Genomic DNA, 57671 nt, shown 5'->3' with positions numbered 1-57671 from the left:
CCAAGTACGGCGGCCATGCCATGGCGGCGGGTCTGACATTGCCAGAGGCGAATTTCCCTCTGTTTGCCGAAGCTTTTGATGCCGAAGTGCGTCGTCAACTGCGTGAAGAAGACCTCACCGGTCGCCTGTTGTCCGACGGCACACTGGCGGTTGAGGAGTTTCACCTGGAGCTGGCCCGCGCTCTGCGGCATGCCGGTCCTTGGGGGCAGCACTTCCCCGAGCCGCTGTTTCACGGGGTGTTTCAGTTGGTGGAGCAACGTGTGGTGGGGGAGCGGCACCTGAAAGTGGTGCTAAAAAGCGAATGCGGGTCAGTGAAGCTCGATGGCATCGCCTTTGGCGTGGACCGTGAGGTCTGGCCGAATCCGACCGTGCGATGGGTGGAGTTGGCCTACAAGCTGGACGTGAACGAGTTTCGTGGGAATGAAACCGTACAGCTGATGATTGCCCACATCGAGCCGCGCTAGATTTTACTAACACCGCAAAACAACGGTGGGAGGGGGCTCGCCCCCGATAGCTGAGTGTCAGTCAACAATGCTGTGACTGACCTACCGCTATCGGGGGCAAGCCCCCTCCCACATTTTGATTTGTGTAAGGCCTGGGGTTATTCGCTTTTGGCCTGGTGCTTGACGATGATATCCACCAACCGCTTGGCCAGCGCCGGGTAGTTCTCATCGAAGTGATGCCCGCCGGGCAGCTTCACAGCCTCGCCCACTGCGGTCTTGTCGGTGCAGCCACTCTCGTCGACTTCTTCGGCGCCGTAGATGCACACCACTTTCTCAGGCGGCAGCTTGGCCATTTCCGGGCCGGTCGCGGCTTCTTTGCCGGCGTTGCCCAGCCAGCCTTCCACTTCGATCTCAAAGCTACCGGTGCGGGCGAAGGCCAGCAGGATGATCGCATCGACGCGCTGTTGCTCGTTCTCCGGCATGCGGTTGTAGATCGCTGGCAGCACGTCGGCGCCGAACGAATAACCGGTCAGCACAAAGCGCTTGGTGCCCCACTTTTGCCGGTAGTGCTGCATCAGCTCGGTCAGGTCTTTGGCGCTTTGTTCCGGCGTCTTGTGCTGCCAGTAGTAGCGCAGGGTATCGATGCCGACCACTGGGTAGCCGATCTTGGCCATTTCACCGGCCACGTCGCGGTCCAGGTCCCGCCAGCCGCCGTCCCCGGAGAGGAACAGGGTCACGGTGTCCTTAGCCTGGCCTGCCGGGACTTCCACCACGGGAATCGCCAGGCCACCGTTATCCGAACCCACCAGTTGCTTGCGCAGTTCGTTGTTCAGTACTTGCGGGTAGTGAATGTCGTAGTCACTGATGCTGGTTGTGGCGCGTGGTGTATCGCGTACGAAACTGGCGCTTTCGTCGTCAGGGTTGTCATTCCACGCCACCAGCCAGTTGCCGTGCTCTGCAGTTTTCGGCAGTGGATCCTTGCAGCCTTCCTGCGCCAGAGCGAAGCCGACAGAGATGGCATTGGCCTTGTCGTCGTTCTGAGTGGCCAGCCAGCGCCAGGCAAGCGCCGCGCCAGGGCCGATGCCGCTGACCAGCGTCGCTGGGCCCTTGAGCTGGCTCAAGGCGCTTTGCAGCGCTTGTTCCTGCAGCTTGCAGTCATCTTTTGGCAAGACCACCTGGACGATCTGCGCTTTGCCACCCTGGCTCAGGGTTAACAACTGGCTATCGGTCAGGGTTTCGTCGGCCATTACCGCCACGGCCACACGGGCTTTCGGGTTGCCGGCTGGGGTCACGCGGGTCATTACCGAGCCATCGGCCTGGGGCAGTTGCTCCAGGGTCGGCTGCGGGGCAGGGCGTTTCAAATACCAAAAGCCGCCACCCAGAACCAGGGCCAGCAGCACTACAAAGGCCAAGACATACCGCCAGGAGCGTCGAATCATCAGCGTTTCACCAATCCAGTCAAGCCACCCGCGATCAGGGCGGCGGTATCGGCCAGTGCCACCAGCGGATCAAGTCCTGCGGGCACGGCCATGTAACGGGGTTCCCAGTCTGGCTGGAACTTATCTTTGAAGCGGCGCAAACCTTGGAAGTTATACAGTTGCTCGCCACGACGGAACACCATCGAACCCAAACGCTGGGTCAGTGGCGCGCCGCGTCGCGGTTGCAGGCCCGACAACGGCACCATGCCGAGGCTGAAACGGGCGTAGCCGTGACTCTTATAGTGTTGAATCAGACCGACCATCATGAATTCCATGGTCAACTTGGGCGCATCCGGATGGGCGCGCATCAGGTCGAGGCTGGCCAGGTCGTGATTGTAAGTCTCAAGCAAGTTGGCGAAGGCTACCGGGCGTCCTTCGAAGCGAATGATCGCAATCCGAAAATGCTTGAGGTAGTCGTCACTGAAGCGTCCCAGGGAAAACCCTTTTTCGCGCACATTCTTACCGGTAAGCCATGCGTCCGAGATGACTTTTAATTCATCCATCGGCGCCGTACCCGGTTCATGGATCTCCAGGGACAGACCGTCCCGGGTGCCACGGTTCCAGGTGTAGCGCAGATCCTTCATCTCTTTGCCTTTGGCTTCCAGGTCAAAGCGTTTCAGGTCGACGCGCGCCTCTTCGCCCAGCTTGATCGCGGTTAGGCCGATGTCCATGTAGTAGGGCAGGTTCTCTGCCCGTACCTGATAGAACACCGGACGTGCGTGGTGGATGTCGCACAGGTCGCGGAACTGCCAAATCATCTCGGCCCTTGGCTGGGTCGGTCCAATTGGGTCGTACAAGGCCACCAGGCTGCGGCCGCGACGGGCATACATCAGGAAGGCTTCGTCGTTGGGGTGGAACAGCAGCGCCTTGTCACCGGTCAGCGCAAGGCCACCGTCGGGTTGTGACGAAGCCATCAGGATCTTCGAGGCGCGCTCCAGCTCATCCGGGGTCGGCAGGTGGATCACCGGGCGGGCGGTGCGCAGCAGCCAGGTCAGCGATACGATCACCAGCAGCACGGCGGCTCCCAGCAATGAGCGCAGGCCGCGTGGGGCGTTGGCATCGAGGGTGAACTGCCACCACAGTTGATGGCTGTACGGCACATCTTGATAGGCAAACAGCAGCAGCCAGATCGAGGCACCCAGCACGCAGACGCTGGACACCAGGTACAGCGGTGAGAACGGCAGTTCTGTCAGGCGGCTGGCGCGGTAGAACGAGCGGCGAAAGATCGCCAGCAGCACCGCCGTCATGGTCATCAGGCTGGCTTCTTCCCAGTCGAAGCCTTTGAGTAGCGAGAGCAGGGCGCCCACCAGCAGCAGCACCATGGTCAGCATCCAGGCCGCCGACAAACGTCGACGCAGGCCCTGGGCCAGCAACAGGCACAGTACGCCGATCAGGCTGGCACCAAAGTGCGAGGCATCAATCAGGCGGTGGGGAATCAGGAAGCCGATGTTTTCCAGGCGTGAATCGATCTCTGGCGTGGCGCCTGAAAACAGCAGGACCACGCCGGACAAAAAAACCAGTACGGCCAGCACTGGCGCCGCCAGACCTGAGGCCACGCGCAGGCTCTGCTGGGTCTGGAATAGTCGTTGCGCCTCGTTGATCAGCAGGAACACGCACGCGATCAGGAGCGGCAACACTACGTAGATCATCCGATACAGCAGCAGGGCAGCGGCCAGTGGTGCGGCGCCGAGCTTGTCTGCAAACGCGGCGAGCAGGATCGCTTCGAACACCCCGACTCCGCCCGGTACGTGGCTGAGCACGCCAGCGGCGAGGGCCAGCAGGTAAACCAGCAGGAATGGACCGAAGGGCGGCGCTTCTGGTAGCAATAGATAGAGGACAGTGGCGGCGGCGGCGACATCCAGGGCAGTGATGACCAATTGCAGGAGCGTCAGGCGCCGGCCGGGCAGGCGCAGGGTGCGACGGCCGACTTTGACCAGCAGGTTGTCCGGGTAAGGTTGCTCCGGCAAGCGGCGGCGGTAAATGCCGATACACAGCGCGGTCGACAACAGCAGCACGGCACCGGCAATCGCGCCGAGCAGGCCTTGCGACAGATGCAGGTAGGTCGACGCCGCAGGCAGGTTGCTCAGTGTCGCGAGTGCGGCCAGCGGGGGCAGGGCGCAGCCCAGGGCCAGGCTGGCGAACACAGTCATATGGGCGACTTCCGAGGCCCCGATGCCATGGCGTGCATATAAACGGTAGCGCACCGAGCCGCCGGAGAGCATCGACAGGCCAATCGCATTGCCAATGGCAAAGGCGGTGAAGCCGCCATGGGCCAGTGTCTTGGCGGGCAGCTTCACGCCGGCATAGCGTGCGCCGGAGAACTCATAGCCGAGAAGAATGACAAACCCTGCGACGCCCGCGGCAAATGCTCCCAGCAGTGCAGGCTTCGGCACTTCCAGGATCGAGTCGTGAAGTGCGTACAGGTCGAGTTCCAGCAGAAGGTGGCGGCAAGCGATCAAGGCGATGGCGAACAGCAACAGGGTGACCGCCAGCCCGAGGGGTTGCCGGTACTTGCTGATCAGATCCAGCCAACGCAATCGGGTAGGCGTGATCGGTTGTTCTGCTGTGACGGTGTCTTGTGGTTCAGACGAGTTGGCGCGCATCAATCACCTCGTGGATTGTGCGCGACAGGATGGGGGTATCCAGCCAAGTTACCAATCCCTATGGACAAAATAATTACAAATATTAACGCGTATCACCGGGGGCGGCGACAGCGGCCCTTGGTCGTAGAGGAGTAAGCATAGCGTGCGATGAGATGGACTCTACAAACCGTGTACGGTTTCATGAAAGATGCCATCCCATTGTTTCAGAAGAACTTTTTCACCGGATACAAAAAAGGCCACTCTTTCGAGTAGCCTTTTTTGATGTTTGGTTGCGGGAGCCGGATTTGAACCGACGACCTTCGGGTTATGAGCCCGACGAGCTACCAGACTGCTCCATCCCGCGTCTGTGGGCGGCATTCTACAGCCAAGCGGCGAGGTGTCAACCGTTAATCAACCGATGGTGCAAATAAGTGTGAATTAACCGCCCATGCAACCTAAGTTCTCGATTGAGAAGGCTTTTTGTGGTGAGCAGGCTTGCTCCGCGTTGGGCGCGAAGCGTTCGTAATGAAGTGCACGCGATCCAGGTTTGAAAAACACACGCGCACAAAAAAGGCCACTCTTTCGAGTAGCCTTTTTTGATGTTTGGTTGCGGGAGCCGGATTTGAACCGACGACCTTCGGGTTATGAGCCCGACGAGCTACCAGACTGCTCCATCCCGCGTCTGTGTGTCGGCATTCTACAGAGGATCACGAGTGTGTCAACCTGTGAGTTGAAGAAAAGCGCTTGTGCTTCAATCGGTTAGCTCTCCAGAAAGCCTTGTAGGGGCCGCGCGAGCCAGGTGGGCCAAGGGTTTCGGCTCTATCGGGATGCTGTTTTCGATTGAAAAAATAAATCCATTTGTGAAATTTCCTACCGCTTAGGCAGAAGATTCAAACTACTGGTGCTATATACAGGTGCGAGTGCGATACTGCCCACCCGTAGGATTTCACCCCTCTATATATGACGCAGCGCAAAATCATCCACGTCGACTGTGATTGCTTCTACGCCGCTATCGAGATGCGCGATAACCCGAGCCTGGCGCAAAAGCCTCTGGCTGTGGGTGGCTCGGCGGACCGAAGGGGCGTGATCGCTACGTGCAATTACGAAGCGCGGGCGTACGGGGTGCGCTCAGCCATGTCGTCGCGCCATGCCTTGAAGCTTTGCCCGGACCTGACCATCGTCAAGCCGCGCATGGATGCTTATAAAGAAGCGTCGAAGGAAATTCAGACGATCTTTCGCGACTACACCGATCTGATTGAGCCATTGTCCCTGGATGAAGCCTATCTGGACGTCTCGGACAGCCCGCATTTTGGCGGCAGTGCCACGCGTATTGCCCAAGACATTCGTCGGCGGGTCTCCAATCAGTTGCACATCACCGTATCCGCCGGCGTGGCCCCGAATAAATTCCTGGCCAAGATCGCCAGCGACTGGAAAAAGCCCAACGGCTTGTTTGTGATCACCCCGGACCAGGTCGAAGACTTTGTCTCGCAGTTACGCGTGAGCAAGTTGCACGGCGTCGGCAAGGTCACGGCCGACAAGCTGGCTCGTTTGGGCATTGAAGACTGCCTGCAACTGCGCGAGTGGAGCAAACTGGCGTTGGTACGGGAGTTCGGTAGTTTTGGCGAGCGACTCTGGAACCTGGCTCGTGGGATCGATGAGCGCGCGGTGCAGAACGACAACCGTCGGCAATCGATCAGTGTGGAAAATACCTACGACGTGGACCTGCCGGATCTCTCAAGCTGCCTGGAAAAACTCCCTGAACTGATGGAGACCCTGGCCGGGCGCATGGCGCGCATCGACAGCAGTTACCGTGCGGGCAAACCGTTCGTTAAGGTGAAGTTTCACGACTTTACCCAGACCACCTTGGAGCAGGCGGGGGCAGGGCGGGATCTGGAGAGTTATCAACAGCTGATGACCCAGGCGTTTAATCGTGGTGATAAACCGGTGCGATTGTTGGGTATTGGCGTGCGGTTGCTGGACCTAAGTGGCGGCCACGAACAGTTAGAGTTCTCTTGGTAGAAACCGGAAACAAAATGTGGGAGGGGGCTTGCTCCCGATAGCGGTGGGTCAGCTACGTACAAGCATGACTGATGCACCGCAATCGGGAGCAAGCCCCCTCCCACATTTGGACCTACAGTGTTCTCGAAGTCTCAGCGTGCTCCGGGATCTGCGACTAACCGCCCCGCATCCTTGGTCAGCGCCTGCAGGAATTCCTGCTGTAGCTCCGGATCATTGCGGGTCAGCTCAATCAGGCTTTGTTCCAGTTCACTGGCTTCTTCTTCCAAGCCCAGCTCCGACAGACGCTTGACCCGGTGCACCCATTGGCTGACTTCGTCGTCTTCCAGGTCGTCGTAGATCAGGCCGTGGGCTTCCAGTAACTTGCCGCGCAAGGTACTGCTGATTGCCAGGGTCGAGTCCGAATGTACGTCGTCCTGGCCATCTTCCACGCTGATTTTCAGCGTCGTGATGCGATTCAGGTCTTGCTCGGCAAACGGGCTGTCCAACAGGTTCAGGCGCAGGACGCCGTTGCGGTCGGTGGTCAACTCGTGGATCTTTTTGCCGGCGGTGACCTGCACCGGTCGTTCGCTCCAGGGCAGGCTTGAATACTCCACGCGCTTGTCACGCTGGACTTCATCGATACCTGCCAGATTCTGTTGCGCCCGGCCGTGGGATTGCACGTTCATGAACGGGTTGAGCCCGTCCACGCCGTAAGTCAGCCAGTCGTGGGTCATGCTGGTAGGCAGGTTGCCGAGGGCGAAGATATTCGCCACGTTGGCACCCGCGCCCGCCACCAATGCCACCGCACCCAGGGGCAACTCATAGAGTTTGCGCCAGGGCTGGTAAGGCGTGTAACGGTCGTAGCGACGGGTGACTTCGAATTCGGTGACCTCGAAAGTCTTCTGCTCGTGAATGCGAACCCGGCGTTGCGGCAGTTCCAGCACTTTGGGATCGCCTACATCGATCTGCAGACTGTGGTCGAGCAACTTACGCTCGACCCGTTCCTCGTGCTCACTGCGTTGCGACATCTGGTTGGCGCAGCCGCTGACCAGCAGGGCGCCGCACAAGGCGGCGCCCCCCAGGGCTCTGGTGTTTCGCTTGAACATGACTTCTCTTGATCTGGTTTTCAGCGACGAATACGCGCCTGAAGGAAAGACAGCACGTCAGCCACCGGCAACGGTTGGGCTTCGGCTTCGGTCCGGCTCTTGTATTCCAGATTGCCATCGGCCAGGCCGCGGTCGCTGACCACGATCCGGTGCGGGATGCCAATCAGTTCCATGTCGGCGAACTTGATGCCCGGGCTGGTTTTCTTGTCCCGGTCATCGAGCAGCACTTCAAAACCGGCGGCCGTCAGTTCGGCATACAGTTTGTCGGTGGCTTCGCGTACTTGCTCGGTTTCGTAACGCAGGGGTACCAGGGCGATCTGGAACGGCGCCAGTGTGTCGCTCCAGATGATGCCTTTTTCATCGTTGTTCTGCTCGATGGCAGCGGCAACCACGCGGGATACGCCAATACCGTAGCACCCCATGTCCAGGGTGATCGGCTTGCCGTTCTCGCCCAGCACTTCGCACTTCATCGCCTTGCTGTACTTGTTGCCCAGCTGGAAGATGTGCCCGACTTCGATGCCGCGCTTGATTTCCAGGGTGCCCTTGCCATCCGGGCTTGGGTCGCCGGCGACGACGTTGCGCAGGTCCGCTACGGTCGGAACCGGCAAGTCACGCTCCCAGTTCACGCCGAAATAGTGCTTGTCGTCGATGTTCGCGCCGATACCGAAGTCGCTCATCAACTCTACCGAACGGTCGATGATGATCGGCAGTGGCAGGTTCAGCGGGCCGAGGGAACCGGCGCCGGCGCCAATGGCGTTGCGCAGTTCGTCGTCGGTGGCCATGACCAGCGGGCTGGCCACGCCAGGCTGTTGGGCAGCCTTGATTTCGTTGAGTTCGTGGTCGCCACGGATCACCAGGGCGATCAGTTTGCCTTCTTCCTCGGCGCGCACGATCAGGGTCTTGATGGTCTTTTCAATCGGCAGATTGAATTTTTCCACCAGGGCCGCGATGGTCTTGGTTTCCGGCGTGTCCACCAAGCGCAGTTCTTCAGCCGGCGCTGGGCGCGAGGTTTCGCGCGGTACGGCTTCGGCTTTCTCGATGTTGGCCGCGTAGTCGGAACCGTTGCTGAACGCGATATCGTCTTCGCCGGATTCAGCCAGTACGTGGAACTCGTGGGAACCGGCACCGCCGATGGAGCCATTGTCCGCTTCAACTGCCCGGAACTTCAGGCCCAAGCGCGTGAACACATTGCAGTAAGCCTGGTGCATACGATCGTAGGTGACCTGAAGCGATGCCTGGTCAGCGTGGAACGAATAGGCGTCCTTCATGATGAATTCGCGGCCGCGCATCAAACCGAAGCGTGGGCGGATTTCATCACGGAATTTGGTCTGGATCTGATACAGGTTCAGCGGCAGCTGCTTATAGCTGCTCAGCTCGTTGCGCATCAGGTCGGTGATCACTTCTTCGTGGGTCGGGCCAGCGCAGAAGTCGCGGCCATGACGGTCTTTGAAGCGCAGCAACTCAGGGCCGTACTCTTCCCAGCGCCCGGATTCCTGCCACAACTCAGCCGGTTGGGTGCTCGGCATCAACACTTCGAGAGAGCCGGCGGCGTTCATTTCTTCACGAACGATGGCTTCGACCTTGCGCATCACCTTCAAGCCCATGGGCAGCCAGGTGTACAGGCCGGAGGCCAGTTTGCGGATCATGCCGGCGCGCAGCATCAGCTGATGGCTGATCACGACCGCGTCGGAAGGCGTTTCTTTCTGTGTGGCGAGCAAATATTGACTGGTACGCATGGTAGGCCGTTGTCGGTTGCTTGGACTTGAAATGACTTGGGATTGTACGGGCGCAAACTGCCGCCGTACAGGCATCAGAATATAGGGCTGTTTGAAGGAGCGAGGGGGACGCCTAGTTCTTGCTCGCGATGGGGGCGCCGCAGTCTGGCTTTTAAAGGGCCCCCAAAATCAGTCTTCTGCCGGCGGATTCAACCGAATCCGCCGATTCTCCTGAAACCAGTGCAACGCAATCAGCAGCAGCGTCGGCACCCCCAGCATGCAGGTGATCAGGAAGAAGTTGTGATATCCGAACTTCTCCACCATCACCCCCGAATACCCACCGATCAGGCGCGGCAGCAGGAGCATGATCGAACTGAGCAAGGCATATTGAGTGGCGGAAAACTTGAGGTTGGTAAGGCTCGACAGGTAAGCCACAAATGCCGAGGTGGCCAGGCCGGAGCTGAAGTTGTCCAGGGAGATGGTGAAGATCAGCATCTGCAGGTCGGGGCCCATGTCTGCGAGCATCACGAATAGCAGGTTGGTGCCGGCCGACAGGACACCGCCGATAAACAGGATCGGCAGGATGCCGAACCGCACAATCAGCAAACCACCCATGCCGGCGCCGAGCAGGGTCATGATCAGGCCGAAGATCTTGCTGACCCCGGCGATCTGATCCTTGGTAAAGCCCTGGTCGATGTAGAACACGTTGGCCATCACGCCCATCACGGTGTCGGACATGCGATAGGTGGCGATTAGCCCGAGCAGCAGCAGTGCCTGCCAGCGGTAGCGCAGGATAAAGTCGTTGACCGGTGTCAGCACCGGCGCCAGGCCGCGACGGCCCATGGTCGAGAGGCACAGGGCGGTGAGGATGATATAGAGAATGGCGCGCAGGAACGCGCGGTCCTCCATCAGCAGGTCCCACACGCTGGTGTCGTGGAACACCACGCTTCCGAAGTCGGTGTTGTACAACTGGGTAAACATGGCGGGCACTGACACCAGCAGAACGATCAGCACAAACACCGACATCAGTTGGTGCATGAAACTGTAGCGCCCAGCCTGCAACTGGGTGCGCAATGGCACATTGGGTTCGCGCATGAACAGGGTGGTCAGCAGCGCCGGGATCATCAGCACGCCGAACAGCACATAGGTGCCGGTCCACGCCGAGTGTTTATAGTTGAAACCGGTGGAGCCGAAGCCTTCGGCAAAGAACAGTGCACCCGCCGTGGCCAGCAGGGCGGCTATGCGGTAGCCGGACATATAGCTGGCGGCCAGCGCGGCCTGGCGGCTGTCGTCGGCGATTTCCAGGCGATAGGCATCGACCGCGATGTCTTGGGTGGCGGACGCGAAGGCGACGACGACGGCAATAGCGATCAGCCAGGACAAATGTTTCTGCGGGTCGCAGAAACCCATGCCGATCAATCCAAGGATCACCAGCGACTGGGCCAATACCAGCCAGGAACGACGCCGTCCAAGTTTGCCGAGCAGCGGCAGGCGCCATTGGTCGAGCAGTGGTGACCAGACCCATTTGAAGGCGTACGCCAGACCGATCAGGCTCGCATAGCCGATGGTCTCGCGGGCCACACCGGCCTCGCGCAGCCACACCGAAAGCGTCGAGAACACCAACATGTAAGGCATGCCGGCGGCAAAGCCGAGCAACAACAGCACTAACGTCGAGGGGCTGGCATAGGCGGCGAGCGCGGCGCGCCAGGTTTTACGGGGCATGGGCTGGAGTCTGCCTCAGGTTTGCGGAAACAAAGCGCGCACTCTAACCGCTGTGCTCTACCGGGCGCCAGCCATGGCGCTGAATATCCACGCGATTATTACGGACAGTGACGCCTTCATCGCGCAAACGCGCACGCTGCTCGTCGCCGGAGGCGCTGCCCACCGGCAGGCTTATCCGACCGCCGGCACCCAGCACGCGATGCCAGGGCAATGTGGTGCCTTCTGGGAGTTGGCTCAAGGTGCGCCCCACCCAGCGTGCAGCGCGGCCCAGCCCGGCCAGTTGCGCCAGCTCGCCGTAACTCACCACGCAGCCGGCGGGGACTTGCGCCAATGTCAGGTACAACGCGGTACGGCGCATCTCGGCCGCGTTTTGCGGGGTGTCGGCAGATTGATTCACTGAGGTGCTATCCGTTGAAAATGTCGGCATATCTGTAAGAAATATGCTGTAAGCAGGGTGTTGAGAATTGAACTCAATACAGATCCTTGAGTCAGTCCTTGCTAACACGTCATCTAAGACGATAATGCCCTCTTTTCGCCAAAACCGAGCCTCGAATCCGCATATGTTGTCCAGAACCCTGCTGTGCCTTGCTGTTTTCAGCGCCTCAACACCTTTGCTCGCCGATACCGTCTGGTTGAAGAACGGTGACCGCCTGACCGGCAAGATCAAGGTATTTGACGGTGGCAAGCTGCTGATCCAGACCGACTACGCGGGTGCAATCCCGGTGGACTGGAAGCAGGTTAAAACCCTGGAGAGCGACCAGGAGTTGTTGGTCAAGCAGGACGCCTACACTGGCGAGAAGGCCAAATCCCTCAAGGCTGCGGATGATGGCAAAGTGGTGCTGGCCAATGGCGAAGCGCCCAAGACTGTAGAACTGGCCAGCATCCAGCAGATCATCAAGCCCAAGCCTGTGATCGAAGACCTGGTGTGGAAGGGCAACGTCGACATGGCGCTGGACTACAAACGCGCCGAGAACGACACCAACGACTACGATATCGACTTCAAAACCACTGCCCGCCATGGCCAGTGGCGGCATACCGGTCAAGGTGAGTACAACCGCGAATTCCAGGACGACGTGACCACCACCGACAACTGGGCTTTGGAATACGACCTGGACCGGTTCATCACCGAGCATTGGTTCTGGCAAGGGCGTTTGACCTACAAGCGCGACAAAGTGGAAGACCTTGCGCGTCAACGCACGGTCGGTACCGGTCCGGGCTACCAGTTCTGGGACGACGAATTGGGTGCGTTCTCCCTGGGGTCGCTGGTCAACCGCACTGATTATGAATATGCCGATGGCGGTAAGGACAACTTCTATTCCCTGGCTATGAAGTGGAACTACAACCGCTATCTGGTGGGCAAGACCGTCGAGTTCTTCACCACTGGCGAACTGGGCAAGCCTATCGATGCGCCCGCGGATTACTCTCTGGATGCGGAAGTCGGCCTGCGCTACAAGGTCACCGAGTGGGCTTCCCTCAATCTCAAGGCCGAGCGCGACGTTATCAGTGGCGACTCGGAAAGCAGTTTGAGCAAGACCCGCTACACCGCAGGCTTCGGCGTGGCCTGGTAATAAGGCTGCATAAAACCTGCTTGGCAACCTGCGCGGATATTGATTACCTTGTGTTGCGATCCATTCCCATATGGGTTGGGCGGCTGAATACCCGAGGAGTCACACGTTGAGCGCGCACGTTGCCAAGAACGCCCGAGAGCTATTGCTCAAGGAATACCGTGGGGCTCTCGCCACACAGTCAAAAGCCATGCCGGGTTTTCCCTTTGGTTCGGTCGTGCCGTACTGCCTGGACGAACAGGGTCGCCCGCTGATCCTGATCAGCCGTATCGCCCAGCACACCCACAACCTGCAAAAAGACCCCAAGTGCTCGCTGCTCGTGGGCGAACGTGAGGCCGACGATGTGCAAGCCGTTGGGCGTCTGACCTACCTGGGTGAAGCCGAGAAGTTGGAGGAGGGCGCCGCCATTGAGGCTGCCGCCGAGCGCTATTACCGCTACTTCCCCGATTCCGCCAACTACCATAAAGCTCACGATTTCGACTTTTGGGTGCTCAAGCCGGTGCGCCACCGTTACATCGGCGGCTTTGGCGCGATTCACTGGGTCGACCAGTTGACCCTCGCCAACCCGTTCGCGGGCAAGGCTGAGCGCAGCATGATCGAGCACATGAACAGCGATCACACCAAGGCCATCGCCCATTACGTCCAGCTTGCCGGCCTGCCTGCCGTGGAGCCCGCGCAATTGGCCGGCATCGACAGCGAAGGCATGCACCTGCGTATCGGCCAATCCCTGTACTGGCTGCCGTTTGCCGAGCCTTGCAACACGCCGACACAAGTACGTGAAGCCCTGGTTTCATTGGCCCACGCCGAAGCCTGGCCGAAAAAAGCCGCGGCTGACGCTTGAATTCACGAAACGGCGACGTCATCTAAGGTGGACTGGCAAGGCATTCTTGCGTTGAGGAACCATTTGATGCGCCCTTTTTTATTGCTCTTTCTGCTGTTCCCGGTGTTGGAGCTGTTCGTATTCGTTCAAGTCAGCAGTGCGATCGGGTTTTTCCCGGCCCTGTTGCTGATCATTCTCGGCTCGATGCTTGGCGTTCTGGTGCTGCGCGTCGCCGGCCTGGCAACGGCACTGCGTGCCCGTGAAAGCCTGAACCGTGGCGAACTACCGGCCCAGACCATGCTTGAAGGTCTGATGATGGCCCTGGCGGGTGGCCTGTTGATCCTGCCGGGTTTCGTCAGCGATGTTGTCGGGCTGTTCCTGCTGCTGCCGTTCACTCGCAAACTTCTGGCGGGCAAGATGCGCCAGCGCGCCGAAGAGGCGGCGATTCGCCAGCGTGCGTTCGCAGACGACCTGCAACCCCGTGGTGGCCCGGCTCCGCGCCAGCCTTTGGGGCGTGAAGGCGATGTGATCGAAGGTGAGTTCGAACACCGCGACAGCAAATAACCGCTTTATTGACACGGCACCTGAGGGTGCCGTGTTGCTTTTATCGCTCGGCAACTGCAAAAAAATTCCGCCGATCGCCCTTGTAATAAGCTTATGCGCCCTTATGTAACGGTCACCGCAAGGTTTCTGGTGGCGACACCAGACAGACTTCCGCGTCTTGCTTGGCGAGGCGCGACCGGCACAGCCGGATAACAACCTGCCGGTACTGACACCGGCCGATGAAAAACACAATTAGGAGAGATCGACAATGAGCAAGCTTCGTCCTCTGCACGACCGCGTCGTAATCCGTCGCAGCGAAGAAGAAAAGAAAACCGCTGGCGGTATCGTTCTGCCAGGTTCGGCTGCTGAAAAAGCCAACCACGGTGTGATCGTCGCTGCAGGCCCAGGCAAGACTCTGGAAAACGGTGACGTACGTGCGCTGGCCGTTAAAGTCGGTGACAAGGTTGTATTTGGCCCTTACTCCGGCAGCAACACTGTGAAAGTCGACGGCGAAGACCTGCTGGTTATGGCTGAGAACGAGATTCTCGCTGTTCTGGAAGACTGATTTCCCCGCTCATTTTCCCGTTACTACAAAGTATTTAAGGAATATCGATCATGGCTGCTAAAGAAGTTAAATTCGGCGATTCCGCCCGTAAAAAAATGCTCACCGGTGTCAACATCCTGGCTGACGCAGTAAAAGCTACCCTGGGCCCGAAAGGTCGTAACGTGATCATCGAGAAGAGCTTCGGCGCTCCGACCATCACCAAGGACGGCGTTTCTGTAGCTAAAGAAATCGAACTGGAAGACCGTTTCGAAAACATGGGCGCGCAGCTGGTCAAAGACGTTGCCTCCCGTGCCAACGATGACGCAGGCGACGGTACTACCACCGCCACCGTTCTGGCTCAGTCGATCGTCAACGAAGGCCTGAAAGCCGTCGCTGCCGGCATGAACCCGATGGACCTCAAGCGCGGTATCGACAAGGCCACCATCGCCGTTGTTGCCGAGCTGAAAAACCTGTCCAAGCCATGCGCTGACACCAAGGCTATCGCTCAGGTAGGCACCATCTCCGCCAACTCCGACAGCTCCATCGGCGACATCATTGCCGAAGCCATGGAAAAAGTCGGTAAAGAAGGCGTGATCACCGTTGAAGAAGGCACTGGCCTGGAAAACGAACTGTCGGTTGTAGAAGGCATGCAGTTCGACCGTGGCTACCTGTCCCCGTACTTCGTCAACAAGCCAGAAACCATGGTTGCCGAGCTGGAAAGCCCGCTGATCCTGCTGGTCGACAAAAAGATCTCCAACATCCGCGAAATGCTGCCAGTGCTGGAAGCCGTTGCTAAAGCCGGTCGCCCACTGCTGATCGTTTCCGAAGACGTTGAAGGCGAAGCCCTGGCGACTCTGGTTGTGAACAACATGCGTGGCATCGTCAAGGTTGCAGCCGTCAAGGCTCCAGGCTTCGGCGACCGTCGCAAGGCCATGCTGCAGGACATCGCTGTTCTGACCGGCGGTACCGTAATCTCCGAAGAGATCGGCCTGAGCCTGGAAAGCGCCACCCTGGAAAACCTGGGTAGTGCCAAGCGCGTGACCATCTCCAAAGAAAACACCATCATCGTTGACGGTGCTGGCGTTGATGGCGACATCCAGTCCCGCATCAATCAGATCCGCGCCCAGGTTGCCGAGACTTCCTCGGACTACGACCGTGAAAAACTGCAAGAGCGTCTGGCCAAGCTGTCCGGCGGCGTTGCAGTGATCAAGGTTGGCGCTGGTTCCGAAGTTGAAATGAAAGAGAAGAAAGCCCGCGTTGAAGACGCCCTGCACGCAACCCGTGCAGCCGTTGAAGAAGGCGTGGTACCTGGCGGTGGCGTTGCGCTGATCCGTGCTCTGGAAGCCTTGGTTGACCTGAAAGGCGATAACGCTGACCAGAACGTCGGTATCGCTGTTCTGCGTCGCGCCGTTGAATCCCCACTGCGCCAGATCGCTTCCAACAGCGGCGACGAGCCAAGTGTTGTGGTCAACGAAGTGAAGAACGGTAAAGGTAACTACGGTTACAACGCTGCAACCAGCGAATACGGCGACATGGTTGAAATGGGTATCCTGGACCCAACCAAAGTCACCCGTTCGGCACTGCAAGCTGCCGCTTCGATCGCCGGTCTGCTGCTGACTACCGAAGTTGCCATTGCTGACAAGCCGAAGGCTGAAGGCGCTGGCGGTGGCGGTATGCCAGACATGGGCGGCATGGGTGGCATGGGCGGCATGATGTAAGCCAGCCTTACCCCTGTACTGAAAAAGCCCCGCCTGCAGTGATGCAGGCGGGGCTTTTTTGTGGGCGTTGCTTTGGGGTCAGGTGTGCGTTGCGCGCTTGGATGGCCGGTACAGCAACAGGCAATACAGCCCCAGGCAGATCAGCCAGCAGAAAATCGCCGTCCACACGTTATGGGAAAAGAAGTGTGCGCCTTGCATCATACGGCTGACGGAAAAGACGCTGCCCAAGCCGACGGCGAAGATGAATGCGTAGCGAGCCATGCGCGGCTGCCTGTCACGCAGTGCAAAAAACAGCGCGAACAAGGCGAACCCGGTGGCGGCATGACCGCCTGGCCAGCAGCGCCCGGGTTTATCGGTGGGCGGGCGAGGGCTCAGCAGTTTGCTGTAGGTTTCCTGACCGCCGAACTCCTGGACACTCCATGGACACTGGACGCCGGTGATGGTTTTCAGCGGAGAGACAAACGCCGTCGCCAGCCCGAGTGAGAGCACCAGGCAGCCCAGTTCGCGGCGATAGGGTTTGAGCCGTTGGAGGACAAACGTGCCGACAAATCCCAGGATCGCCAAGACCGAGAACAGGATGACCAACTCTTTGGCGCGGTCATGCAGGATGTCTTCGAGGAAGAAACTGTAACGCCCGATGAAACCGCCCTCCGCGCCGTTGTAGAACAGCTTGGCGAGGTCCATGTCCAGCGAGGTTAGCTCTAGCAACAGCAATAGAAGCGCAGCGCCGCCAGGGATGCCGAGGCATAGCCATAAGTTGAGAGGTTTGGAAGCCGGTAGGGCGGGGGTGGTTCGCATGGTGAACCCTGGTGAAACAGTCCCGTACTGACCTGTACGGGACGTTTTGGTTAGCGCGTGCTCAATGCCGGGGCCTCTTCCTTGGGCGCCCTCCAGCTCAGCAACTGTTGTTTGAAACCATAACTGGCAGCCTGGTAGTAGCTGATCGCCCGCTGGATCAACGGATCATCGCTGCCGACGCGCAGCTCTTTGCTTTCACCCAGGGCTTGGTCGTGGCGGCGTAGGCCCAGGCGCGGGCTGAGAATGGCCAGGTCCTTGCCGTCGAACAATCCCAGGTGCTGGTAGTTACCGACCACGACCCGAGGTGGCAATGGGTTTTCCTGCAGCAGGTTACGGCCAAAGAACGTTGATTCGTAGCTCAGGTTGAGCAGGCCCAGCAGCGTAGGCGCCAAGTCGATCTGGCTGGCCAGTTGCGCGCTTTCTCGTGGGTCGATCAGCTTGGGCGCATAGATGAATAGCGGAATCTGGTAGTTGGTGATGGGCAGATCTTCTTTACCTGCGCTGCCGGCGGTGTGGTCGGCGACGAAGATGAAGATCGTGTTATCGAACCAGGGTTTTTGACGGGCGGCTTCCAGGAATTGGCCGATGGCATGGTCGGTGTACTTCACGGCGCCGTCGCGGCCATTCCCGGATTTGATGTCGATGCGCCCATCCGGGTAGGTGTAGGGGCGGTGGTTGGAAGTGGTCATCAACTGCAGCAAAAATGGCTGCTGCTTGGCGTAGTCGGTGTCGGCCAGTTTCAGGGTTTGTTTGTACAGGTCCTCGTCAGCCATACCCCAGGCGTTCTTGAACGAGATTTCCGACTCGGGCACGCTGCTCTGGTCCACGACGCGATAACCGTTACCGCTGAAAAACGCGTTCATGTTATCGAAGTACCCGCGCCCGCCGTACACGAACACGCTGTCGTAACCGACGGCCGTGAGTTGCTGCCCCAGGCTGGCGAAGCCGCTTTCACGACCAATGCGCTTGACGATCGAGCGCCCGGGCGTAGGGGGGATCGCCAGGGTAATTGCTTCCAGGCCACGGTCGGTGCGGGTGCCGGTGGCATAGAAGTTATTGAAATACAGGCTCTGTTTGCGCAGTGCATCGAGGTAAGGCGTGAGGTTGCGTTCGTCGCCGTTGCTGCCCATGTATTTGGCGCTGAAACTTTCGATAGTCACCAGCACGATATTGGGTTTGCGCGGCGTCCCCGGGTTGGTGATGGCGCGGCGAATATCCAGCGGGTCCTGACCGATAAAACGGGCGTTGGGCTCGCTGAGTTCGGTGCGCATTTGCTGGGCAACGACGTCCGTTGGCAGGGTTTTGTAGAACTGCGGGTAATCCAACTCATTATTACGGAAGGCGGCAAAGAACTGATACGGGCCATTGCTGGCCAGTTCGTTCTTGTAAGCGTTACCGCCCTGGGCGCGTGGGCTGTCTTGGCTGATCAGTTGCAGGCTCAGCCCGGTCACGATCAACAGGCCCAAGGCATTCGCCAGCCGGCCACGCATTGTCGGCAGTGGGGCGCTCATCGCCGCGTTGAACGGCTTGCGCAAGGCCAGGCTCAGCACAATGGCCAGCATGGCTAGCAGGCTCAGCAGTTTACCGATCGGATAGGACTCCAACAGGTTGTTCAATACCTCATCGGAATACACCAGGTAATCAACGGCGATAAAGTTGAAGCGCACGCCGAACTCATCCCAGAACAGCCACTCGGCCACCGAGGTAAACAGCATGGCGAACAGGCTGACGGTGAGCACCGCCTGCAGGAACCAGCGGTGACCGCGACGGCGCCACAGCGCGGGTGGGCATAGCAGCAAATACAGCCCCAGCGGCAGTGCTGCATAGGCCAGGAAACCCAGGTCGTACAGCAGGCCCACGCCAAACACCGGCAGCAGGTTGCCGCCGACTTCATCCAGGTGGGTGATGAGCAGTACGCTGCGAGTGAGCAGGAAAATAACCAGCCAGGCACCGGTTACCAACAGCAAATAGCGCATTGGCGCCATCTTGAGAAACCCCATGTCAATGTTCCTTATATCAATGGGGGGCGATCTTCTGCCTGACACTGTAGTCAGTTTGTGAAGCTATAGTGAAAAACTTGTTCAACTCCTTACAAGGTTGAAAACCTTTATCGTCGTACCTTTCAGCTCTATCCCTTAGCCACACTTGGCCTTAAGCTGCGCGAGCCAACACGGCCGTTACCGCGTACGGAGACACTGCCCATGCGAATTCTATTGGTTGAAGACAACCGCGATATTCTGGCCAACCTGGCCGACTACCTGGGGCTAAAAGGCTACACCGTGGACTGTGCGCAGGACGGTTTGTCGGGCTTGCACCTGGCCGCAACCGAGCACTACGACTTGATCGTGCTCGACATCATGCTGCCTGGCATCGATGGCTATACCTTGTGCAAACGCCTGCGTGAAGACGCCCGCCGCGACACGCCGGTGATCATGCTCACCGCTCGCGACCAGTTGGATGACCGGTTGCAGGGCTTCAAGTCCGGCGCCGACGATTATTTGCTCAAACCGTTTGCCCTGTCGGAATTGGCCGCGCGTATCGAAGCCGTGCTGCGCCGTGCCCAAGGTGGCGGTCGTCGCGCCCTGCAAGTGGCCGATCTTAATTACGACCTCGATACCCTGGAAGTTACCCGCGAAGGGCGCCTGCTCAAACTCAACCCGGTCGGCCTGAAGCTGCTCGCTGTCTTGATGCAGAAGAGTCCCCACGTACTGCGTCGGGAAGTCCTTGAAGAGGCGCTGTGGGGCGATGACTGCCCGGACAGCGACAGCCTGCGCAGCCATGTGCACCAGTTGCGGCAAGTGATCGATAAGCCGTTCGCCAAACCGCTGCTGCAAACGGTGCATGGTGTGGGTTACCGCTTGGCCGAGGGCCGTGATGGAGTTTAAGCAAAGCCTTGCCCAGCGGATCATCATCGCCTTTGCCTTGATGAGTGCGTTGGTGGCGGGCGCCTTCGCCATGGGCATCGTCGCGACCGTGCACCTGGTGGAAGAGAAGTTGATCTCGGCAGGCTTGGGCGGTGACTTGCAGCGCCTGCTGCTGATGGACACCGTTGAGGACTGGCGGCACCGGCCCGAGCCCGATCAGCTGTTTTACTTCAGCGGTGGCCCCGGCGATTTTGAATTGCCCAAGGACCTGCGCCATCTGGAGCCAGGGTTTCATGAGGTGTTTCGTGAGGCGCTGTCGTACCACGCCATGGTCGAAGTAGTCGACGGTCGGCGCTATGTGCTGCTGCAAGATCAAAGCGATTTCGAAGAGCGCGAGCGCGTGCTGTTTGCCGTGGTGTTGGTGGGCTTCGTGCTCAGCCTGGCGCTGGCGGTGTTCCTCGGCTGGGTGCTGGCCCGTAAGGTAATGGCGCCGGTAGTGCGCCTTGCTCGTCAGGTGCGCCACCGTGACCAGTTGCTTGGCCTGGCGCCGCCCCTGGCGCCCGACTATGCCGCCGACGAAGTGGGGGAGTTGGCCGTGGCCTTCGACGCCACGCTGGGGCGCCTGCGTCAGGCGTTGTCCCGCGAGCAGTTGTTTACCAGCGATGTCAGCCACGAACTGCGCACGCCCCTGATGGTGCTGGCCAGCTCCTGCGAACTGCTGCTGGAAAACCCCGCCATCGATCAGCGTGGGCGTAACCAGGTCGAGCGAATCGCCCGCGCCTGTGAAGAAATGCGTGAACTGGTCCAGACCTTCCTGATGCTCGCCCGTGCCCAACATGACGATGGCAGCATGTCGCCCAAGGTCAACCTGTCGCAGGTGGCTGATGATCTGCTTGGCATTTGGCGCGAGCCCATTGAGCACAAGGGCCTGGAGTTGATCTACCAACCGGGCAACCCTTTGGATACCCGCTACAACGCGACCTTCCTGCATGCCGTGATGGGCAACCTGTTGCGCAATGCGCTGCATTACACCGAACGCGGTTTTATCCGGCTGACCCTGGAGCCTACCGGGTTTGTGGTGGAAGACAGCGGCGTCGGCATTCCCGAAGATAAGCGCGAAGCGATGTTCGAGCCGTTTGTCCGCGGCAGTGAGAAGCGCGGTGAGGGCCTCGGATTGGGTTTGTCACTGGTCCAGCGCATCTGCGAGAACCAGGGCTGGAGCGTTACCCTCAGCACTGTGGAACCCAATGGCTGTCGCTTTCATGTTCAGTTGAGTCAGGTCAACGCCTGACCGTTTCCCCTGCCGTTATCCTGCCAGAGATCGCCGTAATTCGGCGAAGATGGCCCCATGATATTGCTTGTATCTGTAAAGTCTTGAAATATATGAGATTGGACAGGACAAGTTTTTCACAATGGGTTGACCTGTTGATCACAGGACGCTGCTTAAGGTTGTAGGCATCAGCAACAGGAGATCCGTTGATGCCTACCCCGATCAAACTCGAATTTTCCGACAAGTACGACGACGAACACGCCCACGAATATTTGCTCAAGCATCAGGACAATTTGGCCCGCCGCTTGTCCCACAAGCGCGACGAACAATTGGCCCGTGGTGCGTTGGCGATGGCGGGTGAGCCTAGCCTGGTGCTGGACTTGCCGTGTGGTGCGGGGCGCTTCTGGCCGTTGCTGGCGGAAAAACCCAACCGTGTGATTATTGGCGCCGACAATTCCGCGTCGATGTTGAAGGTCGCAACCGCCGCCCAACCGGCGGATGTGGTGAAACGGGTACGACCTTTGCAGACATCTGCCTTTGATATCGATTTGCCGGATAACTCGGTCGATAGCATTTTCTGCATGCGCCTGTTGCACCACATTGGTGATCCGGCGCACCGACTGGCGATATTGCGGGAGTTTCAGCGTGTTACCCGCGACAGCGTGATCATTTCGCTGTGGGTCGATGGCAATTTCAAAGCCTGGAAACGCAAACGCCTTGAAGGGCAGCGACGCAAGAACGGTGAGCAAGAAGGTTACCAAAACAGATTTGTGTTACCAGCTGCTACTGTTGAAGCAGAATTTGAGCAAGCGGGTTTCCGTGTTCAGGATTCTCTGGATTTCATCCCGCTGTACGCCATGTGGCGAGTGTATGTATTGCGCAAGAGGTAAGAGCATGGCAGTTGAGTGCGTAGCAGGCAGTCACGTAGCTCCCGAAGAAAGATTTGATTATTTCTGGCGCCAACAAGGCGAGTGGGTCGAAGAGCCCAATCGTCGTCGCGGCGGTGAAAGTGGTGTGCAGCGACTGATGAGCGCCAATGGGCGTCTTCTCTACAGCAAGCGCCAGACTGGCCACATCTACCGCAGTTGGCTGCACCCCTTTGGGCGCCCCACGGTGCTGCGCGAGCGTGATGCCCTCAAGGGGCTGCGCTTGCTGGATGTGCGGGTGCCGGAGTTGGTGTTCTGCGAGGCGCGCCGCGATGCTGAGCACCAGTGGCAGGCGTTGCTGGTCACCGCGTCCCTAGACGGTTTTGACGAAATTGAAAACTGGTACTCCGCGGGTGGCCGTGAACGCTACGGCGAATTAGTCCACGAGCGCGTACTCAAGGAATTGGCCTGCACCCTGGCACGTATGCACAAGGGGCGTTGGCAGCACGGTTGCCTGTACATCAAGCATATCTTTGTAAGGGTGACGGGCGAGGGCGACGCGGCCAACGTGGAAGTGGCACTGCTGGATTTTGAGAAGTGCCGCCAGCGCATTACCGCTCATAAGGCAGCGTCCCACGACATGCTGCAACTGCGCCGCCATTCGTCGTGGAACGATAGCGACTGGGCAAAACTCAGCTACTTTTACGAGACGGCGTTTGGCAGCGCTATCAAGGGTTTAACCAAATGAAGCTAGAAATAGCACGAGGTATGTTTCTGGTAGGGGCCTTAGGCGTTGCAGCCTTGGCCCTGGCCGCGTGGGAACAGCCTCGCACACAGGTACTCAGTGCGACGCACGACGGGGCGCAATGCCTGTTGCCGCGCGTCGTCAAGGCGAGTGTGGCGGCCAAGCCTGATCACGAGTTGCTCCTGTTCATGTTTGGAATGTCTCAAGGGATGAGGCCGCAGAGTTGAAACGATTTAAACCACCCCGAAAGGGCCTTGCGATGCGAGGCCCTTTTTTTTGCTTCAAGCCTTATCCGGTTTGGCCAGGAGGGTATAAACGCAGGGCAGTACAAACAGCGTAAACAACGTACCGATCGACATCCCCGTCGCAATCACCATCCCGATATCAAACCGGCTGACGGCACCCGCCCCGGTCGCGAAAATCAGCGGCACCATGCCGAACACCATGGCGGCTGTGGTCATCAGCACTGGTCGCAGGCGAATCGATGCGGCTTCCTCCACGGCTTGTCGGGGCGTGAGGCCCTTGTCCTTACGCAACTGGTTGGCAAATTCCACGATCAGAATGCCGTGCTTGCTGATCAAGCCGATCAGCGTTACCAACCCCACCTGGGTGTAGATGTTCATGCTCGACCAGCCCAGGAACAGCGGAATCAGCGCCCCACAGATCGACAACGGCACCGTCACCAGGATCACCAGCGGGTCACGGAAACTTTCGAACTGCGCCGCCAACACCAGGAAGATAATCGCCAGGGCCAGGCCAAAGGTTACCCACAGCGCCGAGCCTTCCTGAATAAATTGTCGGGACGCACCGCTGTAGTCGAACGCATAGCCGGGTGGGGTTTCTTCAATGGCGATCTGGCGCACCGTGTCGATGGCCTCGCCCATGCTCACGATCGGAAAGCCTGATATCAGCGCCGAGTTGAGTTGCTGGAACTGGTTCAACTGGCGCGGTCGGGCGCGGTCGGTGAGTGTGATCAGGGTCGACAGCGGCAACAATTCACCCTGGGTGTTTTTCACGTAGTAGTTGTTCAGCCAGTCGGGGTTGTCGCGGTAGGCGCGTTCTACCTGAGCGATCACCTTGTAACTGCGCCCATCGAGGGTGAACCGGTTGATCTCCGCCTCCGCCAGCAGGGTTGCCAGGGTGCCGCCGAGGTCTTGCATCGACACACCCATCTGCGCCGCCTTGGCGCGGTCGATATCCACCACCACTTCGGGTTTGTCGAAGGCCAGGTCGATGTCGACAAAGGCAAACTTGCCCGACTCCATCGCGCGCTTTTTCACGCGGTTGGCCACTTCCAGCAACGACTCATAGTCATTGGCGGTGTTGATCACAAAGCCAAACGGCAGGCCCTCACCCGTGCCGGGCAGGGACGGCAGGTTGAAGCCGAACACTTGCAAGCCGGGAATCTGCTCGAGGCGATGCTGCACCTCGGGGAGGATTTGCATCTGGGTGCGGTCACGCTCGTTCCACGGCTTGAGCAGGAAACCGCCGATGCCCGATTGCACGCCGTTGAAGCCATTGATCTGGAACGACGAGTAGTACTCCGGAAACTCCTTGAAGATGTTGATGAACTCGTCGGTGTAGGTGTTGAGGTAGTCCAGGTTGGTGGGCTGCGGCGCGCTGGCAATCATGAAGATGATGCCCTGGTCTTCGTCCGGGGCCAGTTGCGACTGGGTGAACTTGAGGAACACCGGGATCAGGCACAGCACGATCAGCGCAAACACGATCACCACCGGCCGCGTATTCAGGGTGCCGTGGAGCATGCGTTGATAGCGCCGCTTGAGTCTGTCAAAAATCCGGTCGAGGCGATGAGCCAGGCCGCTCGGGTTTTCATCGTGGCGCAACAGCAGGGCGCACATCATCGGTGACAGGGTCAGGGCGACAATGCCGGAAATGATCACCGCCCCGGCCAGGGTCAGGGCGAACTCCTTGAACAGCGCCCCGGTGAGCCCTTCGAGAAAACCAATGGGCGCATACACCGCGGCTAACGTGATGGTCATGGACACCACCGGCAGAGCAATTTCCCGCGCGCCTTCCAGCGCCGCATCCAATGGCGTCTTGCCTTCCTCGATATGCCGGTGGATGTTTTCTACGACCACGATGGCATCGTCCACCACCAGGCCGATGGCCAATACCATCGCCAGCAGCGTCAGCAAGTTGATCGAATAGCCCATCAATTGCATGAAAAACAGCACGCCGATCATCGACAGCGGGATGGTGATCACCGGGATCACCACCGAGCGCAACGCGCCGAGGAACAGGAACACCACCACGATGACGATCAGTACCGCCTCAAACAGGGTCTTGACCACTTCGTTGATGGAGGCCTGGATAAATAGCGTGGCGTCGTAGGCAATTTCTGCCTTGAGGGTAGGCGGCAGCTGGGCTTCCAGCTCTGGCATGATCTTGCGCACTTCCTTGATCACCTCCAGCGGGTTGGCGCTGGGGGTAGCCTTGATGCCGATGTACACCGAGGGCGTGCCGCCAAACGAGCTGATGGCGTTGTAGTTTTCCGCGCCCATTTCTACGCGGGCCACGTCCCGCAGCAGCACACGGCTGTCACCGTCGGTTTTAACGGCGATGGCGCCAAAGGCTTCAGCGGATTTGAGGTCGGTGTTGGCGTTGATGCTGGTCACCACGAACTCGCCCTTCACCTCGCCGGCGGCGGACAAGAAGTTGTAACGGCGCACGGCGTCGGTGATGTCGCTGGCGCTGAGGCCGAAACCGGCGAGCTTGACCGGGTCCAGCCAGATACGCATGGCGAACACCTGATTGCCGAGGATCTCCGCTTCTGCCATGCCCGGCAGGGTGGCGAGCTTGGGCTGGATGACGCGAGACAAGTAGTCGGTGATCTGCGGGTTGCTCAGTTGCTGGCTGGAGAAACTGATGTACATCAGCGCCGAAGCGTCGGCCGCCTCTTTGCTCAACACCGGGTCTTCGGCGTCTTGTGGCAGTTTGTTTTTTACCTCATTGGCTTTGGCCAGCAACTCGGTAAACAAGCGGTCACTGTTGGCGCCGATGCGCGCGTAGATGGAAATCACCGAAAAGTTCTGGCGACTCACCGAGGTCATGTAGTCGATGCCCTCGGCGCTGGCCAGGCTTTGCTGCAACGGCTGAGTGATATAGCCCTGGATGGTTTCGGCGTTTGCACCGGGGTAGGCGGTGGTCACCGTTATCAGGGCGTTTTCCATGGTCGGGTATTGGCGCAGCGGTAACTTGCTGTAGGCCTGCAAACCCAGCAGCACGATGAGCAGGCTGACCACCATGGCCAGCACCGGACGGCGGATAAAGGCATCTGTGAACTTCATGGCTCAGTGCCCTGCCGGCAGGTTTTTGTCCGGACTGATGGCGATGGGCGTGCCGTTATCCAGCTTGAGCTGACCGGCGCTGACCACCTGCTCACCGGCGCTCAAGCCCTTGCTCACCAGCACCAGGCCGCCGCGTCGTTCGCCGGTCTCGACAAAGCGTCGCTCGGCGACCAGCAGCGGTTGGCCATTGGCGTCCTTTTCCAGCGCGCCGCTCTCGTTCTTCTTCTCGGCCACGGCGTACACCGAGTTGCCGTAGAGGGTGTAGGTAATTGCGCTTTCCGGCACCACGATCTGTGCGGTGGGGTTGGGCAGCAAGACGTCGAGGCTGGTGAACATGCCGGGCAGCAGTGTGTTGTCCGGGTTGACCAGGGTGGCGCGCACCAGGACATTGCGTGTGCTGTCCTCGACCTTGGGGTTGATTGCGCTGATGCGACCGGGGAATTGCTGCCCGGGGTAGGCTGAGACCTGCACCTGCACGGTTTGGCCGATGGCGACCTTGGGCACCGCGTGCTCGGGGATATAGAAGTCGACATACAGGCTGCTGATGTCCTGCAAGGTGGCGATCACCGTGCCGCTGGCCAGGTAGTCGCCCACGTCCACCTGGCGAATGCCGATGGTGCCGCTGAACGGCGCGACAATATGCTTCTTCGCCAGCGAGGCCTTGAGCTGGTTGACCGTGGCTTTGTTCTTTTGCAGTTGCGCGGACAGGCGGTCGAACTCGCCTTTGGAAATCGCCTGGCTGCCCACCAATTGGCTGCCGCGTCCGTAATCCAACTGGGCCAGGCCTAAGTCGGCCTGAGCGGTTTCCAGCAGCGCGCTTTCTACGGCGCTGTCCAGTTGCACCAGGGGTTGCCCGGCCTTGACCTTCTGCCCGGATTCGAACTGCACGTCTTTGACCGTTCCCGCAATTTCCAGGCTCAGGTTGACGCCTTGCAAAGCCTTGAGCGTGCCCACCGACGGTAGGCGTTGCTGCCATGGCTGTTCGACAGCGGTGGCGACGGCGACACTCATGGGCGGCTTGGGTTTGGAAAAGACCTGGATCTGCTGATAGATGGAAAAGGCTTTATAGCCCGCCAGCAGCAGGACGATTAACAGGACGACACCCAACATGATCAGCATGCGACGGCGCAGCATATTCCGGTTCCTTGGAAAAACTGAGACAGACGAAAACAGACAAGCTCGAAACATTACTCCGAGTGTAGTGGGGATTCCAGACGGTATTTTTGACAGGTCAACGGCCCTGTATTAGCCCGACTTGCCGGCGATGGCGCCTTCAAGCCTGGCGGCGATTTGAAGTACACCATCGCCGGCAAATCGGGCGGCTACAGGGGGATGTCAGATCAGGTGGAGATGGTTGTCCCAGAGCCCTGCTGGTAATTCCAGCGGTTTGGCGACCAACTGTTTCTGGCGGCAATCGTAGTAGCGGCAACGGCCTTGGCCGGAGGTGACGACAAACCCATCCTCTACTGCACCGACCCCTGCGCAATCGGGTAACGGACCATCAAGACGCAGTTCGCCGCTGTCCATGTCCCAGATAAAGAAGCGATTGCCACGTGGCGCCGTCAATGCCACCAGGCGCAACTCGCTGTGCACCGCGACGCTGGCGGTGTAATGCCCCATGGCCTGCAATTGCTCGTCTGCCACTGGAAACGCCACGAACGGTTGCCCCGGACGCTTGATCGCCAGCAACTCGGAACGCTCCTGGGACGGCCCCATGAACTGCTGCCCGGTAAGGATGGTGCCATCGCTGGCGATGCCCATATGGCGCACGCTGTTCATCTGCTGGGCCAGGGTTTCCTTGCTGATGAGCGTGCCATCGCGCTGCATCAACACCAGGCTCGGCTCCATGGCATTGAGGTTCATCTCCACGCGGCTTTCGGCTTCGGTGCGAATGCCGCCATTGGCCACGATCAACGTCTCGCCGTCGGGCATCCACGACACCTGGTGCGGGCCAATGCCGTGGGTGGAAAGTTCGCCGCTGTGCACCAGCCGCTCGCCTTCGAACTTATACACACCGAGCAAGCCACGGCCGGGGTCTGACGTATCGTTCTCGGTGGCGTACAGCCAGTCGCCGCTCTTGTGAATCACCGCATGGCCGTAGAAGTGGCGATTGGTGTTCGAGGTGATGGTTTGCAGCAGCGCGCCATCACGCAGGTCGATCAAGTAACTTTCGGTGCCCGGGCGACGGGCGACGAACAGCGCAATCGGCAGTGTCGGGTGGTTGATGATGTCGTGGCAGCGCTGGCCGACCTGAGTGGCAAACACTTGCTTGCCGTCCAAGTGATAACCCACGGCGTAGTGCTTGCCGTCTGCATCATCGCGCGCCGACAGCAGCAGCGGACCCTTGTCTTTCTGCTTGAACAACGTCCAACCACCCAGTGTGAGTGCGCTGAGCAGTACGCTGCCAACCGCCAAAGCCTGTCGCCTGAGCATCATCAGTCACCGTCGTTGGCGTTAAAGCCCAGTTGGATGCCCAGCGCCTTGGCCAGTTCGCCTTCGTGCAGGCGGTGGACGACGTTGAGGCTGTCATAGATGTCGTTGAGTTGCTGGCGACCGGCGTCATCGTTCAACAGTTCGTTGAGGGTGCGCTGGTTGCTGGCGAACAGTTTCAGGGACGCGGCGTAGGCGGCGTCGATTTTGTCGGCCAATGGTTTCTGATCCGACGGCAGCAGGCCACGCAGGCCTTTGTTGTCGACGCCGACCCATACGGTCTGGGCGGCAGCAAGGCTGGCCTCCAGGCTTTGCAGGGACGACTGGCTGCGCCACGCGTCGGCCTGGAACGGCTGCGGGATGCCCTTGGTCTGGCGGCCCATGGGCGTGCCGAGTTTTTTCTTCAGGCTGTCCAGGGCGGTCACTTGGACGCGCAGCAGGTCGGCGATGGCTTCGTGGGAATCGGCGTAGCGCTGGTTCGGAAACTTGGTCATCTGCGCGAGCATGCCATCGGTGCTGTTCCAGCTGGCTAGGATCTCTTCGGCCAGGGTTTTCTGACGCTCGCCGATGGCCACCAACAGTGGGCAATAACGGGCTTTGTTCGCATCGTCGGCGATGTCGGTCTTGGCGTCGTAGAGGATGTATTCGTAGGCCGACAGGCCTTGCACGACTACGCTGGACTTGGCCAGGGCGGCGCCGTCGATCTGCGGCTGGCTGGTGACCAATTGCTCGACCTGGCGCCCGACCAGGTTTTTCTTGTCCGGCCAGAACTGTATTTGCCATGCACGGTTGCCCTCGGCCAGCGGGCCGATCAGCAGCGGTTGCAACTCGGCCCAGGCTTTTTGCGCATGGATGAAGTCGGCGCGGGCGGTGTCCAGGCTTTCCTTGCCCTGGCAGTAGGCGAGGGCGCTGACGGCCAACTGACGGTCGGCTTCGACCCAGCGGCTGTAGGTCGGCAGGATCACTTGTTTGGCGATCGCTGCAGAGGTCACAGCTTGCGGGTCTTGTGGCGAGCAGGCACCCAGGGCGAGGGCGGCCAGGCTGGTGAACAACAACTTGGGACGGAACATGTCGAGCTCCCTTCTGTAAGTGGGGCGAAGCTTATAAAGAATTCAGGAACGCCAGCAACGCAGCGCGCTGTTCGGCATTAAAGGACAACACATGCTGCTGCGCCGCTTGTGCCTCACCGCCGTGCCAGAGCACGGCTTCCAGCAGGTTGCGGGCGCGGCCGTCATGCAGAAACTGGGTATGGCCACTTACGGTGTGTGTCAGGCCAATGCCCCACAACGGCGGCGTGCGCCAGTCGCGGCCACCGGCCTTGAATTCGCTGCGGTTGTCGGCCAGGCCATCGCCCATGTCGTGCAGCAGTAAATCGCTATAGGGGCGGATCACTTGGTTGGCCAATTCAGGCTCGGCGGCATTGGCTGAGGTGGTGAACGTCGGCTTGTGGCACCCCTGGCAACCGGCCTGGAAGAACAGGTTTTTCCCGGCCAGGACTTGCGGATCGTTGACCTGGCGGCGCACGGGCACGGCAAGGTTACGGGTGTAGAACAGCACCAGGCGCAGAATGTTATCGCTGACTTCCGGCTCGCCATCGGCGCCATTGCCGTTGGGCGCCTGTTTGCAGGCCACTTGGGCGTCGGTGCAGTCATCGAAGGGTCTCAGGGACGTAGTGAGGCCCATATCACCAGAAAACGCGTGAACATTTTGTTGATTGAGGTTGGGTTGTCCGGCTTTCCAGCCAAAACGCCCGAGCACGGTTTTTTGCTCGGCGTCATCCCAGACCTGATTGGCGCGGCCGACGATGGCTTCTTTATCGGCGGTTTTGGGGTCGGTATTGCGCAGGATGTCTGCGTCGCTGATGGCTTCAAGCAGGCCAAGGCCGATCATCGGCGGGGCGATGCGCGCCGAAAAACGGGTGTCGGGGTGCATTGGGCCGTAGCCGAGTTGGGTGATCTGCAGGTCCGGCTTGCGCAGTTCGACGACGGTGCCGTCCTTGAAGGTGACGTTGACCGATGTGTAGTCGACCCGCACTTTGCCTTCCGGAGTGACGCCGGGCACGGCCATGTCCTGCAATTGCCCGCCGTATGTCGGCTCTGGCACCACGCCTGCTTGCTCGATGAGTTTGGCGTAGGGTTGCTGATCCTGAGTTGGCTGGGCGATCGACAGGCGCACCAGCATCGAGACCGCATTGGCTGCGTCGGGCAACGGCGGGTGGCCACGGCCGTCCTTGATGTGGCAGTTCTGGCAAGCGTTGGTGTTGAACAACGGGCCCAGGCCATCACGGGCGGTGGTGGTGGACGGCGCGATCACCCAAGGACTGCGAAAGAAACTGTTGCCGACGCTGAAGTCCAAGCGGCGCGTCGGCGACAAGTTGGCCGACGGCAGGGAAAACGCGTTCTGGTCGCGCTTATTCACCGTCGTCGCGCCGCCTGCCCGCGATTCACCCGGCTCGGCCTTGGTGAACCTGGGGGCGTCATCGCACGCAGTCAGGCCCAAGGCCATGCATACGACGGACAGACGAAGAAGCGAACGGAACATCGAGTTTCCTGAACGAGCGTGAAAAATATGGTCGCAAAGTCTAACAGGGCCGGGGGGAATGAATAAGAGCAATTATCGTTTGGTGGTCGCCGGTTTATTCCCGCTAGAATGACCGCACATTTTTTCTGGAGGTGGCCAATGCAGGCTCTCGACGCTTTGCTCAACCGTGTTTCCGTGCCGCGTTTGCTGGAGCCGGCACCGACCCAGGAGCAGCGCGACGTGCTGTTCGCCGCTGCTATGCGTGCACCCGACCACGGTCAATTGCGCCCTTGGCGTTTCCTCACCGTAGAAGGCGCCGCCCGTGAGCAGATGGGGGCGCTGCTGGCCGAGGCTGCACGCCTGCAAGACGCCGACGCCCCGCAAGCCGCCATCGACAAGGCCCAGAACGGCCCATTGCGCGCACCGCTGGTGGTGGTGGTGATCGCCCGTTTGCAGGAGCACTTCAAGGTACCCAAGTCTGAGCAACTGCTGGCGGCGGCCTGTGCGGCCCACGGCATTCTGTTGGCGGCCTATGCCCAAGGGATTGGTGCGGTGTGGCGTACGGGTGAGTTGTCCTACTCGGCCCACGTTGCCAAAGGCCTGGGGCTGACGGCGGATGAGGAAGTGATTGGCTTCCTCTATTTGGGTACCCCGCAGAACCCGCCGCGTACGGCGCCGAAGGAAGATGTGGCGGCGTTTGTGCAGGCTTGGACGGGTCTCTAAGCAGTACGCGATCAAAATGTGGGAGGGGGCTTGCCCCCGATAGCGGTGTCTCAGTCAATGAATCTGCTGAATGACACACTGCTATCGGGCGCAGGCCCCCTCCCACATTTCACCTGTGGTGTTTCTTAAACCTTGAACTGATCCATGAGTTTCATCTGCTGGCTGGCCAACGCATTGAGTTGGCTGCTGATAGCCGCCGATTCGGTGGCCTGGCCGGTGAGGGTTTCGGTCACGGTGCGGATCGCCGAGACGTTACGGTTGACCTCTTCGGCCACCGCGCTCTGTTGTTCGGCGGCGCTGGCGATTTGCAGGTTCATGTCGCTGATCACCGTCACGGCGTCGCTGATCTTGCCCAAGGCCTGCACGGCCTGATGGATCTGCCCGGCATTGCTCTGGGCCTGGCTTTGGCTTGAGTGCATCGTCGCGACCACGCCACGGGTGCCGCTCTGGATGCGTTCGATCACCAGGCGGATCTCCTCCACGGAATCCTGGGTGCGCTTGGCCAAGTTACGGACTTCGTCGGCCACCACCGCAAAGCCGCGGCCGCTTTCGCCCGCGCGTGCCGCTTCAATCGCCGCGTTCAGCGCCAGCAGGTTGGTCTGTTCGGCAATGCTGCGGATCACTTCCAGCACCGAACCGATTTGCTCGCTGTTGACTGCCAGGGCTTCGACTTCGCCCACGGCCCTGCTGACTTCTTCGGCGAGGATCGTGATATCCCGCGTACTCTTTTCAATGATCTGCATGCCTTCGCGCGCCGACTGATCGGCACCGCGTGCCGCGCTGGCGGCATTCGAGGCGCTGTTGGCGACGTCATGGGCGGTGGCGCTCATTTCGTTGGACGCCGTGGCCACTTGGTCGATTTCACGGAACTGCACCTGCATGCCTTCGCTGGTCTGGCGGGCGATGGCCGAGGACTGGTCCGCCGTGCCGCGGGCCTCGGTGATGCTTTGCTTGATCTGGGCGATAGTCGGTTGCAGCTTGTCGAGGAAGCGGTTGAACCAGTTCACCAGTTCGCCCAGTTCATCCTTTTTGCTGTAGGCCAAGCGTTGGGTGAGGTCGCCGTCGCCGCTGGCGATGTCCTTGAGCATCGCGGCCACGCTGTTGATCGGGCGGGTTACGCCGGTGGCGGTCAGCCAGATCAGCAGCAAACCCAGGAGCCCGGCGGCAGCGCCCACCAGCAAGGCCTTGAGGGTGCCGGTCGCCTGGGCTTTGTCGAGGACCTCCTGCAGTTTTACGGTGTCGGCCAGCATCACGTGTTTGGGCAGTTTAATCACCACCCCCCAGGCTTTGGCATCGGCGATCGGCTTGACTGCGTAGACCGCACGAATCGTATCGCCCTGCTCAAGATTGACGTGGCTGTCATTGGCCAGCAGTTGCACGATCTCATTGCCCTCGGCGCCCAGCGTATCGATCAGATTTTTGCCGACCCGCGCAGGCTCGCCGCTGTAGGCGGCAATCAGACCGGTGCTGGAGATAACCTCCAGGTGCGCGGCGCCATCGAACAGCGTCTTTTGGGCCGCATCAGCCAGGGTTTGCAGGCTGTTGAGCGCAATGTCCACACCCACCACACCAATCACTTTTCCATCCACCAGCAGCGGTTGGGAAATGGTGGTCATCAATACCGGTTTGCCGGCCACAGTGTCTTCGTACGGATCCAAGAGGCAGGTGCTGCGGGTGTCACGTGGGCAGGTGTACCAGATGTTGTAGGGTGTGCCGTTTAGGTTGGGGGTGGTCTTGGTCAGGTCTTCCTCGACCATGATGGTGTTCAGGCCTTCACCCCCGGCACGGCTCCAGTAGCTGGAAAAGCGGCCTTTTTCATTGGAGACGCGGGCCTTGTCGTTGATGAATTCGCTGTCCTTACCGTCCAAGCCATCGGGCTCGAACGACAGCCAGATTCCGAGCACCTTGTTGTTGCGTTCAAAGGCGGTTTTCAGGCTCTGATTGAGTTCTTCGCGAAGGGCTGCGGGCTCCAGAGCACGTTTGGCGGCGAGGTTGCGCAAGTCTTTGACTTGGTCGGCCAGGGCGGTGACCGCGGTTAGATTCTCGCCGAAGGTTTTCTGCAACTGCACCGCTTGTTCAGCGGCCCTTGCCTGCAACAGGCTTTGCACGCTGCTGGTGAGCATGCGTGAACTTGAATCGCTGATCAGATGGTCGTTCTGGTCCGTTTCGTACAGATTGATGCTCACGATCAGCGTAATCACCCCCAGCAGGCAAAGGCCGGACAGCAGCACGATTTTCAAGCGGATAGAGAGGGTGTCGAACATAGGTTCACTCACGAATGGTCTTGTTGGAATGCACAGCACGGCCAAGTCCATTCAGCGCTATATCCGGAGCATCGGCGCGGTAGGGGCTTTCATGAGCAGAAGGCGATGGGCGGTAGGAAAACGCCTACAGGTAGGGTTATACGGGCTGTGCGAGCCGTTCGGGGCGTGACCAGATCCACAGATTGCCCAGGCTCATCCCGGCAATCGCCAGGTAGATGGGCCAGCCATGGTCGAGCATCACCAGCATCAGGATCGCGCACAACAGCATGCTCACGGTGGCACTGACTTTGGCCCGGCGCGCGATGATCTTGCCGTTGCGCCAGTTGAACAGGATCGGCCCAAACAGGCGGTGGTTTTCCAGCCAGGCGCTGAGGCGTGGCGAGCTTTTGGTCGCGGCCCAGGCGGCCAGCAGGATGAACTCGGTGGTGGGCAAACCGGGTATCACAATCGCCACCAGCCCGATGCCCAGGCTGACATAGGCCAGCAGGCCGAACAGGATCTGTGCGATTTTCGAGGTGGATTGGGTTTTGCCGGTCATGGTGAAGCTTTTCTTGGGGAAGGTTTACAAAAAAGTCCGAACTTAAATGCGATCAAAATGTGGGAGGGGGCTTGCCCCCGATGGCGGTGGGTCAGTTACCTATTTGTTGGCTGATGCACCGCTATCGGGGGCAAGCCCCCTCCCACATTGGGTTGCATTTCAATTTGCGGGATCAGGCCAGTTCAGGGGCGCTAGCGTACGCCTGTTCCAGCAACACGGTGAAGCGCACAAACGCATCCACCGCGCCTTTTTCTACCGCGGCCTCTTCCTCGGGGCTGAATTGCAGGCCGTCGAGGGTGCGGGTGAAGCGCTTCCAGCCTTCGGCACGACCGCCGGCTGGCTCACCCAAGTGGCGGGCCCCAAAGGTTTCGCTCAAGCCGAGGCCTACGGCGCGCTTGATCAGGAACGCGGCGCCCAATTTGGAGCCTTCCGAGACGAACAGCCAGCCCAGGGCTTCGGCTTTGCTCGGGTTGCTCACTGCACCGGCCACCGCGGCCGGCACTTCGGTGTCCAGGTCGGCGAGGTCCAGCTTGGCGGCTTCGGCGCGGCAGCGTGCGGCCAGGTCAGGCACGATCTTGATCAGTTCGGCGTCGTTGTACAGGGCCACCAGTTCCGACTGGAACAGGTACTGCGCCACCACGAAACGGGCAAAGTTGGCCTGGGTTTCGAACGGGGCATGGGCCTTTACCAGTGCATCCAGCTTGGTGTGCGGCTCGTTGGTGATCTGGTTCAGGCGCTGGGAGCGCAGGCTTGGACGTTCTGCGTTAGGAGAAGCGGTCATGAAAAAGTCCTTGAGAAGGGGAGCGCCTTGGTGCCCGAAAGAGAGCGGTTATCAACTAGACGAACAAGAAGACGCGGCACAGTAAAAAATCCTCACCTCGGCGTTGAAATTTCGACGAGGTGAGAAGGGCTTGGTCAGATATCCCAGATCACGTTAATCGCAAAGTTGCGGCCGGGCTGGGTCAGGCGGTCGAGGTTGGCCGGGCCGGTTACCGCGGCTTCGCCGACGCTGTCGTAGCTGCGTACGTCATCCCAGTTCCAGTACTTCTTGTCGGTGAGGTTGTAGAGGCCGCCGTTGATGGTCACGTCGTTGGTGACTTTGTAGTAGGCGGTCAAGTCGACAACGCCGAAGCCGGGGGTTTTGAATGGGCCGCTGGTGTCGCCGTCCGGCGCGTGGAAGGTGGAGCTGTCTACGCGATTCTGCTTCTTCACCAGGGTCCAGCTCAGCAGGCCGCCGTAATTGTCCTGGTCGTAGCCCAGGCCGAACACGCCCTTGAGCGGGTTGACGCTGTTCAGCGGTTCGCCGTTTTGGTCGTTGCGACCGTAGGCATAGGAGACCGCACCCTGGGTGTATAGGCCTTGTGGGGCACCGAATGCATCCAGGTTCAGGCGGCCCTTGGCTTCGGCGCCCTTGACGCTGGCGCGCTTGATATTGACGGCTTGGAACTGCTCGGCAGTGCCGCCGACCACGACGTTGTCTTCGTCGATAAAGTCGCGGTATTTGTTATAGAACACCGCCACCTCAAAGGAACCCTCGTCGAACTTGCCGCGAATCCCGGTTTCGATGCCTTTGCTGGTCTCCGGCTTGAGGTCCGGATTGGGTTCGACGGTGTAGCCTAGGTTCAAGTTTTCAAAGCGGCCGTACAGCGACTTGGCGGACGGCGTGCGGAAACCTTCGGCGTATTGGCCGAACCAGGTGTATTGGTCCGTCAGCGCGTAGGTCAGGCCAAACTTGGGCGTCACGCGGTGCCAGGTTTTCTTCTTGTCGCTCACCGTTTCCGCACCTGTCGGGTTGACGGTGTTGAGGAATGCCTGGGTCAGCTTGGGTTTGAGCTGGGTGTAGTCATAGCGCACGGCGGGGAGGAAGGTCCATTTGTCCCAAGTGATCTGGTCCTGTGCGAACAGCGAATAGGTGTTGATGGTCGGGTCGGGGAAGTCGCTGGCCTTCTTCACGCTATCGGAGGCCATCGGGCTGGGCGCGCCGATGGCGGTGCAACCGCTGCCGACGGCCACGCAGGTCGCGCTGCCCTCGCGCGAGCCGGTGACTTTCTGCTGCTTGAGGGTGGTGCCGTAGGTCACTTGGTGATCGGTTTCACCGAGGCTGAACGCTTTGTCCAACTGTGCATCGAAAACCCACTGTTTTTCCTGGTAGAGCGTGTCGCGGGTGCGCAGGACGCGACGACCGGATTGATAGATTTCGGCGGTGGTCTGGTCGGTCTTGGCGATCTGGTAATTGACGCTGGTCTTGATGCGGTCGGCAATCGGCGACTCAAGGGCGAAGCTGTTTTCCAGGCCGAAACGTTCACGGGTGATGGTGTCGTTACCACGACGATCACGGTAGAGGTTGAAGCCTCGGCCGCCGATGAACGGGCCGCCCACCGCGTTCTTCAGATTGACGTCGCGATCATCCTTGTACTTCTCGTACGTCAGACCCAGGCGGTTGTCATCGCCATAGTTCCAGCCGAGCTTCGCCAGGATGTTAGTGGTGCGCGCTTCTTCCGGGTTGGCGCCTGTGCGATCCAGGCCGGTGGCGTTGTTGCCGTCGTAGGACTCAGTTTCGTGACCGTTGCGCTGGCTCAGGTGCAGCAAACCGTCGAAGTCTTGAACGCGGCCGGCGAAGGTGCCAGAGGTCAGCCAACTTTCGTCGGCGGAGCTGTAGCCGGTCTTCAGGCGGGCGCCGAAGTCTTGGCCTGGCTTGATGATGTCAACCGGGTCGAGGGTGAAGTAACTGACGGCGCCGCCGATGGCGCTGCTGCCGTAGAGGGCCGACGCCGGCCCGCGCAGGATTTCCACGCGCTTTACGATTTCCGGGTCGACGTAGTTGCGGCGGGTCTTGGCGTAGGGGCCGTTGAAGAAGTTGCCCGGCACTTCCACACCGTCCACTTGAGTAAGGATACGGTCGCCATCGATGCCGCGAATGTTGAAGCCGGCGTTACCTGCGCGGGTGCCTGCGCCGCCTACCGAGACGCCAGGCTCGTAGCGCACCAGTTCCCGGATGTTGTTGACGTTCTGGCGGTCCAGTTCCTCACGTTCATGCACGCTGACGGTGCTCGGCACGCTGTTCACATCCTGCGCGTTACGGGTTGCGCTGATGGTCACCTGTTGCAGGTTGAGGGTGCTACCCGCTGCGCGCTTTTCCAGCACGATGTTGTTATTGCCCAGTTTGCGGTAGCTCAGGTTGGTCCCCACCAACAGCCGGTCTAACGCTTTTTCTGGCGACAACGGGCCGCGTGCGCCAGGAGACGACACGCCCTGGCCCAGCTCTGCGGGCAGGCCGACTTGCCAGCCGGTCACGGCGGTAAAGGCGTTGAGCGCCGAGACCAGCGGCTGCTGTTCGATGCTGAAGGTGTAGTTGCCCTGGCTGCGCGAAACCGGTTCGGCAGCGGTGGCGGCCATGGCCGGCGCGCCCGCCAGCAGGATGGCGGCAGTCAACAAGGACAGGACGGGCGAAGAAGACCGGCGGTTGAAACGAGAGGACATCGAAAGCGCTCCGGGGGACGAATCTTATAGTTGCGAACCGAATCAAATAGGAATCAGTTGCATTGGCTAAGACGAGACGTACCGCCGAAGGTTATCGAGTAAAAATAATTCTCATTTAGTTCAGGATGACCAGCGCCGGGTATTCCGAGAGCTTGGCAGAGGTGATGTGCGCCAGTGAACGCACGACGTCCAGGGGTTGATCGAGCCGGTAATTGCCGGTGACCGCGACGCTGGCGAGTTGGTCGTTGGTGTTGACGATCCAGCCGGGGTAATAGCGGCGCAACTCGGCGAGCACTTCGCTCATCGGGCAGTTTTCAAAAATCAGCCGGCCTTGCACCCAGGCCAGGTCCTTATTGGCGTCCAGCTTGGCCGGTTGGCCGAAGCCTTTGGGGCCGATGCGGATACTTTCGCCGGCGCGCAGGCGTACGCGGGCATCGTCGAAAGTGTTGCTGAGGTCGACATCACCGCGCTGCACTTGCACCTGGGCCTCGCCATTGAGGTAGCGCACGGCGAAGGCGGTGTCGCGCACGCTGGCGCGCACCGGGCCGGCGTCGATTTCCAGGGGCTGGCCATGGTTGGGCACAACCTCGAAAAAAGCCTCGCCCTGATACAGGCGGGCGATGCGCTGGTGGTCCTTGATGCTGCTGGAGAACGCCGAGTTGGTGTTCAGCAATACTTTCGAGCCGTCGTCCAATTGCAGACGTTGTCGTTCGCCCACCACGGTGAGGTGGTCGGCCTGCAGGCGCACCGGCAGGTTGCTGAAGCTGAACAGCCCGATCAGCAACACGGCGGCGGTGGCGAGCGGTTTCCAATGGGGTTTGATTCGGCGCAAGGCGCTGGGCTTGCGCGGCGCGGCCAGGGCCACCGCGGCGCTGTGAACCGGCGCGCCACCCCAGGCGGCCTGGGCCTTGGCGAAGGCGTTGACGTGGGCCGGGTCGCGGGCCAGCCAGGCTTCAAACTCGGCCTGCTGCCCAGCTTGCGGGCACTGCAAGGCAATCAGCCAATCCAGGGCCTGGTCCATAGCCGTGTCTTGCAGCACCTCATGAGCCAGCTCATGAGGGCGCAGTTTATTGGGGTCCGTCACGGTGTTCCTCGGGTCTTCGCCACGTTCTATTCATTATTCCTACAGCTCGGGTCGACATCTCTGTCGCGTGCAGCTTAAGGCCGATCCAGCCGGTCGGCCACACCTACGCAGATGGCCATGATCAATTTCAGTTCCTTTTGCACGGTGCTCAGGGACACGTCCAACTGATCGGCAATCTCCTGATAGCTGCACCCGTGCAGGCGGCTGAGGATGAAAATCTGCTGCTGGCGGGCGCTCAATTGGCCCAGGCTGACGCTCAGGTGTTCAAGCAGTTGCTCGGCCTGAGTCGCATCTTCGGGGGTGCTGATAGGGGCGGCGACGCTTTGTAGGATGTCCAGCGGGACATCTTCCTGCAGCGTGCGGGCCTGGATTCTGCGTGAGCGCAGGTGATCCAGCGCGAGGTTACGTGCGGTTTGATAAACGAAGGGTTCAAGGTGATCGATCGGCCGCTCGCTGAGGGCCCGTGTGACGCGCAGGTAGGTTTCCTGCAGCAGGTCCTCGGCGGTGCTGTGGTTATTCACCATCCGCTGCAAGGTGCGTAGCAGAATCACCCGTTGGGTGAGAAAGACTTGGTTGAAGCGAGATTGGCTCACAGTGATACCAGACCGATTTGCAGCAAATGATAATGCTTATCATCAACTCAAATGGCAAGGGGCTATTTCTCTGGGCCTACTTAGAACAATGTGGGAGGGGGCTTGCCCCCGATAGCGGTGTGTCAGCCAACACATTCCTGCCTGATACACCGCCATCGGGAGCAAGTCGAATCGCCCCTCCCAAAGCATCGCATTATTCGGCGTTACACAATGCCAGGCAGTTATCCAGCATACGGTTGGAGAAGCCCCACTCGTTGTCGTACCAGGCCAGTACTTTGAGCAACTTGCCGCTGACCTTGGTGTGATTGGCGTCGAAGATCGACGACAGCGGGTTGTGGTTGAAGTCACTGGAAACCAGCGGAAGGGTGTTGTAACCGAGGATCTTCGAGTGCTGGCTGGCTTCCTTGAGCAGCGCGTTGACCTCTTCGGCTGTGGCTTCTTTCTTCAGCGTTACGGTGAGGTCTACCAGGGACACGTTGATCACTGGAACGCGCACGGCCATGCCGGTCAGCTTGCCCGCCAGTTCCGGCAGCACCAGGCCCACCGCTTCGGCAGCGCCGGTCTTGCTTGGGATCATGTTCTGGGTGGCGGAGCGCGCGCGGTACGGGTCGGTGTGGTAGACGTCGGTCAGGTTCTGGTCGTTGGTGTAGGCGTGGATGGTGGTCATCAGGCCACTCTCGATGCCCAGCTCGCGGTGCAGCACCTGGGCGACCGGCGCCAGGCAGTTGGTGGTGCACGAGGCGTTGGAGATGATCTGGTGGGACTGACGCAGAATGTCGTGGTTCACGCCATACACCACAGTGGCGTCCGCGCCTTTGGCCGGTGCCGAGATGATCACCTTGCGCGCGCCGGCGGTAATATGGGCGGCGGCCTTGTCACGGTCGGTGAATAGACCGGTGCATTCGAATACCACGTCAATCTTGTGTGCAGCCCATGGCAGGTCAGCCGGGTTGCGAATGGCACTCACGGCAATCCGGTCACCGTTGACGGTCAGGCTTTCCTGATCGTGGGCGACCTCTGCGTCGAATGTGCCATGTACGGTGTCGTATTTGAGCAGGTGGGCATTGATCGAGCTGTCGCCCAGATCGTTGATGGCGACGATCTGCAAATCCTGGCGGTAGCCTTGGGTATACAGTGCGCGCAGGACATTACGGCCAATACGGCCAAAACCATTGATTGCGATACGAAGAGTCATTGGAGAGTGCCTGTCGTCGATTTGTTGTAAGAATTACAAGATTATTCGCATAAAAATAGAAAACAAGCCTTTTTAGTGGCAATATTTTGTTCAATCTACAACGAGTGACCTGAATCAACTGGTCCGATGATTCAAACGACACCCTGCCATCCCATGAGCTGCGGGCGTTTGATCAGCATAGACACTCAGGTCGCCACATCCGTTAGCCTGGAGTTCTACACATGCATCCCCGCGTTCTTGAGGTCACCGAACGGCTTATCGCCCGCAGCCGCGCCACCCGCGAGGCTTACCTTGCGCTCATTCGCGGCGCCGCCAGCGACGGTCCGATGCGCGGCAAGCTGCAATGCGCCAACTTTGCCCACGGCGTGGCCGGTTGCGGCACCGAAGACAAAAACAGCCTGCGCATGATGAATGCCGCCAACGTGGCAATTGTTTCCTCATATAACGACATGCTGTCGGCGCACCAGCCGTACGAACATTTCCCTGAACAAATAAAGAAAGCTCTGCGTGAAGTCGGCTCGGTCGGCCAGTTCGCTGGTGGTACGCCTGCAATGTGCGACGGTGTGACCCAGGGCGAGCCGGGGATGGAGCTGAGCCTGCTCAGCCGTGAAGTCATTGCTATGTCCACGGCGGTGGCGCTGTCCCACAACATGTTCGACGCCGCATTGATGCTGGGCATCTGCGACAAGATCGTCCCCGGCCTGATGATGGGCGCGCTGCGCTACGGTCACCTGCCGATGATCTTCGTACCGGGCGGCCCGATGCCGTCGGGTATCTCCAACAAGCAGAAAGCCGACGTGCGCCAGCGCTACGCCGAAGGCAAGGCCACTCGCGAAGAGCTGCTGGAATCGGAGATGAAGTCCTACCACAGCCCCGGCACCTGCACCTTCTACGGCACTGCCAACACCAATCAATTGCTGATGGAAGTGATGGGCCTGCACTTGCCGGGCGCTTCATTCGTCAACCCGTACACGCCGCTGCGTGACGCGCTGACCCGTGAAGCCGCGCATCAGGTTACGCGCCTGACCAAGGCCAACGGCAACTTCACGCCGATCGGCGAGATCGTCGACGAGAAATCCATCGTCAACTCCATCGTCGCCCTCAACGCGACCGGCGGGTCCACCAACCACACCCTGCACATGCCGGCCATCGCCATGTCGGCAGGCATCATCCTCACCTGGGACGATATGGCTGACCTCTCCGAGGTGGTGCCGACCCTGTCCCACGTGTATCCAAACGGCAAGGCCGATATCAATCACTTCCAGGCGGCGGGCGGCATGTCGTTCCTGATCCGTGAGCTGCTGGAAGCCGGCCTGCTCCACGAAGACGTCAACACCGTGGCCGGCAAGGGCCTGAGCCGATACATCCAGGAACCGTTCCTGGTCGACGGCGAGCTGGTTTGGCGTGACGGTCCTATCGAAAGCCTCGACGAAACCATCCTGCGGCCCGTGGCCCGTGCGTTCTCGCCGGAAGGTGGTCTGCGCGTGATGGAAGGCAACCTCGGCCGCGGTGTGATGAAAGTCTCTGCGGTAGCCCCAGAGCACCAGATCGTCGAAGCGCCGGCGGTGGTGTTCCAGGATCAGCAGGATCTGGCCGATGCGTTCAAGGCTGGTCAGTTGGAAAAAGATTTCGTCGCGGTGATGCGCTTCCAGGGCCCGCGCTCCAACGGCATGCCCGAGCTGCACAAGATGACGCCGTTCCTGGGTGTGCTGCAGGACCGTGGTTTCAAGGTGGCATTGGTGACAGACGGGCGTATGTCCGGCGCGTCGGGTAAGATTCCCGCCGCGATTCACGTCAACCCCGAAGCCCAGAGCGGCGGGCCGCTGGCGCGAGTACGCGATGGCGATATCATTCGTGTGGATGGCGTTACCGGCACCTTGGAGCTTAAGGTGGACGCCGAAGAATTTGCAGCGCGCACGCCTGCCACGGGCCTTCTGGGCAATAACGTGGGGGCCGGCCGCGAGCTGTTTGGATTTATGCGCTTGGCCGCAAGCTCCGCAGAGCAGGGCGCCAGCGCCTTTACCTCTGCCTTGGAGACGCTTAAGTGAAGTTAGCGCTGGTCGGTGATATCGGGGGTACCAACGCCCGTTTTGCAGTGTGGCGGGATTCGGCACTGCATTCGATTCGGGTGCATGCCACGGCGGATTACCCAACCCCTGAAGAGGCGATCAAGGTCTATCTGAAGGAAGAGGGCCTGGAAATCGGGGACATCGGCGCGGTGTGCCTGTCGGTGGCCGGGCCGGTGAGTGGCGATGAATTCAAATTCACCAACAATCACTGGCGCCTGAGCAAGACGGCGTTCTGCAAGACCTTGCAGGTGGATGAACTGCTGCTGGTCAATGACTTCTCCGCCATGGCCCTGGGGATGACCCGCCTGCAACCCGACGAATTTCGCGTGGTTTGTGAGGGCACGCCGGAGCCGTTGCGCCCGGCGGTGGTGATCGGGCCTGGCACTGGCCTGGGCGTCGGCACACTGCTGGATCTCGGCGCAGGTCGTTACGCGGCGTTGCCGGGGGAGGGCGGCCACGTCGACCTGCCCCTGAGCAGCCCTCGGGAAACCCAGTTGTGGCAACACATTTACAACGAGATTGGCCACGTCAGCGCTGAAACGGCGTTGAGCGGTGGCGGCTTGCCGCGTCTGTACCGCGCGATTTGTGCGGTGGACGGTCACGCGCCTGTGCTCGACACGCCCGAAGCCATCACGGCTGCAGGCTTGGCCGGCGACCCGGTGGCGATGGAGGTGTTGGAGCAGTTCAGCGTCTGGCTGGGCCGAGTGGCGGGCAATAACGTGCTGACCACCGGTGGACGCGGTGGTGTGTATATCGTGGGTGGGGTGATTCCGCGGTTTGCCGACTTTTTCATCAAGAGCGGCTTTGCCAAGAGTTTCAGCGACAAAGGCTGCATGAGCGACTACTTCAAAGGTATTCCGGTGTGGTTGGTGACCGCGCCGTATTCCGGGTTGACCGGGGCGGGTGTGGCGTTAGAGCAGGCATTTGCTTAGGCAGTGACCTGCCCCCGATGAGGCCATCAAGAACACCCCATAACAACAAGGAGGACCCCGTGAGCGTAATCAGTAAATCGATTCTCCTCGTCGACGACGACCAGGAAATCCGCGAATTGCTGCAAACCTACCTCAGTCGCGCCGGTTTCCAGGTGCGTGGCGTGCCGGATGGCGCGGGGTTCCGCCAGGCGATGAACGAGGCGCCGTGCGACCTGGTCATCCTCGATGTGATGTTGCCGGACGAAGATGGCTTCAGCCTCTGCCGTTGGATCCGCCAGCACCCGCGCCAGGCGCAGGTGCCGATCATTATGCTTACCGCCAGTTCTGACGAAGCCGACCGCGTGATCGGCCTGGAACTGGGCGCCGATGACTATATCGGCAAGCCGTTCAGCCCTCGCGAGTTGCAGGCGCGGATCAAGGCTCTGTTGCGGCGCTGCCAGTTTGGCCAGGAGCGCAGTGGGAGTGGCGATGTGCTGGTGTTCGATGAGTGGCGCCTGGACATGATCAGCCATCGGCTGTTCCACGTGGACGGCGAGGAGGTGATTCTCTCCGGTGCCGACTTCGCACTGCTCAAGTTGTTTCTCGACCATCCGCAACAAATTCTCGATCGCGACACTATCGGCAACGCCACCCGTGGCCGCGACCTGATGCCGCTGGACCGCATCGTCGACATGGCGGTCAGCCGCCTGCGCCAACGCCTGCGCGACACCGAAAAGCCCCCGAGGCTGATCCGCACCGTACGTGGCAGCGGTTATCAACTGGCAGCCAGCGTGGTTGCCGGCAATGTCCACTGAGCCGGTGACCGAACGCCGGCGCCGCTTCCCGGTACCGCGCTCGCTGCTGGGGCGCATGCTGCTGCTGACCTTGCTTGCGGTGTTGTTCGCCCAGGCGTTGTCCAGCGTGATTTGGGTTTCGCAGTTGCGTGCTACCCAGCTTGAGGGCCTGGTCACCAGCGCTCGCAGCCTGGCCCATTCGATGACCGCCAGTGTGAGTTACTTCCGTTCGTTGCCGGTGGCCTATCGTCCGCTGGTTCTCGACCAATTGCGTAGCATGGGCGGCACCCGGTTTGTAGTCACCCTTAATGACCGCCCGCTGGACATGCAGGTATTGCCCGAAACCCCACGCAAGCAGGCGGTGCTGGTGGCCGTGGACGAAGTACTGCGCCAGACCCTGGGCGCCGACGTGCACATCTCGGTGGAATTCGTCAGCGCCGAAGACCTGCGCATCTTCAACGCCGGCCTCAAGCTCGATGAGTTGCCGCGCTCTTGGGCCCATTACGCGCTGACCCTGGAACCGGTAAACCCGCCGGTGCTGGTGACCCAGATCCAACTCGCCCCCGGCGAATGGCTGTACATCGCCTCGTTGCTGCCTGAGCCCTACACCAGCCTTGAAGAACAGGGCCTACCGTCCCAGCAGGTGTGGTTTATCGTGTTGACCAGCGGTTTTCTGCTGTTGTTCATTGGCCTGCTGGTGCACTGGCAAAGCCGCCCCCTCAAGCGCTTGGCGCGGGCGGCGCGAGACATGTCTCTCGGCGCCGATGTGGAGCCGGTGGCGGAAGGCGGCGGCAGTGAAGTGGTGGAAGTGGGCCGCGCGTTTAATGCCATGCGCGAGCGCATCAGCCGCTATTTGACCGAGCGCAGCCAACTGTTCAGCGCGATTTCCCACGACCTGCGCACACCGATCACCCGCCTGCGTCTGCGTGTGGAACTGCTCGAAGACGAAAACCTGCAAACCAAATTCGGCCGTGACCTGGATGAATTGGAGTTGCTGGTGAAGGGCGCGCTGCAATGTGTGAAAGACACCGATATCCACGAGAACATCCAGCCGGTCGACCTCAACCATGTGCTCGAATGCCTGGTAGAGCCTTATGTGGCGCCAAACGGTAACGGCCGTGTGACCCTGGATGGCGCTGCATTGGCGACCTATCCGGGCAAGCCGCTGGCGCTCAAGCGGTGTATCGGCAACCTGATCGATAACGCGTTGAAGTACGGGCAGAACGCGCATTTGCATATCGAAGATGATGGTGCGCAGTTTGTCCTGCACGTCGACGATGAAGGTCCCGGCGTTCCGGAGCAGCGTTTGGAACAGGTATTCGAGCCGCACTTCCGCCTGTCCGGGCAGCAGCAGGGCTATGGGTTGGGCCTGGGGATTGCGCGCAATATTGCCCACAGCCATGGCGGTGAAGTGAGTTTGCAGAATTTGCGGGAGGGGGGCTTACGGGTGACCCTGCAACTACCGCGCACCCTGGATTGAATGCTCGCGGCCCCATGTGAGAGGGGGCTTTCCCCCGATGGCAGTGTCTCAGTCTGGTATCTAAAGCAGACCCACCGCTATCGGGAGCAAGCCCCCTCCCACATTTTGATCTTCATTCGGTCAGATGCTTTGGCGCAGGCGGGCCAGATCCCGCAGCGGCGGCGCCCCAAACAATCGGCTGTATTCCCGACTGAACTGCGACGGGCTTTCATACCCCACCCGATAGCCCGCCGCTGATGCTTCCAGCCCTTCGGCAATCATCAATCTGCGTGCTTCCTGCAAGCGCAACTGCTTCTGGTACTGCAAGGGGCTCATGGCGGTGATTGCCTTGAAGCGGTGGTGCAAGGTCGAAACGCTCAGGTTCACTTCCTTGGCCAGATCATCAATGCGAAGCGGTTGTTCGTAGTTGCCATTGAGCCACTTGATCGCTTGGCTCACCCGATGGCTCTGGCTGTTGGCCACGGCAATTTCATACAGGCGATAACCCTGCGGCCCACGTAGCAAGCGGTAAAGAATTTCCCGGTTGATCAGTGGGGCCAGCATGGCGATGTCTTTGGGCGTATCCAGCAAGCGCGCCAGGCGCAGCACCGCGTCGAGCAATTGGTTGTCAATCCGGTCCACGTACATGCCGCGTGATGTCGGGCGTGTGGGTACGCCCATGGGACCGGCTTCAGCGATCAGGGCGGTGAGCTGCGCCGGGTCGATATTGATCCGCACCGACAGGTTCGGATCGTCGGGCGTGGCGTCGATGATCCGCCCGGCCACCGGCATCGCCACCGAGAACACCAGGTAATTGAGCGGGTCGTAGGCAAAGATTTCATCCGCCAGGCGCACTTCCTTGCTGCCGTTGGCAAGGATGCACAGCGCGGGTTCCACCAGCACCGGCATAAAGTCGCGTGGCGTGTTGTGGCGGTTCAGGTAGAGCGACGTGATCGCGGTACCGTAGGAGCCATCTTCCCAAGTATGCCTGTGCACGATACTGGCCAGTTCGGCACGCTGCTTTTCCATCTCGGCATCGAGAGGAATGGACTGATATTCGGGCGACGACATGAAGCGTCCTCTGCAGGCGGCTTTGATGGGGTCAGCTTAGCGGCGGCTTTTCAAATAGTGTTAGGTCGATTCTGCACAATCCTTGCCTGATCCTGCGGCGTATCGCCAATCAGGCAAGCGTGAGGCCTGTCATCTCCCTGAAATACTGCGTTTGTGCATGGCGCAAAACCAGTGGGCCGAGTACCCGGTTTACGCTTCTCGCAGGATTGTGCAATAAGCCGGCAGGAATCGACTAACCGCGCCTACCTGCGCGCCGTTATCTTTGATCCTGTGGCAGCACACCCTCACCGTGTTTGCCGAGCATCACTTCTCAACGGGAGAGTCGAACATGTCCACCCCCATTCCCGCGAGCCATATGGCCTTTATCCGCGCCCGCACCGGGTGCAGCACCGAACTCGGTGCACGCTTGAGCAGTTTGATCGAACCGGGTCGCCAGGCTCAGGGTTGTCTGCAATTCTCGTTGCAGCATTCCCAGGTCGATCCCGATGTGTGGTTGGTCTCGGGTTTCTGGAGCAGCGAGCAGGCGATGAGTGCCTACTTCAGCTCGCCGGCCCTGATGATCTTTACCGAGCTGTTGAACGACATGGTGGTGCGCAGCATGGACTTCCAAACCTTCACTGATGCATCCGCCACCAACGCCTATGGCGAGTACCTGCAACTCGCTGGGTGAACAGGTTTAGAATGGCCGCCTTTCCATTGGCCAGGACCTGCAACATGGCACGTAAACAATTTGCCCACCACGAAGCCGTATCCGCCGTAGTACCGGGTGAAGGGGGCTACAGCGCCGCCGTCGCCGTCAAGGCACTGGATGGTATGGGGGCACCGAAGTTTCACAAGATCCTGGATGGACAGACGTTCAAGACCGCCTCCGACGCCGATGATGCAGCCACCGTGCAGCTTGAGCGGTTGATCGGTGTGGATGAAGAGGGGCAGCTGACCTGGGCGAGCGCCGCCATCTGAACAACGCCGACAATCTAATGTGGGAGGGGGCTTGCCCCCGATAGCAGTGTGTCAGTCAACAAATATGTTGAATGTGCCATTGCCATCGGGGCACGCCCCCTCCCACATTTTTGTTGTATTTCAGTCAGGGTTTGCTGGCGCCTGGGCGATACATCTTGAACAGCGCCTCCGGCCCCAGCTGGAAGTAATCCGCCGGGCCGCCACCACGCAGGATCGGCTCGGCGGCGGCGGTGTCGTAGATGCCATCCTTGAGCAGCCACTTGGCAATGTGCACCGCGACCACCTCGCCCAGCACCAGCCAGCTCGGCACCAACCCTTTGTCGGCGCGTTGCAGCTGGATAATCTGCGTCACCTTGCATTCGAATGACACCGGGCTTTCGCCCACCCGTGGCACGGCGATGATTTTCGAGGCCACCGGCGTCAGGCCGGACAACTCGAACTCATTCACCTCCGGCGAGACCGCCGCGCAACTCTGGTTCATCTGCTCGGCCAGCGGGCGGGTAGCCAGGTTCCACACGAACTCGCCGGTCTGTTCGATATTGTTCAGGCTGTCTTTGCGCCCGACACTGGAAAACCCAATGATCGGCGGAATGTAGTTGAACGCATTGAAGAAGCTGTAGGGCGCCAGGTTCAGGCGGCCTTCGCTGTCGTGCGACGAGATCCAGCCGATTGGCCGTGGACCAACGATGGCGTTGAACGGGTCATGTGGCAGGCCGTGGCCGTTGGCGGGTTCGTAGAAATGGATATCGTCAGACATGAGCCGGGGTTCCTGCTACGCAATTCTGGGAGGCGGTCATAGTGCAACCCGTGGCAGCGAATTTCCATCAAGCCATGGAATTTTCATTCATCGCCCACCTATTTTTCACAGCGGCCCGTTCAGTCTGCGCACAAGGTCGACACCCCTATAAGTCGGCCATCGAAAGACTGAGCTTCGGAGCCTTCTACCTTATGAATAAACTTCCTCAGATCACCCTGGCGTTCTGGGTCATGAAAATCTGCGCAACCACCTTGGGCGAAACCGCCGGGGACTTGTTGTCGATGACCCTGAATGTCGGTTATGCGATCAGTTCGATAATTTTGATCAGCGTGTTCCTGGTCACCCTGGTGACGCAACTCTGGTCCAAAACCTACAACCCGGTGCTGTACTGGATCGTGATTTTGTCCACCAGCACTGCGGGTACCACGATGTCCGACTTCATGGACCGTACCCTGGGGCTGGGTTACGCCACGGGGTCGATGATCCTGATTGTGATCCTGATGATCATTTTTGCGCTGTGGCACCTCAGCGGTGACTCGCTGAACGTGAACAAGGTGCAGACCTTCCGGGGTGAGTTGTTCTATTGGATGGCGATCCTGTTCTCCAACACACTGGGCACCGCATTGGGCGACTTCCTGGCGGATGATTCGGGTCTCGGCTTCGCCGGTGGTGCCTTGTTGATTGGCTCGACCATCGCTGCGGTGGTGGCGCTCAAGTACTTCACCCAAATCTCGTCGGTGTTGTTGTTCTGGGTGGCGTTTGTATTGACCCGGCCGTTTGGTGCAACCCTGGGCGACTTCCTGACCAAGCCCCATGAAAAGGGCGGATTGGATTTCGGCACCATTGGATCATCGGCGGTATTGGCGGCGGTGCTGGTGGTGATGATTGCCGGAGCGTCGTATGCGCAGCGGCGGTATGGGCGCAACGAGGTGGCGGAACTGTCCTGATTAACCCAGCGATGTAAAACCAATGGGGGAGGGGGCTTGCCCCCCTCCCACATGTTTAGTCCGTGGTAATCCGCGAATGTTTGCGGGTGTCTTTCATGGTCACGTAGACCATCAGCGACACCGCGATACACGCAGTCACGTACCAGTAGTAGCCGGTTTCCATCCCGATGCTCTTGAACCACAGCGCGATGTATTCAGCTGTACCGCCGAAGATCGACACGGTCAGTGCATACGGCAGGCCCACGCCCAGGGCACGGATTTCGGTCGGGAACAGTTCGGCCTTCACCACCGCGTTGATCGAGGTGTAGCCACTGACGATGATCAGCGCGGCCATGATCAGGAAGAACGCACCCCACCAGGACTGGATGGTGTGCAGGGTGGTGAGGATAGGCACGGTGAACAGGGTGCCGAGGATGCCGAAGGCGATCAGGATCGGACGACGGCCGACCTTGTCGGACAGCCCGCCGATGATGGGCTGCAGGCACATGAACAGAAACAGCGTGGCCGCCGAGATGGTGGTGGAGTCGGAGATGCTCATCCCGACGGTGTTCACCAGGTATTTCTGCATGTAGGTGGTGTAGGTGTAGAACGCCAGGGTGCCGCCCATAGTCAGGCCGACCACGGTCATCAGTTCCTTGGGGTGACGCATCAAGGTGCGCATTGCGCTTTCCTTGGCTTTTTCTTTCTTGGTGAAGGACTCGGTTTCTTCCATGCCACGACGCAGGTACAGCGCGACGACTGCGCACAGGGCGCCGATGGCGAACGGGATACGCCAGCCCCACGCGTACAGTTGCTCGGTGGTGAGTACCTGTTGCAGCACGATCAGCACCGCCAGCGCGATGAGCTGGCCGGAGATCAGGGTTACGTACTGGAAACTGGAGTAGAAGCCGCGACGTTCCTTGGTCGCCATCTCGCTGAGGTAGGTGGCGGAGGTGCCGTATTCGCCGCCGACTGATAGCCCCTGCAGCAAACGGGCAAACACCAGCAGGATGGGCGCACCGATACCAATGGATTCATAGCCCGGGCTCAGGGCAATCAGCAGCGAGCCGAAGCACATCAGGTAGACCGAGGCCATCAGGGCTTTTTTACGCCCGACCTTGTCGGCGTACAGGCCCATCAGCCAGCCACCGATCGGGCGCATCAGGAAGCCCACGGCGAAGATCGCGGCGGTGTTGAGCAGTTGGGCGGTGGTGTCGCCTTTCGGGAAGAAGGCTTTGGCGAAGTACAGCGAGAAAGCGGCGTAGACGTACCAGTCGTACCACTCGACCATGTTGCCGACCGATCCGCTGAAGATCGATTTGATGCGGCTGGAGGTGGTGCGTTCTTTTGCCGGCGCTGCCGCCGACCCCAGAGGCAGGGAGTTGGAGTTATCCATTGAAGGATCCTTCATCTAGTTGTTTTTATGGAGCGGCGCGAGCGCTGCCTGGCTGGGCTATAGCAGGAGCTGTGCCAGGTAGATGAAGGCCCGATCTAGAAGGGTTTGCAGATTTTTTTGAGCGGAAACTTGCTGAAGATTCGGGGCCAATGAGCGGAAATCCGCTCATTCGTCCTTGAGGAACATGTCCCGTGCAAGGCCATGGCGCTGCATCTTTTCATTGAACGTCCGGCGGGGCAGTTGCAGCTCCGTTAATACCGCCTTGATATCGCCCTTGTGCCGGGTCAAGGCGGCCTTCAGGCAATGGGCTTCGAAGGCTTCCTGCTGCGCAGCCAGTGATTGCCCGGCCTCGATGCCCTCCGGCTCCGGCTCGCCAAGGCCTAATACCTGGCGTTCGGCGACGTTGGCCAGTTCACGCACATTGCCGGGCCAGTCGTGGCTGAGCAGGCGCCCCAAGGCTGGGCCGCTCAACGGCTCGGGCGTGCGGCCTAAGCGTTCGGCAGCGCTGTGGGCAAAGTGCTCGTACAGCAGCGGAATATCTTCACGACGCTCGCGCAAGGGCGGCAGGCGCAATTGTGCGACGGTGAGGCGATAGGCCAAGTCTTCGCGAAAGCGTCCGGCGCGGGCCTCTTCGAGCAGGTCAGGCTTGGTCGCGGCAATGATGCGCAAGTCCACATGGATGCTCTGGTTAGAGCCCAGTCGTTCCAGTTTCTGCTCTTGCAATACCCGCAACAGTTTCACTTGTTGGGCCAAGGGCATGCTTTCGATTTCATCCAGGAACAGCGTGCCGCCGTGAGCGTACTCCAGCTTGCCGATGCGCTTGCCCTGTGCGCCGGTGAACGCGCCGCTTTCGTGGCCAAACAGCTCGGCTTCAAACAACTGCTCGGGAATTGCCGCGCAATTGAGCGCCACAAACGGCTTCTTGGCCCGCGGGCCGAAATCATGCAGGCAGCGCGCGACCAGTTCCTTACCGCTGCCGGTCTCGCCACGGATCAACACGTTGACCGGCAAGCTCGCCAAGTCGAGCACCTGGCGGCGCAGGTTCTGCAACCCGCGGGACACGCCGAGCAGGCTGGATTCAAGCTGCGAGCGGTGATCGGCCTGTTGATGCAGTCGACGGTTTTCCAGGATCAGCCCGCGTTTGTCCAATGCACGTCGCAGGCTGTTGAGCAGGGCCTCGGGGCTGAAGGGTTTTTCCAGGAAGTCGTAGGCGCCGTCGCGCATGGCTTCGACGGCCATCGGCACGTCGCCGTGACCAGTGAGCAATATCACCGGCAAGTCGGCGTCGCGGCGCTGTACTTCGGCGAGCAATTCCAGGCCGCTTAGACCAGGCATGCGCACGTCGCTCAGGATCACACCGGGAAAGTCTTTGGGCAGATGCGCCAGGCATTCCTCGGCGCGGCTGAACAACTGCACCTCAAACCCGGAGAGACTCAACCACTGCTCCACGGCCGTGCGAATGCTGGCTTCGTCATCGACCACAATCACCGCATTTAGCATAGGTCCGGCGTCTCCAGCGCGATGGGCAAGGTCAGGGTGAAAGTCGCGCCGTCGCCCTGGTTATCGGCGATCAGGCGTCCACCCAGTTCGTGCACGATAGCGAAGGACACCGCCAGCCCTAAACCGAGGCCGTCACCCACCGGCTTGGTGGTGAAGAACGGATCGAACACGTTGTTCAGGTGTTCTTCGGGGATCCCGCCGCCGCTGTCGCTGACGGTCAAAAGCCAAAGCTGTTGGTCGGCGTGCAGGCGGATCTCAAGGCGCTTGCGCGGTTTGTCGGCCATGGCGTCGAGGGCGTTGCGCAGCAGGTTGATCAGTACTTGTTCCAGGCGGATGGCATCGCCGCGCACCCAAGCCGGGCGTGTCAGGTCCAGCACGACGCCAATGGCTTCATCGCGCAGGCGCGCGTCGAGCAGATGCAGGGACTGGTCGACCACCGTGGCCAGGTCCAGGCGTTCGCGCAGGCCACTAGGACTTTTGCGAGCGAAGGTCTTGAGATGGCCGGTGAGTGCGGCCATGCGCGTGAGCATGTCGTCCAGCGGCGTGAGCGCCTTGTAGGCGTCGTCCACACGGCCGTGATCCAGCAACAGGCGCAGGGTAGCAAGCTGCATGCGCTGGGCCGTGAGTGGCTGGTTGATTTCGTGGGCGAGGGCGGCGGACATCTGCCCCAGCGCCGCCAGCTTGGCTGATTGCACCAAACCATCCTGGGCGGTGCGCAGGGCCTGGGTGCGTTCTTCCACCAGTTGCTCCAGCTCTTCACGGCTGCGCTGGCGCAAGCGGGCCAGGCGCCAGCGTTGGCTCAGGAACAGCGCGAGGAACACCAGCGCCAGCCAGGAACCGGCGGCGGCCAGTCCCGCGTTGCGTTGGTCTTCAAAAGGAAATTGCGGTTTGCGCAGCAGGTGCAGGGTCCAGCCTTCTGCCTTCAATGGCAGGGATTCCCAGATGTATTGGGCGCTGCCGTCGGGGCCGTTGACGCGCATCAGGTGACTGTTTTCGTCGAAGCGCTGCAGGGTGTCGGTTTCCAGGGCCAGCAGTTGTTTCTTGTCGTACTGGCGGGTGGCCTTGAGCTCAGCGAGGTCATTGGCCGATAGCGGCCGCAGGTTCCGATAGCGCCAGCCAGGCTGGTTGGCAATGAACACGATGCCACGCGCATCGCTGACCAGCAGCAAGTCATTCCCCTGGGCCCATTCTTGCTCAAGCTCAGGGAACTCCAGCTTCACCACCATGGCGCCAAGGAACTGCTCGTGTTCATCGAGCACTGCGCTGGAAAGGAAGTAACCCGGAATCCCGGTGGTCACACCCACCGCGTAAAAGCGCCCGGTGCCCTGGCTTTTGGTCTGGCTGAAATACGGCCGAAATGCATAGTTGTGCCCGACGTAACTGCTTGGCAGCGCCCAGTTGCTGGCAGCCACGGCCAGGCCGGTGCGGTCCATCAATTCCAGGGTGGACGACTGCGCGGCGCCGTTGATGCGTTCGAGCTTGCGGTTAAGCGCGTCTTGGGTAGCGGTGTCCAACGGGCCTTTTAACGCGCTGATCATTTCCGAGTCCAGCGCGAGCACGGCGGGCAGGGCGCGGTAGCGTTCGATCAGGGTGTGCAGCGAGTTGGCATATAACGCGAGCTGTTGGTTGGCGCGGGCGGCCTCATCCACGAGGGCCTGGCGTTCGGCCTGGCGCGTGGCCAATGCAGCGGCCAGCACCGCACCAGCGATGATCAACAGGGCGTAGAAGGTCAGGCGCAGGGGGCGAGGGATCGCGATCATACGGTGATGAGCAGGCACGGTAAGGGGCAAGCACCATACCACGCGCCATAAAAAAGGCGACTGGGCCATGGGGCCGCAGTCGCCTTTATCCTTGAGGGAAAGTGCTTACTGCACTTCTACCGCCAGGCTTTCACTGATCTTTTGCTGCCAGATGGCAGGACCGGTGATGTGCACGGATTCGCCTTTGCTATCGACTGCAACGGTGACCGGCATGTCTTTGACGTCGAACTCGTATATCGCTTCCATACCCAGTTCGGCGAACGCGACAACCCGCGACTTCTTGATAGCTTGCGCCACCAGGTAAGCGGCGCCGCCCACGGCCATCAGGTACACGGCCTTGTGGTCCTTGATCGCGTCGATGGCGGTCGGGCCGCGCTCGGATTTGCCGATCATGCCCAAAAGGCCGGTTTGCTCAAGGATCTGACGGGTGAACTTGTCCATCCGCGTCGCGGTGGTCGGGCCAGCCGGGCCAACCACTTCTTCGCGCACCGGATCAACCGGGCCGACGTAGTAGATGAAGCGACCCTTGAGGTCTACCGGCAGGGTTTCGCCCTTGTTCAGCATCTCGACCATGCGCTTGTGCGCAGCGTCGCGGCCAGTGAGCATCTTGCCGTTGAGCAACACGGTTTCGCCCGGTTTCCAGCTCTGGACTTCTTCCGGGGTCAGGGTGTCGAGGTTGACGCGACGAGCCGACGGGCCGGCTTCCCAGACGATTTCCGGGTAGGCGTCCAGCGGTGGCGCTTCCAGCGACGCCGGGCCCGAGCCGTCGAGCACAAAGTGCGCGTGACGGGTGGCGGCGCAGTTGGGGATCATGCACACCGGCAGGGAGGCGGCGTGGGTCGGGTAGTCCATGATCTTCACGTCGAGCACGGTGGTCAGGCCACCCAGGCCCTGAGCGCCAATGCCCAGTTGGTTGACCTTCTCGAACAGCTCCAGGCGCATCTCTTCGATACGGTTGGACGGGCCGCGCTTTTTCAGCTCGTGGATGTCGATGGATTCCATCAACACTTCCTTGGCCATCACTGCGGCTTTCTCGGCGGTGCCGCCGATGCCGATGCCGAGCATGCCCGGTGGGCACCAGCCGGCGCCCATGGTCGGAACGGTCTTGAGCACCCAGTCGACGATCGAGTCGGACGGGTTGAGCATGGCCATTTTTGACTTGTTCTCGGAACCGCCACCTTTGGCCGCCACGTCCACTTCCACGGTGTTACCCGGGACGATGGAGTAGTGGATCACGGCCGGGGTGTTGTCCTTGGTGTTTTTACGTGCACCGGCCGGGTCGGCCAGGATGGATGCGCGCAGGACGTTTTCCGGCAGATTGTAGGCGCGACGCACGCCTTCGTTGATCATGTCGTCCAGGCCCATGGTGGCGCCATCCCAACGTACGTCCATGCCCACGCGCACGAACACGGTGACGATACCGGTGTCCTGGCAGATCGGGCGATGGCCGGTGGCGCACATGCGCGAGTTGATCAGGATCTGCGCCATGGAGTCACGGGCTGCCGGCGATTCTTCGCGCAGGTAGGCCTCGTGCATCGCCTGGATGAAGTCAACGGGGTGGTAGTAGGAAATGAATTGCAGGGCGTCGGCAACGCTCTGAATCAGGTCGTCTTGCTTGATCACGGTCATGAGTCGCGCTCCTCTATAAGGGAACATTCAATAAAGGTGGGCTCAGTGGGGTACATCGGTCGGCTGAGCCCACCTTTCCAAGGCACGCCAAAGTGGTGCAGGCGCGACGCTAAAAAGGCGCGGCAGTATAACCCGACGCGGTGGCCGATACACCCGACTATGGTCAAACTGTCGCAGGCATGATTCCCTGTGCGCGTCCCCTGTAATTGAGTCCTTATATGCCTGAACTGTACGTCGGCGAACGCCATTGGTCGGTAACTGCCGGCAGCAATCTGCTGGATGCCTTGAACCAGGCGGGTGTGGCCGTGCCCTACAGTTGCCGGGCGGGCAGTTGCCATGCATGTTTGGTGCGCTGCCGGGGCGAGGTCGAGGACAAGCAGCCCGATGCCCTGAGCCCCGCGCAACGCCAGGACGGTTGGCGGTTGGCCTGCCAGTGCCAAGTGACGGGCGATCTGCAGGTCGAGGCGTTTGACCCGCTGCGTGACGGTTTGGCCGCCCTGGTGGTGGGTGCTGATTGGCTGAACTCGAATGTAGTGCGCCTGCGTCTGCAACCTGAGCGCGGTCTCCGTTATCGGGCTGGACAGCACCTGGTGCTGTGGGCAGGGCACGTCGCGCGGCCTTACTCCCTGGCGAGCCTGCCCCAGGAAGATGCATTTCTGGAGTTTCATATCGATTGTCGGCAGCCCGGTGAATTCAGTGATCTTGCCCGGCAGTTGCAGGTCGGGGATCAACTGCGCCTGGGCGAGCTACGCGGCGGCGCTTTGCAATACGATCCCGACTGGCAATCCCGGCCGCTTTGGCTGCTTGCCTCCGGCACTGGCCTCGGCCCGTTGTGGGGCGTGTTGCGCGAGGCTTTGCGCCAGGATCACCAAGGCGCCATTCGTGTGATTCACCTGGCCCATGATGCCGACGGCCATTATCTGGCTGAACCCCTGATAGCGCTGGGTGCATGTCATCCGAACCTTACGGTGGAACTGTGGACCGCGGCCGAGTCGGCCCAGGCATTGGCGCAACTGCGGCTTGTTTCCCGGCAAACGCTCGCCTTACTCTGCGGACACCCCGCCAGTGTCGAGGCGTTTTCCAAGCGCCTGTTTCTGGCGGGACTGCCGCGTAATCAACTGCTGGCCGATGTGTTCCTGCCCCGTGGTTGAGCGCTGAACTCTACAGCCGCGAGACTCACCATGACCGACGCCATCCTGCTGCACCGCGAGCGCGGGTTGCTGACCCTGCAGCTCAACCGCCCGGATAAGAGAAACGCCCTGACCCGCGCCATGTACACGCAACTGGCCGAGGCGCTGGAGCAGGCGGATGCCGACTCAGCGATCAACGCCGTGCTGATCCAGGGCAGCAGCGAGTGTTTTACCGCCGGTAATGACATCGGCGATTTTCTTGAACAGCCGCCCAGTGATCTCGACAGCCCAGCGTTTCATTTTATGAAAAGCCTACTCAACTGCCGTAAGCCGGTGATCGCGGCAGTGGCGGGAGTCGCGGTGGGGATTGGCACAACCCTCCTGCTGCACTGTGACC

48 protein-coding genes, 2 tRNA genes and 1 pseudogene (2 of these 51 only partly in view) are annotated in these 57671 nt (G+C 60.2%); 22 read left to right on the top strand and 29 right to left on the bottom strand.

Annotated features, from left to right (window positions below; all coding sequences use genetic code 11):
- Positions 1 to 464, top strand: the 3' portion of a protein-coding gene (gene recJ / locus CKW32_RS20250; RefSeq protein ID WP_095185798.1) for a single-stranded-DNA-specific exonuclease RecJ. The gene continues 1246 nt to the left of window position 1, outside the view; 464 of the gene's 1710 nt are visible here — the last part of the coding sequence; its start codon lies off the left edge, out of view; the stop codon is at positions 462 to 464.
- A 137-nt stretch (positions 465 to 601) separates the two neighbouring features.
- Here the strand turns inward: recJ and CKW32_RS20245 are convergent, their stop codons facing one another.
- From CKW32_RS20245 to CKW32_RS20230, 4 genes are all read right to left on the bottom strand, one after another.
- A complete protein-coding gene (locus CKW32_RS20245) occupies positions 602 to 1882 on the bottom strand; it encodes a virulence factor family protein (RefSeq protein WP_095185797.1) in 1281 nt (426 codons plus the stop codon).
- Positions 1882 to 4524, bottom strand: a complete 2643-nt coding sequence (gene mprF, locus CKW32_RS20240) for a bifunctional lysylphosphatidylglycerol flippase/synthetase MprF (protein WP_095185796.1) — start codon at positions 4522 to 4524, stop codon at positions 1882 to 1884. Before mprF ends, CKW32_RS20245 begins: the two co-directional genes overlap by 1 nt.
- Positions 4525 to 4790: 266 nt before the next feature.
- Positions 4791 to 4867, bottom strand: a tRNA-Met gene (locus tag CKW32_RS20235).
- Between the two features lie 240 nt (positions 4868 to 5107).
- Positions 5108 to 5184, bottom strand: a tRNA-Met gene (locus CKW32_RS20230).
- A 279-nt stretch (positions 5185 to 5463) separates the two neighbouring features.
- Between CKW32_RS20230 and dinB the strand changes: the two genes are divergently transcribed.
- Complete coding sequence (dinB, locus tag CKW32_RS20225; RefSeq protein WP_032890809.1) at positions 5464 to 6522, top strand: DNA polymerase IV; 1059 nt, start codon at positions 5464 to 5466, stop codon at positions 6520 to 6522.
- A gap of 131 nt (positions 6523 to 6653) precedes the next feature.
- Here dinB and CKW32_RS20220 read toward each other — a convergent pair whose 3' ends face one another.
- The 4 genes from CKW32_RS20220 to CKW32_RS20205 form a co-directional block, all read right to left on the bottom strand.
- Entirely contained in the window at positions 6654 to 7607 is a 954-nt protein-coding gene (locus CKW32_RS20220) for a hypothetical protein (protein WP_032890811.1), read from the bottom strand.
- Between the two features lie 20 nt (positions 7608 to 7627).
- A complete protein-coding gene (locus tag CKW32_RS20215) occupies positions 7628 to 9343 on the bottom strand; it encodes a proline--tRNA ligase (protein ID WP_095185795.1) in 1716 nt (571 codons plus the stop codon).
- Between the two features lie 168 nt (positions 9344 to 9511).
- Complete coding sequence (locus CKW32_RS20210) at positions 9512 to 11044, bottom strand: AmpG family muropeptide MFS transporter (protein ID WP_032890815.1); 1533 nt, start codon at positions 11042 to 11044, stop codon at positions 9512 to 9514.
- A 43-nt stretch (positions 11045 to 11087) separates the two neighbouring features.
- Complete coding sequence (locus CKW32_RS20205; protein WP_050442874.1) at positions 11088 to 11471, bottom strand: MGMT family protein; 384 nt, start codon at positions 11469 to 11471, stop codon at positions 11088 to 11090.
- A 133-nt stretch (positions 11472 to 11604) separates the two neighbouring features.
- On the opposite strand from CKW32_RS20205, the gene CKW32_RS20200 reads away from it, so the two are divergent.
- The 5 genes from CKW32_RS20200 to groL all read left to right on the top strand — a co-directional run bounded on the left by CKW32_RS20200 (position 11605) and on the right by groL (position 16234).
- Entirely contained in the window at positions 11605 to 12612 is a 1008-nt protein-coding gene (locus CKW32_RS20200) for a DUF481 domain-containing protein (RefSeq protein WP_032890819.1), read from the top strand.
- A gap of 106 nt (positions 12613 to 12718) precedes the next feature.
- A complete protein-coding gene (locus CKW32_RS20195; RefSeq protein ID WP_095185794.1) occupies positions 12719 to 13450 on the top strand; it encodes a HugZ family protein in 732 nt (243 codons plus the stop codon).
- Positions 13451 to 13516: 66 nt separating this feature from the next.
- Positions 13517 to 13993, top strand: coding sequence for an FxsA family protein (locus tag CKW32_RS20190; RefSeq protein ID WP_032890823.1), 477 nt, complete (start codon positions 13517 to 13519; stop codon positions 13991 to 13993).
- 247 nt (positions 13994 to 14240) lie between these two features.
- Positions 14241 to 14537: a co-chaperone GroES gene (gene groES / locus CKW32_RS20185; RefSeq protein WP_003175874.1), complete on the top strand. Its 297-nt coding sequence runs from the start codon at positions 14241 to 14243 to the stop codon at positions 14535 to 14537.
- A gap of 50 nt (positions 14538 to 14587) precedes the next feature.
- Complete coding sequence (gene groL, locus CKW32_RS20180) at positions 14588 to 16234, top strand: chaperonin GroEL (protein WP_032890825.1); 1647 nt, start codon at positions 14588 to 14590, stop codon at positions 16232 to 16234.
- A 78-nt stretch (positions 16235 to 16312) separates the two neighbouring features.
- On the opposite strand, the gene CKW32_RS20175 is transcribed toward groL, so the two are convergent.
- Both CKW32_RS20175 and CKW32_RS20170 read right to left on the bottom strand, forming a co-directional pair.
- On the bottom strand, positions 16313 to 17032 hold the full coding sequence (locus CKW32_RS20175; RefSeq protein ID WP_095185793.1) for a phosphatase PAP2 family protein: 720 nt from the start codon (positions 17030 to 17032) through the stop codon (positions 16313 to 16315).
- A gap of 50 nt (positions 17033 to 17082) precedes the next feature.
- Positions 17083 to 19032 (bottom strand): LTA synthase family protein, encoded by a 1950-nt coding sequence (locus tag CKW32_RS20170; RefSeq protein WP_095185792.1) that lies wholly within the window; start codon positions 19030 to 19032, stop codon positions 17083 to 17085.
- A 201-nt stretch (positions 19033 to 19233) separates the two neighbouring features.
- Here CKW32_RS20170 and colR point away from each other — a divergent pair, with 201 nt between their 5' ends.
- The 5 genes from colR (at position 19234) to CKW32_RS20145 (ending at position 23004) form a co-directional block, all read left to right on the top strand.
- On the top strand, positions 19234 to 19917 hold the full coding sequence (gene colR / locus CKW32_RS20165; RefSeq protein ID WP_027605482.1) for a two-component system response regulator ColR: 684 nt from the start codon (positions 19234 to 19236) through the stop codon (positions 19915 to 19917).
- Positions 19907 to 21187 carry a HAMP domain-containing sensor histidine kinase gene (locus CKW32_RS20160; RefSeq protein ID WP_095185791.1) on the top strand — a complete coding sequence of 427 codons (1281 nt, stop codon included), beginning with the start codon at positions 19907 to 19909 and terminating at the stop codon, positions 21185 to 21187. The genes colR and CKW32_RS20160 overlap by 11 nt, the downstream gene beginning before the upstream one ends.
- A gap of 188 nt (positions 21188 to 21375) precedes the next feature.
- Entirely contained in the window at positions 21376 to 22056 is a 681-nt protein-coding gene (locus CKW32_RS20155) for a class I SAM-dependent methyltransferase (RefSeq protein ID WP_032890833.1), read from the top strand.
- 4 nt (positions 22057 to 22060) lie between these two features.
- Entirely contained in the window at positions 22061 to 22780 is a 720-nt protein-coding gene (locus tag CKW32_RS20150; RefSeq protein WP_095185790.1) for a lipopolysaccharide kinase InaA family protein, read from the top strand.
- Complete coding sequence (locus CKW32_RS20145; RefSeq protein WP_095185789.1) at positions 22777 to 23004, top strand: hypothetical protein; 228 nt, start codon at positions 22777 to 22779, stop codon at positions 23002 to 23004. The genes CKW32_RS20150 and CKW32_RS20145 overlap by 4 nt, the downstream gene beginning before the upstream one ends.
- A gap of 54 nt (positions 23005 to 23058) precedes the next feature.
- On the opposite strand, the gene CKW32_RS20140 is transcribed toward CKW32_RS20145, so the two are convergent.
- The 5 genes from CKW32_RS20140 to CKW32_RS20120 form a co-directional block, all read right to left on the bottom strand.
- Positions 23059 to 26085, bottom strand: coding sequence for a multidrug efflux RND transporter permease subunit (locus CKW32_RS20140; RefSeq protein ID WP_095185788.1), 3027 nt, complete (start codon positions 26083 to 26085; stop codon positions 23059 to 23061).
- Positions 26086 to 26088: 3 nt separating this feature from the next.
- Positions 26089 to 27219 (bottom strand): efflux RND transporter periplasmic adaptor subunit, encoded by a 1131-nt coding sequence (locus tag CKW32_RS20135; RefSeq protein WP_095185787.1) that lies wholly within the window; start codon positions 27217 to 27219, stop codon positions 26089 to 26091.
- Positions 27220 to 27420: 201 nt separating this feature from the next.
- The gene (locus CKW32_RS20130; RefSeq protein ID WP_032891083.1) at positions 27421 to 28518 is read right to left on the bottom strand and encodes a DUF1513 domain-containing protein; all 1098 of its coding nucleotides are present in this window, start codon (positions 28516 to 28518) and stop codon (positions 27421 to 27423) included.
- 2 nt (positions 28519 to 28520) lie between these two features.
- Positions 28521 to 29585, bottom strand: coding sequence for an imelysin family protein (locus CKW32_RS20125; protein WP_032890843.1), 1065 nt, complete (start codon positions 29583 to 29585; stop codon positions 28521 to 28523).
- Between the two features lie 31 nt (positions 29586 to 29616).
- Positions 29617 to 31056: a di-heme oxidoredictase family protein gene (locus tag CKW32_RS20120; RefSeq protein WP_095185786.1), complete on the bottom strand. Its 1440-nt coding sequence runs from the start codon at positions 31054 to 31056 to the stop codon at positions 29617 to 29619.
- A gap of 138 nt (positions 31057 to 31194) precedes the next feature.
- Between CKW32_RS20120 and CKW32_RS20115 the strand changes: the two genes are divergently transcribed.
- On the top strand, positions 31195 to 31758 hold the full coding sequence (locus CKW32_RS20115; protein WP_095185785.1) for an NAD(P)H nitroreductase: 564 nt from the start codon (positions 31195 to 31197) through the stop codon (positions 31756 to 31758).
- Between the two features lie 125 nt (positions 31759 to 31883).
- Here the strand turns inward: CKW32_RS20115 and CKW32_RS28910 are convergent, their stop codons facing one another.
- The 8 genes and pseudogenes from CKW32_RS28910 to gap all read right to left on the bottom strand — a co-directional run bounded on the left by CKW32_RS28910 (position 31884) and on the right by gap (position 40912).
- Positions 31884 to 32639 carry a methyl-accepting chemotaxis protein gene (locus tag CKW32_RS28910; RefSeq protein WP_371260757.1) on the bottom strand — a complete coding sequence of 252 codons (756 nt, stop codon included), beginning with the start codon at positions 32637 to 32639 and terminating at the stop codon, positions 31884 to 31886.
- 102 nt (positions 32640 to 32741) lie between these two features.
- Positions 32742 to 33881: pseudogene (locus CKW32_RS28905) on the bottom strand (HAMP domain-containing protein); the annotation flags it as partial.
- 277 nt (positions 33882 to 34158) lie between these two features.
- On the bottom strand, positions 34159 to 34560 hold the full coding sequence (locus CKW32_RS20105; protein ID WP_032890851.1) for a YbaN family protein: 402 nt from the start codon (positions 34558 to 34560) through the stop codon (positions 34159 to 34161).
- A gap of 172 nt (positions 34561 to 34732) precedes the next feature.
- A complete protein-coding gene (locus CKW32_RS20100; protein ID WP_095185783.1) occupies positions 34733 to 35341 on the bottom strand; it encodes a biliverdin-producing heme oxygenase in 609 nt (202 codons plus the stop codon).
- Positions 35342 to 35475: 134 nt separating this feature from the next.
- Positions 35476 to 38040, bottom strand: coding sequence for a TonB-dependent receptor (locus CKW32_RS20095; protein WP_095185782.1), 2565 nt, complete (start codon positions 38038 to 38040; stop codon positions 35476 to 35478).
- A 115-nt stretch (positions 38041 to 38155) separates the two neighbouring features.
- Positions 38156 to 39124: a FecR domain-containing protein gene (locus CKW32_RS20090; protein ID WP_095185781.1), complete on the bottom strand. Its 969-nt coding sequence runs from the start codon at positions 39122 to 39124 to the stop codon at positions 38156 to 38158.
- A 74-nt stretch (positions 39125 to 39198) separates the two neighbouring features.
- Entirely contained in the window at positions 39199 to 39717 is a 519-nt protein-coding gene (locus CKW32_RS20085; protein ID WP_032890856.1) for an RNA polymerase sigma factor, read from the bottom strand.
- Positions 39718 to 39910: 193 nt separating this feature from the next.
- A complete protein-coding gene (gap, locus tag CKW32_RS20080; protein WP_032890857.1) occupies positions 39911 to 40912 on the bottom strand; it encodes a type I glyceraldehyde-3-phosphate dehydrogenase in 1002 nt (333 codons plus the stop codon).
- A 221-nt stretch (positions 40913 to 41133) separates the two neighbouring features.
- Between gap and edd the strand changes: the two genes are divergently transcribed.
- Genes edd through CKW32_RS20060 form a run of 4 tightly spaced genes read left to right on the top strand, consistent with a single transcriptional unit; the run spans position 41134 to position 46166 of the window.
- Complete coding sequence (gene edd, locus CKW32_RS20075; protein ID WP_032890858.1) at positions 41134 to 42960, top strand: phosphogluconate dehydratase; 1827 nt, start codon at positions 41134 to 41136, stop codon at positions 42958 to 42960.
- Entirely contained in the window at positions 42957 to 43913 is a 957-nt protein-coding gene (locus tag CKW32_RS20070) for a glucokinase (protein ID WP_095185780.1), read from the top strand. Before edd ends, CKW32_RS20070 begins: the two co-directional genes overlap by 4 nt.
- A gap of 59 nt (positions 43914 to 43972) precedes the next feature.
- Positions 43973 to 44707 (top strand): response regulator, encoded by a 735-nt coding sequence (locus CKW32_RS20065; protein ID WP_032890860.1) that lies wholly within the window; start codon positions 43973 to 43975, stop codon positions 44705 to 44707.
- Complete coding sequence (locus CKW32_RS20060) at positions 44697 to 46166, top strand: ATP-binding protein (RefSeq protein ID WP_032890861.1); 1470 nt, start codon at positions 44697 to 44699, stop codon at positions 46164 to 46166. The genes CKW32_RS20065 and CKW32_RS20060 overlap by 11 nt, the downstream gene beginning before the upstream one ends.
- A 120-nt stretch (positions 46167 to 46286) precedes the next feature.
- On the opposite strand, the gene CKW32_RS20055 is transcribed toward CKW32_RS20060, so the two are convergent.
- Entirely contained in the window at positions 46287 to 47216 is a 930-nt protein-coding gene (locus CKW32_RS20055; protein ID WP_032890862.1) for an AraC family transcriptional regulator, read from the bottom strand.
- Between the two features lie 328 nt (positions 47217 to 47544).
- On the opposite strand from CKW32_RS20055, the gene CKW32_RS20050 reads away from it, so the two are divergent.
- Complete coding sequence (locus CKW32_RS20050) at positions 47545 to 47886, top strand: antibiotic biosynthesis monooxygenase family protein (RefSeq protein WP_032890863.1); 342 nt, start codon at positions 47545 to 47547, stop codon at positions 47884 to 47886.
- A 44-nt stretch (positions 47887 to 47930) separates the two neighbouring features.
- Complete coding sequence (locus CKW32_RS20045; RefSeq protein WP_032890864.1) at positions 47931 to 48176, top strand: hypothetical protein; 246 nt, start codon at positions 47931 to 47933, stop codon at positions 48174 to 48176.
- Positions 48177 to 48300: 124 nt separating this feature from the next.
- Here CKW32_RS20045 and CKW32_RS20040 read toward each other — a convergent pair whose 3' ends face one another.
- Positions 48301 to 48933 carry a flavin reductase family protein gene (locus CKW32_RS20040; protein ID WP_095185779.1) on the bottom strand — a complete coding sequence of 211 codons (633 nt, stop codon included), beginning with the start codon at positions 48931 to 48933 and terminating at the stop codon, positions 48301 to 48303.
- 191 nt (positions 48934 to 49124) lie between these two features.
- On the opposite strand from CKW32_RS20040, the gene CKW32_RS20035 reads away from it, so the two are divergent.
- Positions 49125 to 49880 (top strand): hypothetical protein, encoded by a 756-nt coding sequence (locus CKW32_RS20035; protein WP_095185778.1) that lies wholly within the window; start codon positions 49125 to 49127, stop codon positions 49878 to 49880.
- Between the two features lie 55 nt (positions 49881 to 49935).
- Here the strand turns inward: CKW32_RS20035 and CKW32_RS20030 are convergent, their stop codons facing one another.
- The 4 genes from CKW32_RS20030 to CKW32_RS20015 all read right to left on the bottom strand — a co-directional run bounded on the left by CKW32_RS20030 (position 49936) and on the right by CKW32_RS20015 (position 56144).
- A complete protein-coding gene (locus CKW32_RS20030; protein ID WP_032890867.1) occupies positions 49936 to 51255 on the bottom strand; it encodes an MFS transporter in 1320 nt (439 codons plus the stop codon).
- 165 nt (positions 51256 to 51420) lie between these two features.
- Entirely contained in the window at positions 51421 to 52755 is a 1335-nt protein-coding gene (locus CKW32_RS20025; protein ID WP_095185777.1) for a sigma-54 dependent transcriptional regulator, read from the bottom strand.
- Positions 52749 to 54515: an ATP-binding protein gene (locus tag CKW32_RS20020; protein WP_032890869.1), complete on the bottom strand. Its 1767-nt coding sequence runs from the start codon at positions 54513 to 54515 to the stop codon at positions 52749 to 52751. Before CKW32_RS20020 ends, CKW32_RS20025 begins: the two co-directional genes overlap by 7 nt.
- Positions 54516 to 54620: 105 nt before the next feature.
- A complete protein-coding gene (locus CKW32_RS20015) occupies positions 54621 to 56144 on the bottom strand; it encodes a fumarate hydratase (protein WP_032890870.1) in 1524 nt (507 codons plus the stop codon).
- Positions 56145 to 56362: 218 nt separating this feature from the next.
- Between CKW32_RS20015 and CKW32_RS20010 the strand changes: the two genes are divergently transcribed.
- Complete coding sequence (locus tag CKW32_RS20010) at positions 56363 to 57295, top strand: iron-sulfur-binding ferredoxin reductase (RefSeq protein ID WP_095185776.1); 933 nt, start codon at positions 56363 to 56365, stop codon at positions 57293 to 57295.
- Positions 57296 to 57325: 30 nt separating this feature from the next.
- Positions 57326 to 57671, top strand: the start of a protein-coding gene (locus CKW32_RS20005) for an enoyl-CoA hydratase-related protein (RefSeq protein WP_095185775.1). Its footprint extends 404 nt past the window's final position; the window shows 346 of its 750 coding nt (coding positions 1-346); its start codon is at positions 57326 to 57328; its stop codon lies off the right edge, out of view.

It is taken from the genome of Pseudomonas sp. Irchel 3H9 (assembly GCF_900187495.1).
GTDB lineage: Bacteria > Pseudomonadota > Gammaproteobacteria > Pseudomonadales > Pseudomonadaceae > Aquipseudomonas > Aquipseudomonas sivasensis.
This window is presented reverse-complemented; position numbering and strand designations above follow the sequence as displayed.

Excerpts from the sequence above, each read along its gene's own strand:
- CKW32_RS20245 (WP_095185797.1), bottom strand. The coding sequence starts at position 1,882 with ATGATTCGACGCTCCTGGCGGTATGTCTTGGCCTTTGTAGTGCTGCTG.
- mprF (WP_095185796.1), bottom strand. The coding sequence starts at position 4,524 with ATGCGCGCCAACTCGTCTGAACCACAAGACACCGTCACAGCAGAACAA.
- dinB (WP_032890809.1), top strand. The coding sequence starts at position 5,464 with ATGACGCAGCGCAAAATCATCCACGTCGACTGTGATTGCTTCTACGCC.
- CKW32_RS20220 (WP_032890811.1), bottom strand. The coding sequence starts at position 7,607 with ATGTTCAAGCGAAACACCAGAGCCCTGGGGGGCGCCGCCTTGTGCGGC.
- CKW32_RS20215 (WP_095185795.1), bottom strand. The coding sequence starts at position 9,343 with ATGCGTACCAGTCAATATTTGCTCGCCACACAGAAAGAAACGCCTTCC.
- CKW32_RS20210 (WP_032890815.1), bottom strand. The coding sequence starts at position 11,044 with ATGCCCCGTAAAACCTGGCGCGCCGCGCTCGCCGCCTATGCCAGCCCC.
- CKW32_RS20205 (WP_050442874.1), bottom strand. The coding sequence starts at position 11,471 with ATGCCGACATTTTCAACGGATAGCACCTCAGTGAATCAATCTGCCGAC.
- CKW32_RS20200 (WP_032890819.1), top strand. The coding sequence starts at position 11,605 with ATGTTGTCCAGAACCCTGCTGTGCCTTGCTGTTTTCAGCGCCTCAACA.
- CKW32_RS20190 (WP_032890823.1), top strand. The coding sequence starts at position 13,517 with ATGCGCCCTTTTTTATTGCTCTTTCTGCTGTTCCCGGTGTTGGAGCTG.
- groES (WP_003175874.1), top strand. The coding sequence starts at position 14,241 with ATGAGCAAGCTTCGTCCTCTGCACGACCGCGTCGTAATCCGTCGCAGC.
- groL (WP_032890825.1), top strand. The coding sequence starts at position 14,588 with ATGGCTGCTAAAGAAGTTAAATTCGGCGATTCCGCCCGTAAAAAAATG.
- CKW32_RS20175 (WP_095185793.1), bottom strand. The coding sequence starts at position 17,032 with ATGCGAACCACCCCCGCCCTACCGGCTTCCAAACCTCTCAACTTATGG.
- CKW32_RS20170 (WP_095185792.1), bottom strand. The coding sequence starts at position 19,032 with ATGGGGTTTCTCAAGATGGCGCCAATGCGCTATTTGCTGTTGGTAACC.
- colR (WP_027605482.1), top strand. The coding sequence starts at position 19,234 with ATGCGAATTCTATTGGTTGAAGACAACCGCGATATTCTGGCCAACCTG.
- CKW32_RS20160 (WP_095185791.1), top strand. The coding sequence starts at position 19,907 with ATGGAGTTTAAGCAAAGCCTTGCCCAGCGGATCATCATCGCCTTTGCC.
- CKW32_RS20155 (WP_032890833.1), top strand. The coding sequence starts at position 21,376 with ATGCCTACCCCGATCAAACTCGAATTTTCCGACAAGTACGACGACGAA.
- CKW32_RS20150 (WP_095185790.1), top strand. The coding sequence starts at position 22,061 with ATGGCAGTTGAGTGCGTAGCAGGCAGTCACGTAGCTCCCGAAGAAAGA.
- CKW32_RS20145 (WP_095185789.1), top strand. The coding sequence starts at position 22,777 with ATGAAGCTAGAAATAGCACGAGGTATGTTTCTGGTAGGGGCCTTAGGC.
- CKW32_RS20140 (WP_095185788.1), bottom strand. The coding sequence starts at position 26,085 with ATGAAGTTCACAGATGCCTTTATCCGCCGTCCGGTGCTGGCCATGGTG.
- CKW32_RS20135 (WP_095185787.1), bottom strand. The coding sequence starts at position 27,219 with ATGCTGCGCCGTCGCATGCTGATCATGTTGGGTGTCGTCCTGTTAATC.
- CKW32_RS20130 (WP_032891083.1), bottom strand. The coding sequence starts at position 28,518 with ATGCTCAGGCGACAGGCTTTGGCGGTTGGCAGCGTACTGCTCAGCGCA.
- CKW32_RS20125 (WP_032890843.1), bottom strand. The coding sequence starts at position 29,585 with ATGTTCCGTCCCAAGTTGTTGTTCACCAGCCTGGCCGCCCTCGCCCTG.
- CKW32_RS20120 (WP_095185786.1), bottom strand. The coding sequence starts at position 31,056 with ATGTTCCGTTCGCTTCTTCGTCTGTCCGTCGTATGCATGGCCTTGGGC.
- CKW32_RS20115 (WP_095185785.1), top strand. The coding sequence starts at position 31,195 with ATGCAGGCTCTCGACGCTTTGCTCAACCGTGTTTCCGTGCCGCGTTTG.
- CKW32_RS28910 (WP_371260757.1), bottom strand. The coding sequence starts at position 32,639 with ATGCAGGTGCAGTTCCGTGAAATCGACCAAGTGGCCACGGCGTCCAAC.
- CKW32_RS20105 (WP_032890851.1), bottom strand. The coding sequence starts at position 34,560 with ATGACCGGCAAAACCCAATCCACCTCGAAAATCGCACAGATCCTGTTC.
- CKW32_RS20100 (WP_095185783.1), bottom strand. The coding sequence starts at position 35,341 with ATGACCGCTTCTCCTAACGCAGAACGTCCAAGCCTGCGCTCCCAGCGC.
- CKW32_RS20095 (WP_095185782.1), bottom strand. The coding sequence starts at position 38,040 with ATGTCCTCTCGTTTCAACCGCCGGTCTTCTTCGCCCGTCCTGTCCTTG.
- gap (WP_032890857.1), bottom strand. The coding sequence starts at position 40,912 with ATGACTCTTCGTATCGCAATCAATGGTTTTGGCCGTATTGGCCGTAAT.
- edd (WP_032890858.1), top strand. The coding sequence starts at position 41,134 with ATGCATCCCCGCGTTCTTGAGGTCACCGAACGGCTTATCGCCCGCAGC.
- CKW32_RS20060 (WP_032890861.1), top strand. The coding sequence starts at position 44,697 with ATGTCCACTGAGCCGGTGACCGAACGCCGGCGCCGCTTCCCGGTACCG.
- CKW32_RS20055 (WP_032890862.1), bottom strand. The coding sequence starts at position 47,216 with ATGTCGTCGCCCGAATATCAGTCCATTCCTCTCGATGCCGAGATGGAA.
- CKW32_RS20050 (WP_032890863.1), top strand. The coding sequence starts at position 47,545 with ATGTCCACCCCCATTCCCGCGAGCCATATGGCCTTTATCCGCGCCCGC.
- CKW32_RS20045 (WP_032890864.1), top strand. The coding sequence starts at position 47,931 with ATGGCACGTAAACAATTTGCCCACCACGAAGCCGTATCCGCCGTAGTA.
- CKW32_RS20040 (WP_095185779.1), bottom strand. The coding sequence starts at position 48,933 with ATGTCTGACGATATCCATTTCTACGAACCCGCCAACGGCCACGGCCTG.
- CKW32_RS20035 (WP_095185778.1), top strand. The coding sequence starts at position 49,125 with ATGAATAAACTTCCTCAGATCACCCTGGCGTTCTGGGTCATGAAAATC.
- CKW32_RS20030 (WP_032890867.1), bottom strand. The coding sequence starts at position 51,255 with ATGGATAACTCCAACTCCCTGCCTCTGGGGTCGGCGGCAGCGCCGGCA.
- CKW32_RS20025 (WP_095185777.1), bottom strand. The coding sequence starts at position 52,755 with ATGCTAAATGCGGTGATTGTGGTCGATGACGAAGCCAGCATTCGCACG.
- CKW32_RS20020 (WP_032890869.1), bottom strand. The coding sequence starts at position 54,515 with ATGATCGCGATCCCTCGCCCCCTGCGCCTGACCTTCTACGCCCTGTTG.
- CKW32_RS20015 (WP_032890870.1), bottom strand. The coding sequence starts at position 56,144 with ATGACCGTGATCAAGCAAGACGACCTGATTCAGAGCGTTGCCGACGCC.
- CKW32_RS20010 (WP_095185776.1), top strand. The coding sequence starts at position 56,363 with ATGCCTGAACTGTACGTCGGCGAACGCCATTGGTCGGTAACTGCCGGC.